Here is a 57,671-nt window from a genome sequence, read left to right as displayed (position 1 = left end):
AAGGAAGAAGCCGACCGGTTATTCAACGGACTTTCAGCCGGCGGACAAATTGAAATGCCTATTGCCGACAGTCCCTGGGGTTCCTACTTTGGCATGTTCAGGGACAAATATGGTATTGAATGGATGGTAGAATATGCCCCGGATGATAAAGGCCAGCTATAGCAAAACCACAACAACGAAGGCTTGAGGGTCGCTGCTCTGGCATATCCTATCAAAAATGTCTGGGGGTAGACTGTTATCATGGTTATTTTTTATTTGGGCGTGCCCCCTGTCCTGCCAGCGCTGCAATGGGCAGACGCACGGCAGCGGTCGGGCAACGGCGAAGCCCTCATGGGCGCCATTAAAAAACAACAAAAAAGATGCGAATAATCGCTGCTACTCCGCCATCCCGATAGCTATCGCATACGCGTCAAGCTAAAAACAGGTTATTGCTATAGAATGTAGCACGAATAAACCTTTGGGGCCCCAAAGCCCCGTTTTTTGATAGCAAACAGGCGCAGCGCGCCGTAAATCATGGTAACAAGAACTTCCAGGGACTTGCCCATAGCCGCAGCGCGGCGGGAATCTTTTGGGGAAGACTTATATTACCGGTGCGCTGCACCTCTATTCCATCTAGTGTCCGTTACTAATAAAGGTAACGCTGCGCTGCAGCTTTTGTCTTTGACCACTAAATTTGTAATATTAACTTGACGCGTATGCTATAGCTATCGGGACCCACTGCACAAAGCCTTCAGCGAGGTATCCGCTGCAACGGCGAAGCCCTCAGCGAGACCATTAAAAATATAAAAACAAAGCGAGCTAATCCCTCACGCGGGGGAAAGAAAGAATGAGCTTCCATAAGTTCATTAAAAACTTAAACCAATAGCTATCCTGAGCCAATATTTTGGCACCTCAAGTATAAATTAAAGAAGGAACAGCAGACGAAGATCTGGCCGAAATATAGGGTTTAAGAAAAAAAGCCTTTAATCAAATTTCCCAATGGATCAGCAACGGTTTCTTTTATTCTATTGGCTTTGGACGCCAGCCGTTCTCCGGGTCCAGCGTTAACCTAATTTCTACCGGCCCGGTGGCTTTTTTCAACTGCTGTGTTGAAATAACGGGCTGCAATTTTTCCTGCAAATAATCAGGCATTTCAGGATCGTTTACATAAAATTGTTCCGCCTGTTGACGGTATTCTTTGCCAACAGATGCGGACAATAATTGCGTGGCAGCATTTTTTTCAAACAACAAAATCCCACTCCTCCGGACCTAGTTAAAAAACAGGTTACCTGCATTTAATTGCTGCAATACAAAATTGAGCGGGTGTATGATCATATTCACCCTGCCTAAGTGGCTGGTCATTTCCTGTACTTCGGTTTTTAGCGCGTGGTCAATTATACATTCGTCCGGTATAATCAACAGCAGATCGCAGGTAAATTGACGCGTTTCGTTGACCCGTTTAGTCATAAAGCAATTGCGACGGGTATGTACTAATGTTTCGCAGCCATAGCAATAAATGATCAATGGCTGCATGCGGGCCGCTACCAGCTTTTTTATACAATAAAATGCGTTTTGTTCCCGGCCGTTTAACTGGCTGATGTAATCCTGTGTTTTCATGTGGTTATTTTTTACTGTTTTTAATGGTCACATGGAATTCCGCATAAAAATTTTCATCGCTGTCTGGTGTAAATTAGCTCGAAATTTTTATGCTATATTTCATGGTTATTCAATTTCTGGTGTTATTAAAACAGGTTTGATCATTGGTCTGCAAAGCGGTTTTTAAGGCGCCGGCCAATATGCGTTACTTCCCGCACATCTATCAGGTATGCCGCCTCCACCAGCTTTACCAGTCGCATGTAAAATTGCAAGGAACCCAGGTCGGTATCACAGCTATGACGGCTAAGCGCGCATTCTGTCATTGCCTCCCAATCCTGTACCCATTTGCTGAGCGATTGTTTTTTGAAGAACTTTTTCAGTACCCGGTACGGGTTGCAAAATTCGTCCCGGGATAAACAACGCGGAAAATCGCTCCATAGGCCGGATTTGCTGTGCGGGCTGCAGTAATAGCTTTTATCAAAAATGTCGTTGGCGGATACAGCCACCGGGCTGATTTTTTCATCCTTCAGCGCATGGGCAGCTTTTAATACAGACCGTACCATTTTCATATCCAGCAGCACATCGCAGGGCGAGTGGTCTTTATATAATTTATCGACCTGCGCATAGCTTACGATCTGTTTAATTTCCGTGCGCAGTGTTTCTATATCCGAGCAATTAAAAACTTCCGCCAGTATCTGCCGGGGATCGGTGATGCCTCCCCTGCTCCAGCAGGCCGTATCAAAAGGGTCTTTGGGTAATTTAGTTTTCATGGTTGCTATTTTAGGTGAACATTTTGGTACACCACAAAGTAACCCATCCCCGAAGGGGATATTCAAGTGGCGCACCGGATATTTTATGCCATTTGCCGGATATTTTAGCTATCTTTATACAGGTGGCTTATTGAGCGTAAAAGCCTAAATTTGAACCATTGATAAATACAACGATTATGGAGAAAAAGATACACGAAGGCCGCAATGTAAAGCGTTTCCGCGAAATGCTGGGCATCAAGCAGGATGCCCTGGCTTATGAGCTGGGCGATGACTGGAACCAGAAAAAAATATCCATACTGGAAACCAAAGAAACCATTGATGTGCCCCTGCTGCAACAGATCTCCGCTGCATTAAAAATACCCGTGGAAGCGTTTCAGAATTTCGATGAGGAACAGGCCATGAATATAATAGCAAATACATTTGGTGATTATGCTTTTAATTGTGGCACAATGAATGTGCATCCAATTGATAAAATTCTCCAACTGCACGAAGAAAAGATTGCGCTGTATGAAAGAATGATGAAAGAGAAAGACGAGATGATGGCCGAATTAAAAAAACTAATACCAGCAAAGTAATTTTTTAGGGCGTGCCCCCTGCCCTGCCAACACACAAGGGCCAGATGCATGGCAGCGGTCGGGCAACGGCGAAGCCTTCATGAGCGCCATTAAAAAATGATAAAAAAGATGGCGAATAATCGCTCCTACTCCGCCACAACGCCCACCACACAATACCTTCAGCGGGGTATCCGCTGCTATCCCTCACGCGAACCAATGGAACTTATGAGATAGTAGATAGGCGCCCTCTATAGCCCTAATTTGATTTGATTACAAGAAAGCCCTGACAATTCCTTTGATAACAGCTTCTAAATCTTTCTCAATTTCACATTCCCAGCAAACTAACACTTCCCAGCCAAGTTGCGCCAATGTTTCTTGGTGTTTTTGATCCCTGCTAATATTCTTTAATAGTTTTTCTTTCCAGAATGTCGAATTGGTATTTGGTATTCTGCCTTCTCGGCAATCGGCATGATAATGCCAAAAACAACCATGTACGAAGATGGCTGTTTTGTATTTGGGCAATACAATATCCGGTTTTCCAGGCAGTTTGTTATTATGAATGCGGTAGCGGTAGCCTAATGCAAAAAGAGCTTTGCGGAGCATAATTTCAGGTTTAGTATCCTTCGACCTGATTTTGCTCATTACTTCACTCCGCTTCTCCTTTGACCATATATCTGCCATCCGAAATCTTATTTTAAAGCTAGCTTTTTCATAAAATCCCATACTGATTTTCCTAATGCTTCAGCCATAGGCACAGGAACTCCATTTCCTATCATTTTAAACTTTTTTGATAAATAGCCTGGAGTAGTAATTACATACGAATCGTCAACTCCTTGAATCCTCAATGTTTCTCTAACAGATAGTCTACGGTGTTGATAGGGGTGCAGGTGCACTTCATTATTACCATAGCAAGCTGTAGGACTGTATTTGAATCTATGCAGGCGTTTAAAAGATGGCCGGTTCGTCTCCCCTTCCTTAATTGATCTAAGGTGGCGTTTATCTCCGTGCAATTTAAAATATTCATTTGCATTTGCAATCACTCCTTCCTTATCCTCGCTGACCAAACAAGATTCAACACACAACCCCACCGGAATACCAGAAGGCTGTACAGGTGTAATACCAAAGGTATTAGCTTCTGGCCATTTGTAGCCCGTTTGGGCACCAGCATGGCCCGCATATTTTTCAAAAGGAAACCAATCGCTTGTATGCTCAAATTCACTTACGTTGAATTTACTTTTATTTATACCTACAACAAAAATCCGTTCGCGCGATTGAGGTACACCAAATTCCAGGCTATTTAATACTTTCCAGTCTATCAAAAAATCATCCTTCATCACGTCAAGAAGCTCAAAAAAATGTTTGGCATTCTTTTTAACCTTTATTAACCCGGTTACATTTTCCATAATAAAAAAGGACGGTTGCAGTTCCAGGATTTTATAAAGGTATGCATCTGTCAGCGAGCCTCTATCACCTTGAAAACCGTTCAAATTACCATTAATACTAAAATCCTGGCATGGCGGCCCTCCAATTATTCCAAAATGGTGCGGTTTTTCTTTGAAAGCTTCTTCAAGGATAGTATTATTTTGAATGTCTTTTATTGAATTTTGATTACTTATTGCACATTCCTCTTCCCTTTTCAAAAGGCCTCTTTTTTGCTTCCAAGCAGTTATGCCTTCACGGTAAAAAACAGAAAATTGCTTATCAATTTCATTCGTCCACAGAATATTAAACCCAGCAGCAGTAAATCCCATATCCAGGAAGCCACCACCAGAAAAAAATGAAAGAACCGGCAGATTATGTAACTGTAACTTATTTGGCATGCTTTACTGATTCTATATTTTTTCTATTTAAAACCTCAATAGGCAGTATTGTAAATACTGCTTTATAATTTTGAAAGCGTATACCTCCTCTTGTTTTCCAAACTGCTACTAAATCTTCCATCTCATTCAATCCATCATAACCAGGAGCTAATACACCTTGGAATACCCGGTCAAACCCTTCATTACCCTTGGAAAACAGCAAAATAAGTGGATATTCTCCTTTTAAATAAAAATTGTTAAATATGGATCTTAATGCCTGGTTACCGGGCAAATCGTGTATTTCTTTCCCGGGAGACTTATTATCTCCAAAATAAATTAGTTTATTATCTATTACCTCATCAGGCCAGTCTTTGTCTTTCAATGTGGTATAAAGTACTACCAATTCGGGGGTAGCAGCAGTGCCCGAAAAGCGAATGCCAGCTTGATTCCCTACTGGTAAGAGCTTGGATATGGGCTCACTTGATAAATTAGGAGCTGCGCCACCTTTATAAGTTGCTCCTTTTATCAAATCTGCATTTTTTAATAATTCAAATGGTATTATCTTGTTCATAAATCACTGTTGTACTGGTAGCTGCGTATACAAAATCTATTGCCTCTTTTCGTAAATTGTAAATACTGATTCTTTTATTTTTGACATTATTAAGTGCGTCAAATTTTTCACCAGAGAAATTTTTTATGGTCAAACGCTGTTCCCCATTTTGTAAAAACACACTTACGTTTCCATTCTGAAATTTTCTGACATCATTAATTTTGCCTGCGACATCATTATAAGTAAAATCTGTTTCGAGTTTTTCCTGAAAGAAAGAACAAGCTGGTCTGTACAAGCAATACCTGCAATTTTCTTCTTCAGGAATTGCTGAAAATGATTTTGTATTTACGCAATCATTCGTTGTTTTTAATAGATTTTTTGCCTCGTCAAAAATTGCTTTACATTCTTCTTCTGAAAACTCAACAGAAAACTTTTGCTTTGCTAAGTCGACCAAACTTAAACTTGTTGGAAATTTTTTTGTGTTCTCAAAATATAAGTAAGCGTAAAGCTTGAGTTGTTCCTTGTATTCATTTTTAACATCAGAAAGAATTGCGCCTTCATCATCTAAACAATCTTGTGCAATTGCTCCGGTTTTAAAGTCAATAATTTCAATATTGTTTCCATTTTCAATTATCAAATCAACTTTTCCGCCAATCAATTTATCTTGTGATTCAAACCATTTTTCAGAATCAAATCTTACATCGCTTGAAATTATCGGTTTTTCAGGTTTGCTTCGTAAATGTTTTTTTAATTGAATTTTCTTTAATCCAAAATTCTTCAACTTTATTTTTAGTGGAACGAAAAAGCCAAAACCTTTATTTTGCAAATCATCTTCAAGTGTTTTTATTTGTTTTTCAAATTCAGCATTAAAATCATCTTCGCTTTCTACAATTCCTTTTACCATCAGTTCAAGCATGTTGTGCAGTACTGTTCCAAAATAGGCGCTTGCCGAAAGAGGAAGTAGCGGCTTTTTGTCAAACGCTTCTGCCAACAACGATTTGTAAGCACAATTTTTCATTGAATAAAATTGGCCTGGCGAAATCCGTTTGATTTCCTTGAAATTTATATCTCCAATTTTATTTATCATCTTGTTATTAATCTTTCGTAACACCAACCCGGCCTGCGATGCAAGTTGAATGTGTCTATTATGCTAATTTTTCCTCCATTACTTTCAGTATGTTCTTTGATTTCATTATAGATTTCAGCCAACCAATTTGCCTCCGTGAAATTTCTCATATTCCAAAAAGGGTGAACAATCATTATTACATTTCGTTGATTTCTTCCCCACTTGATAATTGGCAAACCATTTATTTCTGCTGCATTTGAGAACCCAAAACTTTGAGAAAAGCCATTTCTCAATTCTGTTGCAAAATCAAGCCAATTTTGCACTTCAACAAAGTTGAAATTTCCGTCAGCGCCACAAACAAAAGTTGAATCACTCATTACGCGAAGCATTGATAAGCCCAAACGCCAATCAAGCAAGCTGTGATAATTCATATTCCGGAACACCTTCAGGCAATCGTAACACGCATCATCACATTTTTCTTGGTGAGTTTGCGAATGAATTTTCCCTAAATAGCTATTTGCGGTACTTGGATTTATTGCTTCTGAAAGCAGGTTTGTGAAATTGTCGTACAAAAATCTCACAAAACCAGAACCATTTGGCAATTCATCAGTCAAAATAATTTCCGCAATCCTCCTATTAGTTCCGTCTTCAAGTATTTTCATTGAAATATCAGCAATTTCAATCTCCGTTGGGTCAACGTCAAGTTTGTCAGCTAAAATCCGTTGCAGTAAAAACGCTGCTGAATAATATCCCGAACGTACTCCGTTACTTTGTGCTTTAACGTGTGGTAAATCGGTTTCACTAAAAAACATATTCAAGTCAAGTTCCAAAGGAACAGTTGACGGTGCAATTCTGAATATCTCGGTGTTTTTATTGCTTGCTAATGCAATTTGCTCTTCTGTACTTGTTGCGTTTTGTTGAACAAACATTGAATGTCCGTTGCTGTCATTTGTATTGCCTGAAAAATCATTCAACAACCATTGATTATTAAACCAAAATCCGTTTTGATTGAAAGGGAATTTGTTGTTTGTATTGTAAAGTTTTCCTGTAAAAAATCTATCAGAATTTGTGTTTACACGCCAAGTAACATCATTATCAGAGATAGAAATTGAAGCATTGATTTTTATTTCTGTATTTGCTGTACCGGTTTTTTCCGCGAAAATTGGCGGACGAGAAAGTAAAAATTCTGAATCATCTTTTGTATCGCTACCCGCCGAAAGGTTTGTTCTGTATGCTCTTGGTGATTTTAGCATAAAAGGTCGCTGATACTTGTCAGGATTATCTTCGCCACAATTCGGGCAAGTGTCAAATTCGTTTCGGGTTTCCTTGTCTGTTTTTTCTGTTTCCGAATACGTTTCAAAAAATCCGCAAGCCCTGCAACGCACAAACCAACGGTTTAATGAAAACGGAAGTTGATTACCGGTTTCAACATTGGTTACAATTTGAACTCCATTTCTGCGTGTATTGATGAAATCACTTGTAAAACCAATTACTTGATGAATTGCCTTGTCTTTTGTCTTCTGCGCTCCCGGTGCAAATTCATAAATTGCCATTGCTTGCGCTCTGTCTATTGAAAGCGGTTCAAGTTTTCTGTTAATCCCATGATACAAGTTTTTAACTGTGGTTGGCATCCCGAACATTGGCAAAATACCGCCTTCGGCAAATTTTTCAGAAATATCATTTGTCGCAATTTCTTCGTTGTTAATAATGCTTTGTGCTTTTTCAATCAAACCATTTGCAGTTGTGATGTCTGCAACCCAATTGATAAATTCATCTCTTTTGTTTTTTAGTTGTTCTGTCAGCAAGGCATCAACTGCTTGTCCAATAGCAGTTCTGTTATTGTTTATCCAATCTGAAATTTCTATTTTATAAGAATTCCAACTATCAATAGAACCAAATTCTCCGTGAACACTTGACTTTTCGTCAGAAGTGACATCAATACGTTTTTCAACGTATGCTCTGCGTAAAATTTCTTTTGCAAGCAAGCGTTTAAAAATACGTTCTTGTCCCATTGTCAAAAATGGTGTAGGTGGTGCATCGCCTGTGATTTTTTGAGGATTTGCGAAGTAAAATTCATCGTGGCTTCTACCTCTGCAAAAAGTCAAAATCACAGAATAGGCTTGTCCTCTACGACCTGCACGACCAACTCTTTGTTGATAATTGAAACGCTGTGGTGGCATATTTCCTAGCATCACGGCTTGCAATGCCCCAATATCAACTCCGACTTCAAGCGTTGTTGTTACACTTAACAAGTCAATCGTTTTTACTTGTTTGTTGCCTTCATCGGGCAAAATGATATTTCTGAAATGTCTTTGCCTTTCAAATTGGTCGTCTGTTTGCCCTGTAAGTTCTTCGCAATGCAAACGGATTGGCGGACGTTGTTGTTTAATGGCATTGTACGAAAGATAATTTTCTTTCCAAATATCATCGCATATTTTGCTGTGCGGTGTTTGTAATGCTGTAACAGAATGTGTGCAAATGCCGCCACTAAAATGCAAATGCGGCCTGCTTCCTCTTTGGCTTGTCCAAACTTTATCAGTTGCTTGCGCAACTTTGATAAAAAGATTTTCAATTTGTATTCCTTTGTCACCGGTTATTAAACGGCTATCGGAAAGTGTTTTAAAAACTGCTTCACCAATTTGGGCTTCCTGCTTTGAAAATCTGTCGGCAACCGCTTTGATATATTTTTTTACTTGTTCGGGAAGATTACTATACTGAATAAAATTAAATGGATCGGCATCTTCAATTTTGTTGTGTTTATACTTGTCGCCTAAAATCCGGATTGAAGAATTTACGATTTGTAGAAAATCATCTTTCGCTAAGGCAACTGCTCTTGCTTGGTCTGTGATAACTTGTATTTCAGGATTTATACAAACATATCCCAATGCAGAAGATTCAAATGAATAAAACAACGAACCGAAAAACATTATAGCAAGTTCACTAAAAGTACCTTCTTTTAAATCGTTGATATATGTTTGGTCTGCTCCGTTTGCCCATTGGAAGTTTGTAAAATCAATAAGGTCATACCAAGGAACAAAGTTGCTGTTCAATAATCTTGTTTGTAAAGAAATATCGTTACCACCCGGATTTATCCCTAATTCAACAAAGTGCTTAACAAGTGGTGCAAGATTTACAGAATTTGTAATATCAACTAAACTTCTTATGTTGAGCGTAAGCAAACGGATCTCGTTTAGTTTTGAAATTGCTTCTTGTTTCTCTCTTACACGATTTGCGTTTGTTCCTGTATAACCTGAATTTTCAACCAAGAATTCAATTTCATCAAAAATTGTTTGCGATTGTTGTTTTAATTCTTGTTGTCTTGCGGTATTTCCATCGTCAAAAGCACTCACAATTTGAAAACGGAACATTAAGTTTGAATGTAATTCATTCACTAAAATTTCACGCATTAAATCAGAAAAATGATTGCGTTCAATTCCGTTTGCTATTTGTGCCGCATCTTCCCGGCTATCAGAAAATACAACTAATTTTCTTTCCGCTTCATTGCTCGGAAGTTGATACATCAATTCCTTTGCAAACATTTGGGTTGTTTTAGCGAAACCGGTTCTGAAACCACGAATAGAAGAGGTTTTGCTTTTATCCCAGCGTTGTTGTCTTTTTTGATGATTTATTCCACAACTTGGACAAACACTTGGTAATGCTTTGTGTGTTTCTATTGTGGAAATGTTTCCACTCGCATCTGGTAAAGCAATATCACGATTAGAATTGTTAGTTATTATGAAATAATATCCTTTTATCCAATGTGCTGATGTTTCTGCATCGGTTGCTTTATTGTGAGAATTATCAATATCTCCCGAAATGCAGTTGAGTGATGCAGGAATCCAATTTGCTTCAAAGTCGCCTTGGTTAAAACCATTTACAGTAGGTTGTCGCCAATAGTTTTGAGAAATTCCTGCACCCGCATCGTGTGGTGTAAATGGTTGGTTGCCACAAACCCAAAATACAGCGTATTCTTGATAGCTTCTTTTTTCAACCAATTTTGCAGGTGTTTTTTCAGGAATACCTTCAATGTTTGGACTAATTGGAAGCATTTCAAAAGAATTATTCCCTGATTCATTTCTTGTTACTAACCGGCTGCCGCCAAACAATGTTGTTCCACAATTATCACAATAAAGTAATTCTAATACACGGTTCCCTTTTTCTGAATTTATCCGTGTAGTTGAATAAAGTTTTCCGGTTGTCCGTTCATTATCGCTGTAATTCGTGTCAACATCATCGGCTTTTACAGAAGCCCAAACACCCTCAATGTTTCTGAAAAAATAATGGAATCTAAAGCGTGGCAATTTTCTATCGTCAGGAATTTTGTCTGCAACAGATTTGAATTGCGGCCCATCTAACATTGCTCTAGCAATCAACAAACCTCGCAAAGCGTTTTCTAAATCTTCTTTACTGTCGGTTGTTTCAAAAATTGTTTCAGCAAAATATTTTCCGTTTATATCATCTCCATTTGCCTGAATTGAACAAACAGCTTTGTAATCTTGACAAGGTGAAAATAACCGTTCTTTCAGTTGGAAATTTGGATCAGTAATTACTGAAAATAATTTTGAGATTCCATTTTCGGTTTGTTCAATGCTAAAAGCCGCAGCAAGTTCTGTTGCTGCATTTTCACAAGTTGAAATGAAACTCGTGTCTTCAATATTTCCTTTTACTTCTGAAAATTTTTCTGCAATTTCCTTGAAAGCTTTGATTGGAAGTTTTGTTCCGCTTTCAGGAAATGCGGTAATCGGATTATTTTTCCCTTCAATGATTTTGAATTTTTGGTTAAAGTGGTCGTGGCTTACTCCAAAAAAATCACACACAAAATTTTTGCTTGCTTCGTCCCCTGCTTCTAATGAAGCACTTGAAGCAAGAATGCGTAATTGTGGGTGATGTGGGTGTAATCCTAAACGGTTAAGCACCAATTTGAGCAAATACGCAACCTCTGTTCCTTGTGTTCCTCTGTACAAGTGTAATTCGTCAATGATTAAGTGAAAAATATTATTTTCGTTTTCTTCTAACCATTGCTTTGTTTCATTAAAAATTCCCGTGTCAATATCCCGCATTAGCATTATGCTCAACATTGAATAATTGGTAATCATAATGTCGGGTGGTGCAACTTGCATATCAAACCGGCTTCTCATTTCTGCACCATCTAAGCGTTGAAAAAATGATTTCAAATCTTTCGCGTCACTTCCTGATTTCCCTGTTTGTTGAATGTATTGTTCAACACGCGTTGAGTCGGTTTCAATTTGTTGTAATTGCTCTTTAAGCTGATTTACCTTTCTTGTGTTGATTGCTAATATGCCGTCATCTTTTATTTTTTTCAGTTCCCCGGCAACAGGCGAACTGCCGTTATACCGTCCAAAATAAATTGCATTACCGTTTGCGTTTTCACTTAACCAATCTCTTGTATCGTCAGAATCTAACGCTTTGCGTAAACGGCTCATTTGGTCTTCCACCAAAGCGTTCATCGGATAAAGAATTAAGGCTCTAACTCCGGCTTTTCTTGTTTCGTGGTTGCGTTGTCTTACCGCATCGCTCAATGTATAATTTGAACTATTGACAATTTCTCTTGCTGAAAGCCCACCGTCTTCTTGCCACCAAGTATTTATGTTTGCTGATTTTTGATTTGGCTTTTGCCAATTAGTAAGTTCTTTTGAAAGTTGAGCAAACAATGGAAGTAAAAACGATTCTGTTTTTCCCGAACCAGTGCCGGAAGTAATGATACAGTTATTGCCGAGTAAGGCTTGTTTCAACATTTCGGATTGATGCGAATGCAATGGAAAATCCCCAACAAGTCCTGTGTTTACAAGTCCTTTAAAAGTGCTTGCTTCTGCTTCGCTTAAAGCATTTCCTAAATCTTCTGCCGTTATATCGCTTATTTTTTTGCCACTTGAAACATAATCTGGTAAAGGCTCAATCCACGGTTTGCGATAAAGAACCTTGTCGTAATTTAATAAATCATAGCGTTCTTTTTCAACGCCTTCAAACTTTGTTCCGAACGCTGTTTTTACATAGCGGATAAAATTTTCTTTTATGCTTTCAAATGAACCGATTGGGTCTTTCATAATATCGTATTTATTGCTGTTTGACCTAACTTTAATCTGAATAAATTTTGAGTAAAAATGCCAATTACATTTTCGTAAACTCTATATTTTTTGCCATTTATTTCTTTAAAATCTGGTGCTAATCCGCTCAACAACATAATGGATTCTGACAATAACCTTGGCAAGGGCATTGCAACAGGAATAGCGACTTTTTGGCTTGTATTATCAAACAAAATTTCATTCTTATTGAAATGCTTTAACGCTACAAATCTTCCCCAATTCATATCAACTTGGTAGCATTTATTATCTTTCCAAAGTTTGTGCTGATAAGTGTATTCGTTCAGTTTGTATTCAAGTAATGAAAATGATTTATCAAAGTTTGCAGTTTCGCTTTTCTCGAATTTCAAAGTATCAGGATTAAAAACATACCTTGCCCATCCATAATCGTTTTCATTAGTTTCTTGCAATGTACTTTCATAGTCTGCAATGTTTGCTGAAAAATCTTGAAGTGCTAATTGAGGAAAGTAATCATTTGAAAATTTTATCTGCAATTCGTCTGCCAACGCCTTTAAGTTTCTTTCTCCGTAATTTTCGCTTGAAGTTCCAAATGCTTTTATGGTTATTACATCAGGCAAAAGCAATCTTTCATTGGAAGAAAATTGTTTCGTAATTTCAACTTGCAAATTATGACTTGGCGCTTTTTCAATGATTATTTGTATCAATGCCGTATCTCTTGCACCAATCAGCAAAACTTTTCTTCCTTGTGTTGTTGGTATAAAAATAAATTGAGGCGGATTTAAAACAATGTTCTTTGTTTCATAGTCGTAGTCAAGTATTCCGATGAAATCATAAAAGTTTAATGATGCTCGTTTTAGTTTGGTAAGATTTATATTCTCTGTAATTGAAAACTCTTTTGAAAAGTAAAATTCAAAAGCCTTAAAAAATTCTTCGGTTGTAAGCATGCCTTTCAAGGAAAGAAAATTACAAAGGTTATTTCCGCCATGGTTATTAAATACAGCGGTTGAAACCGTTGTTGTGGTTTCTTGATTTGTTGAAGCAAAAATCCAACTTAAAGGGCAAAAAACTCTTTTACTTGGTTTCGTAGGATTAACAATGTTGCTGCCTAAACAATATTGCTCTGCATCAGTTATAATATTTCTTCCAAAGGAATTTCGTTTAGGCAATTTAGAACCGTCAACTTTTAACGCTGTGTTATCAGATGAAGCAAGATTGTATGCAAGTTCATTTCCCGCAAAATTTTCATTCTCAGCTTTTATATAAAAATCGGCATCTATTGCCGTTTTTCCGGGCAATAACCAACGGTTGTTGAGTGATGATTTTTTAGAAAGAAATATCTTTTCGTCAGTTCCTTTGTATTGCAAATAAACTTTTTCGTTTCCGTCTGAATTTACAATTTCAACTTCCGGCAAAAAGTCATTTGTGTAAGTTCTGAAACTCACTTTTAGTCCGCCAACTAATTCAATTCGTTTTTCGGTATAGAGTGTAAGAATCGAAATTTCTGAAAGGCCTTGTGTGGGATTTCGAAACCAAAACAAAGAATAATTTTCAGGCAAACCTTCAAAATCTTCCTTTTTAAAATTTCCACTACTGAATGTTTTTCCCCAATCTTCTATTGCTTTTTGTTTTCCATTTTTGCATAACAGAAACATTCGGTCTGTTTTGGAAAGAACATCTGTTTCAATCCAAAAATCATTACTTAACTGCTGTGTTCCTGCACTTACAAATAGTCTTACATCACGGTCAGGAAATTTTGCAATCCATTTATTGAAGTTGTCTTTGAGTTCAAGTCCTTCTTTAAAATTAAGCGGAAGCGTCTTTGACCAACCGTTTATTTCGTACAAATTTCCGTAGTCATCGAATTTCAAATCTTCCGGATAATCGTTAGAAGAATACATTCTGTACGAAAACTTAATTTCTTCGTCATTGGTATTTACTTTGAATTGAAGGAACAAAGGGGCGACGATGTAATTCCGTTTCTTTCGTAGCGTTGTTCCTTCTTCAATTTCTTCGTGTGTTTCGCCTGTCCATTTCCTATATTGGCGTTGTATGGTTTGAATGATAGAATTAGACAACTCATCATCTTTTTTCAAAAAGTCTAATGTGCTTTTAGGAATTAAATCCGTTCTGCTGTTTTTTATTTTTTCTTGTAAAAAACGGTCTTCGTAAAAAGTATCGGGAACTAAGCCGATGTATTCAAATAATTCTGGTAGGCGGTTTAAAAATTTTGGAGGTAGTACGCATTGCGAGAAAACTTTTCCAACATAAATCCAATTGGTATTTGTAAATGGCACAACTTTAAATAATCCTAAATCTCCGTTGTTTTTGAAATTAGCCCAATTTCCTAAATCACTCCATAGATAATTTATTTGGTTATTGCGGAAATCGTTAGTACCTATGATTTCATTTATTTGATTATTTCTGAGAAATCTGTTCAATCTGTCATAGTAATTATTCGTTCCGTATGTATTCTCAACACCTTCAATTAATGGAAGAACAATAAAAACAAGATAAGCAATATAGGGAGGATACTTAATTTCTATAGAATCAATTTTTACGAGATTTCTTTTGTCGTAGGCATACTTTGCTTTTGCAATTATGTTTCCGGTTGATCCTGGAATTCCACGTTTTATAGAAGTGATGAAATCCGTCCAAATTTTTTCTTCTGTTCCATCTGTAAAATATCGTCTTGCAATGTTGACAATATCATTCTTAGTTAAGTACAAATGAATGTATTTCCCTACGTTTGCAGAATTGAAAAAATATTCAGAAATTACATTATTCCATTGTAAATAGTTCATTTTCAAACCACTCCCTAATATATTTTAAGCTTTCCAAGCAGTTATCCAGCACAACATAAGTATTTGTTTTCCAAATGGCTGCTTGCTAAACAGTTGCGAAGCTAATTTACATGCTTTTCGTTTACTTTTCATTAAAAATTGCCGTTTTGTCAAATGTAAAATCTATAAAAGACTATTTCTACGGAAAACCGTAAAACTTCAGATATTCGTTGAACAACGGTTCATTATGTTCATACTTCACATTCGCGTAAGTGACGTCAGAAGGGTTTATTATTGCCTTTTGTTAAACCGTAAAGATTTCTCCGCTTGCTTCACTACGTTACGCTCGGTCGAAATGACATAGGGAGGATATTGGGCATTCTTCTTTAAACGCAAACCGGGTTTATAGCACGGATGCCCGCGTGAGGGATAGCAGCGGATACCCCGCTGAAGCCTTTGTGTGGTGGGTATTGTGGCGGAGTAGCAGCGAATAGCCCGACCCCGGCCGTGTGTGGGTCTGGTGTGCCGGCGGGCTGGGGGCACGCCCAAAAAAAAGGGCCCGCTACTGTGATGCCGATAGCGCTACTCCCGGCCCTGTACCACCTTCATGAACTGCGCCAGGGTGGCGGTAAAGGGAACCGCGGAGGCTCTGCCGGATGTATAGTTGGGCAGGTTTTTAAAGTGCCATTGCAGGTGGTGCAACTCCGGCTCCGGCACGGGCGCCAGGCGGATGACGAGGTAATGCGATTGCGTGGGGGAAGGATAGTTTTTGTCCAGCAGCTCCTGCCGGGAAAAGATCTGCGGGCCCTTGCTTACAATTTTCCACAGCTCGCCGGAGTGTTGCTGCCCCGCGGTATGCAATAATAAATACCGGGCGCTTACGGTGGGCGCATCCAGCACCAGGCCTCCTGCCCCGCTGCCGGTCCTGAAATTGTACAGGTGGTGCTGCCGGATCCAGGCCAGCTGTTCGGCCGATTTATAATAGCCGATGAGCACAAAACTATCGTCCGGCAACAGATCCCGGTTGGCACCATAGGGCTCCGGCAAGGGCTCGTTGAGTATATGGTCTTCCCCCGGCTTTTGCTTAAATACATCAAAGGTATGGTAGGCCCATTTTTCCCGCTGGGAACTGCGGTTGATAAAATGATCGATAATGGCGAGGATAAAGGCTTTTAAGGCGCCGGTGCCATCCTCCGTTTTGGAAGGCCGAACGGGAAAGGCGCCCAGGCCGGGCAGTATTTCATGAAAACCCTTACGGGTAAGGTCCTTATGCCCCGGGTACAGCACATAGGCCCCGCCCGTGCGCCGGATGGCATCCTTATAGGCATGCATTTTAAGCAGGTCCGCATTTTTATAAATGCCCTTGCTGTTGTCCTTTTTTTCCTGCGCCAGCGCGGCGTTGGAGGAAGGCTCTAAAAATTTATTGAGGTGATCAATTTTATACTTGGCATCAAAATGTATGTGCACGATGAGCTCCTGCAGCTCGGCCTCCGCCTCGGTAATGCCCGCGGGCCAAAAGGAAAGCGTATAGTCCGGCCGCATGTGCATAGTCCAGCTGCCGGCATCCGGGTAGGGTTTGCTGCCGCTAAAAGAACGGTTATAACTAAAGCGGATGGACAGCTTACGGCTGCCCGCATCGTACACCCCTTTTACGGGATAATGCCGGCCCTGTTTGAGCCGCAGGTTAAGCCCGTCTTCCGTTTTTTCGATAAGCTGACTGATATCCTCCGCGTTTAATTGGAACAGGGATTGAAAGAGCGACAGCAGCTTAAAGAACAGCCAGTACTCATACAGCGTGGCCACATCTTTTTTACCACCCTGGTACACATCATCGCCGCCCGTCCATACCAGTCGCGCTGCTGCATCAAACAACAGCCAGGTGCGCAGCACCTCCCGGTAGCCCTCCTTGCGCTGCAATACGGGGCTGTTGAGCCGGAGCGTGGTGGGTGCGGCAATTTTTGCAAAGAGGCTGTGGTGCAAAAAACCTTCCAGCGTGCGGATGAGCAAGAGTGATTCCTTATACAGCTTGCTTTGCGGGGCGGCGGCATTGTGCACTTCCGTACAAAATTGTAAGAACACTTCCAGCGCATGTTTTACAAAACGGTTCTCCGGTGTATCCACCGCGTCTGTTTTGCGCGTGGCCGCAATGCGCCGGGGCAGGCTGTGGAACCCGGCTTTTTTTAATGCCTCCGGGAGGATGGCCGGACTACCGCCTTTTAATAATTCCTTTACATGCGCATTGGAGAGACGGCGCAGCTGGCGCACATCCCGCGGTTCCGGCGCGTCTGCCCATTGGGTAACGGGTGCCGTAACAATGCGGTGAATGGCCTCGGCAAACTCGTCCGTACCGATCACCGATTTGATGAAGGCAAATTTTTGATAAAGGGTCTGACTGTTTTTTGTATAATCAATATCGAAATAATGCGCGGCCGGCGCGTTGGACTGCAACAGCAGGTCGGTACATTTTTCGGTGATCAGCTCCAGCATATCCCGGTAATCGTTGCGGTAGCTGGTTTTGGTGGATTGTACTTCCAGCTCGATGCTTGTAACCGGCTCCGGCTGGTGATTGTATAATATAGGAATGGTGAGCGTGCCGGTAAAAATATTGGGCGCCAGCGTACCCGTGTGCGTATTTCTTTTATGCGGGATGATGATGTTCTCCCCCACATCGCCCAACTGGTAATTGGGATGGTTGAACGCATAATCATAAAAAAAACCCTCCATCAGCTGGTACCGCGCTTCGTTATGTTCGGCCGCGTCCTCCTCCCCGTCAAACAGGGTATCGGGTTTGCGGGCATCGATGTACAGGCGCAGACCGGGAGCTACCTGATCCAAATGGAGTTCTATGGAGGACAGGGTTTTCATATCAGGCTTCGGCAAAGCTTGCAAACCCGTTGTCAATGGCGCCTTTGTACATCCGGGTTATTTTTTCCAGCGACAGGGGAAAGAGCACCTGTTCGGTTTCATAATCAAAATCATCGGTTTCAAACACCTCCTTTTCCACATTGCTGCCCTTAAAACAAAGTGCACCTAAAGTACTCAGCACGGGCGTTAGCTTGCGGCGCGATCCGTGCAGCTTGGGCAGGAGCTTTTGCATAATGGCCATATCCAGCTTTTGATTTAAGGAAAGGTTGTGATCGATCACCTCCAGTTGGTGCAGCAGCTGCAGGATTTCCGTAGCCGTACGGTAGCCAAATTCCGCACCGGTTTTTTTAAGCTCTTTAAAAAAGCTGATCAAGGTTTGATTGATATACGCGCGGTCTGCCCCCTGTGCCTGCCCTTCCTTTGCGCCGGCCAATGCCAGAAAGCTTTCCGCCCCGGAAGCCCCGGCAGCGTTGAGCGCCTGTTTGTTGAGCGGATGCGCAGTGTTTAAAAAAGCCATCATCTCCGGCGCCGTTACCCGGAACTCGATGGTATTGGCGCGGTCCAGCACTTTGGGACTGAACATATTGGTGGTTTCATCAATATTCACCGTGCCAATGATAAATAAATTTGCCGGCCATTTGATGGCAGCCGGAACACCCGATTTTTTTTGTGCACCACCTGCATGTAAGGAAATGGCTTCCTGCGATTCCATGATGCTGAGGAAATCCGCAAAGTAGCGCTCCACATGGCTCAGGTTCATTTCATCCAGGATGAGGAAACAGGGTTTAGTGGCATGCGCGTTCGCATACAGGAGCAGCTCCAGCGCGCCATTGTCTGGTTTTATATACTCCTGCTGATCCAACGCATTGGGATAGCCCAACAGCGGTTCCCGGTTCGTCCAGTCGGCCCCCACCGGCACGATGCAATACTGTTTTGCATCCTCACAGATCCATTGTACAAAAGCCTGTGCCAGCCGGGTTTTACCCGAACCCGAAAGCCCGGTAAGGATCACAAAAGGCTTGGCCAGCAACGCACCCACAAACCGGGTGACCAGCGCCGGGTTAAAGCTGAGACCGGTTGTATTCAGCGCTTCTAAAAAAGCGGAGAGTTGAAACTCCTGTTGCCCGGTGGTGGTGTGGGTGGTTGGCATATCGGTATCCTCCTGCATTTCGTTGTACAGATCAATAATATCCAGCAAGTCTTCCTCTATTTCATCCCGGTTTAAGGGATTGTTGGTGTTGTAGACTTTATATACATAGGAGCTGCCATAATTGGTCGGCTTGCCCAAATGATGTTCGGCAAAATATTTTGTGATAGTAGTAGGATTCCGCAGCTTCCAGTTGTTTTGCGGCTTGCCGGTATCCGGTTCGCCATAGGCGAGTATTAACAACCCGAGATCCTTATAGAAAAAATAGGCCGGGTAAATGCGCTCCTGCACACTGTTGGCTTCATTTAAAAATGCAATGCGGGGCACTTTTGCCTTATTGGCCCGCCCGAAGCCTACACTTACGTTGAGGTTGATAAAGCTTTTCTGATAGCTGCTGTATTTGAGGTCGTCGGTTTTTGTCTGCTCCAGGAAGCGGTTGAGCTCGCCAAAGTAGCTGGGCACTTCTTCCCTTTTTTCCACCTGGAAACCCATTTTGCTAAAGTAGGCCACCGCCTGCTGCGTGGTGAACGCATCCAGGCCCAGTTCCTGTCCGTTGGCGTATTTATTGGCCCCGGAGAGGATGTATTTGGGCGGGTATTTTTTGCCCTCCACCACCAGGTAGTACTTGGTGTAGAATCTCCGGGGCGGTATAGTGGATAGCTCCGTTTCCTGAACGGCTTTGAGGATGTCGGCGTTGGTGATATTTAAGGGGATGGGGGTTGTCACTGTGCTGTTTTAAAAGGCTAAATTTATGGTTTTCCGGTGATTGCTATAAATATACTAAATGTTTTTAATTTGACATACTTTCAGGGGACGGGAGGGACTGGGAGACGTTGGTGCTTACCCTTGCGCCTCATTTGTTGCTCAGTTCCCTGAGGTGTCATTACTCCGGTGGTTGCCTGTTCCTGTTTTGCAACCGGGCGCGGGTCATGCGCTCGCGGAGGCCGCCTTCGTTGAGAAAGGCTTTTTCCAGGGCGATTACCTGCTGTCCCAGCAGGTAGACCGTTACTTTTACCAGGCAACGGAGCACATTGGCGCTGATCTCAGGATCTTCATGTTCGATGGCTTTTTTAAAGGTATCGTAGCTCGCATTGGATGTCTGGTTGAGTTCATCAAAGCGCAGAGAAAGGCGATGGCTGCGAGGCCATTGCATTCGTTTACGGGTACGCAGAAAATCTTCATAATCCAGCAATAACTCTTCTAAGCTGGCGCGGGCTACATTGGTCAGCTTTATTTCCATTTCTTTTGAGGTGCCGGAAGCCATACTGGCTTCTGCAATGTTTTGCTTACCCGACCGGGCTGCCTGCACCATCTGATCAACAGTGCGGTCGTATTTATTGAAATACTTTCCGGTAAAAAATACGGTACCGTCGTAAATGATCCCGGCTTTTTGAAAAGTGATCAGGTGGCGGTAGCCGCCATGTAGGGGAATAAAGTCATGAAGGTGCTTTTGGTGTGTCATAGGTTGTGTTTGGTTTAAAATTACGAAGATATTTGGGGAAAGCGCTTTTTGAGATGGCTTTTAGTATTGAAACAGCATTTTCTGAGGGAGCATGCTGTGGCTTGGGCGACGGGGAGATTGGAGGGACAGAGCGGCTAATATGCTATACTTATCGTCGCAAAAGATTCATCTTTAACATCAGTGTTCGTTTTATTTATGCTCACCATTACCCGGCCTCGTAGATCAGCTGTACCACACCGGAACGGAAGGTATTGGTTTTCACCAGGTGCAGGGCCAGCCGCTCTTTCAGGTCTTCAAACAGGGGCTTGCCGCTGCCTAATGCGATGGGGTGTACGGATATGCGGTAAGTGTCAATCAGTCTTTCCCGGATAAAGGTTTTTATAAGGCCGGCGCCACCATACAGCCAGATATCGCCCCCACCCTGTTTTTTTATTTTAGTTACCCGGTTCACGATGTCATCACTAATAAAGGTGGCATAATCATCCTGCCGGGGCTGGGTGGAGAACACCACTTTCTTTTTTGAATGCACCGCCTTCCACAATGCCTGCTCTCCTGCAGGGGCACCGGCTTCGGGTTGATAGTTGCCCCATTGGTCATAGCTGACGCGGCCGTAAAATATGGTGTCAATCCCGGAGAGGAATCCATCAAAATCCATATCATCATCCATGATGCACCAATCTATTTCCCCGTTGGGGCCTTCTATAAATCCATCAAGGGTGGTGGCCAGGTCCAGGATCAGTTTTTTCATTCGATTTTTTCGGATAAAAATAAGTAATATCGGGTTACGGTTCTATACCCCACTGCTTATTAGGCTTACTGCCCATCTCCAGCTCCAGCGTGCCGCCTTTCAGCAATTCGCCGGCAGGGAAACGGAAGCTGTTGAGCACACGCCCGTTCAGCCGGGCGCGCTGTATGTATTTATTTTCATGCGAGGCGGCTGGTGCACTGATCACAAACTGCTTACCGCGCCCATAACGCCCACCCAGGTCAATGACTACTTTTTTATACAGCGGGCTGGCAATTTCATATTGCGGCACTACACTGCAACCCCCATCTGTCTGAAACAGGCCCAGGGCCGCCATCACAAACCAGCTGCTCATTTGCCCCTGGTCCTCATCGCCCAGGTAGGCATCCGCTACGCCATAACCATAATACCGGTCCAGGATGGAGCGGCTCCACCGCTGTGTTTGCCAGGGCTGCCCGGCCCAGTTAAAAAGGAAGGCAAAGTGCATGGATTGCTGGTTGCCCTGCACCACCGGAAAATCCCAGTACTGGTCACCGGGGGCATTATAGCGCCAGGGCTCGCTGGCTTCAAACCCTTTGGTAAGGCGACCGGTAAAGCGCTCTTTGCCAATGGCCCGGATCAAGCCCGGCACATCCTGCGGCACAAAATAGGTCAGCTGCCAGGCATTACCCTCCACATAATGATGGTTGGCGCCTGTTTTATACGGATCAAAATTTTGTTCCCAGGCACCGCTGCTGTACCGCAGGCGGGCATAGCCCGTGGCCGTATCAATAGCATGCTGCCACCAGTTGCCGCGGTCTTTAAAAAGGGCGGCTTCCGGCTTTTGCAGGGCCGTGGCCAGTTGCCCCACCGTCCAGTTATCATAGGCATACTCCAGGGTATTGGAAAACCGGCCTTTGTCGGCCGGCACGTATTTGTATTTTAAAAAGGCCTCAATATCCCGGTTACCGGCCAGGCCATTGCCCACCCGCTCCGGTTTTGAAGTAGCTGTTTTTACCACGGCCTTAAACAATTTTTCCGCATCATAGTCGCGAATGCCCATCTGGTAGGCGCTTACGAGCAAGGGTATTTCATGTTCGCCTACCATTACCGGTATATACTCCATCCCCGCCGGGCCCTTGGCCAGCCAGCCATTGGCATCAAACATGGCCAGCTGCGAGCGTACCCACCTGGCAGACCATTCCGGCGCCGCCAGGTTCCACAACTGGTTCAGGTTCCAGAAGGTGTTCCAGAACGCATCACAACCCAGCGCCGCATCGTCCGGCTTTTTTAAGTGTTGGATCTTTTCAGCAGCATCTACCCAGCGGCCATCCACATCGCTAAAGGTGTTCCGGCAAAAGCTGCGGTAGAGGTTGGTATAAAAACGCATCTTTTCCCGGCTGTCGTCACTGGTAATGGTAATGCGCCCCAGCAGCGCATTCCAGGTTTGGATATTGTGCTTCCGCACGGCATCAAAACTCCATCCAAAGGGGGTGCTGATCTCCTGCTGAAGGTTTTTTCGGGCACCAGCCGCATCCACATAGGAAATGCCCGTGCGTACCTGTACCGCGGCATTCCGGCGGGTATCAAACTCCGCATAGCAACCCATCCGGTCCGGGTGCTCCGCCTCCAGGTGGTTTTGACCGCTTATGGCATCATTGATCCAGCCGCCCATTTTTTTAATGGGCTGGTCAAACTCGATCCGGAAATACAGGGTATAATCCTGGTCCGCATCGGTAGACCATACCTGCTTCGATTGCTGCACACTATAGCCCTCAATGGTATGGTCATCTACCTGCGTAAGCGAGGCCTTCAGGATCTTATAATCATACTCGGCCGGTACCTTAAGATCGATCATCACCCTTCCATCCTGCTGTTGCGGATAGGTATACCGCTGAAAACTGCAGCGGGTGGTGGACGTCAGTTCCGCTTTGATGTTATAGCTGGTAAGGTCGGCTTTATAATAACCCAGCGGCGCTTCCTCCGTGGCTTTATTGATCAGCGACCGGTAACCCGTGGTATCGTTTTTCAACGCCGGCGCCTCTCCCATTTTTATTTTAAGCGTGCCATTCACCGGCAGCATGCCCAGCCCGGCCATGGTCCATTCATGCACATGGCTAAAGGTGCCAATGCTTTCAAATATGGGATCATACCCCGCCTGCCAGCCGGCATCCTGGTTATCCGGACTCAGCTTTACCATGCTAAAAGGCATCCAGGGCCCCGGGGCGATCATCCACCGCGAGTGCGCCGTACCCAGGAAGGTATTTACATAATCCGATGGCTGCACCAGCGGCTGCGGTCCACGCATAACAGCACCGGAAGCAACGGGTTTGCCATCTGCAAAAACCGTGTAGGCACTGTTAACCGCTTTTGTTACAGCCGGCATCGGGGCTTCTATGATCGCAGGCCCCTGTGCTGCTTTTTTATTAAGAATGGTTTTACCATCCAGCTTTACAACCAGCACCGGTCGGTCATCCGTATGCGCCACATCGATCAAAAGCGGCTGTACCCCTGCATTCAATTGCCAGGGAGCAGCTTTTACATCACGGATCAGTGCAGCGGTGTGCACCGGGTTCAGTTGCGTAGTGCCACCGCCCTCCATACGCAGGTCATCAAATACCAGCCAGGACCCTTCCAGGCTGGTTAACCGCAGTTCATTTACGCCCGCTTTCAGATCTGCTGCGGTCAGTGGAATGCTAATGGTATGATTCAGCGCATCCCGGTTATCGCCGCTCAATGCCGCTTCATTGCTTCCCTTTGGCAGGCGGAAGGTGAAGGAGCGCTGGTTCACGGTTACTTTAAAATAGGGCGGCAGTTTAAAATGGGTATGCAATACATCCACAATGAGCGTGCTGCCATGTGTTGCATCTACCGTTTTCAGATCAAACAATACGTTGAGCACCTGTGTGCGGATGCCGGCCGTTGGGCTGGTGCCGCCCCAGGCATCGGCGGGACCGGGCAATACATAGGGCCAGTCCTTACGCGGGTCGGATCGGCCAACGATGTACTGCCGGTTCTCCCATCCAAAATCTTCTTTTAAAAAATCCTGGTACCGCCCGGGTGCCAGGGCAAACTCCGCGGCGCTGTTGTCTTTTTTGCCAATGCTCCAGACCACCCGCTCCTGGCTGTTGCAGAGCAATGTTACCGTTGTAAAATAAATGGACAACCATGTTTTCAGCAATATATGTATATGCATGATGATAGATATTAGACTGCGTATTATTGCGCCGGCTCTGTACTGCTATCGGCTTTGCTTGCGTCGCACTTTTCAGCTTCAGTAACACGATCGGCAACCGGAATGCTTTGTGATTGAATTTTACTGCAAGGTCCATCGCGGTTACATCACATCTTCGTGATCCATTTTACCGCAAAGGGCGCGAGGGTCACGCAAGGCGCGCCAGGGTATCTGCCATAACGATTCTCATTGCGACCGTTGCGGATACGTTGCGTCCATTGCGGTTAATGGATCATCGACTACTCCCTATTTCACCGCCCTTGCCCAGCTTCTCAGCAATTCTATAGCATCATACAATACCCCCGCCTCACCCCGGAAATCACCCGAACCGGATGCTTTTCCGTTGCGCACATTATACCACTCATAAAATCCCTTGTTCTGCAATACCCGGTCGATCATCGGGCTCATTTCTGCATAGGCCTCCAATACCATACCATTTGCTGCCAGCGCCTGGATCATCCTTCCGCCAAACCAGGTCCAGTCGCCCGCATTCTGGTAGTTATAGGCCGCCATATTGGGAAATTCTTCCACCGGGTATGGCGGGTACACCGTCATGCCGATGGTGGCAAATTTTTCTTTTTCCGCCGCCCGTAAAAACTGGTCGTTGATCTTCCGGATCTCCGCTTTGCTGTGCAGTCCTGCAAGAACAGCGCAGGCCGTTCCGCCGGTATAGAGGATGCTGCGTTCATCAAAGTCTTTTGAAAAAGGGCTTCCGTTCAAATACAGGTGCGGTATGTATTTTGCCCGGCCCGCATCCCAAAGATGTTTGCGGATGTTCTTTTTAAGCGCAGCAACGGTAGTCTGCCATTTTTTATGCAGGGCACCGGAAGCCGGTATCATCGTCATAAAATCATTAACGGCCATTACAAACATGGCATTATCATAAATATCGATGGCCCATTTTGTTTTATCATTCAAAGCCACACCCCAGCCCTTCTCCGGCTGCACATCGCCCCAGTCGATGGTGGTGGCCCCTTTTACCAGGCCATACTCCTTCGACCAGCGATCCGTCATCACATAGTTCAGCGCTGCTTCCAGCCGCTGCAATACGGTTTTACCGCCGATCGTTTCCTGCAGGATCTCCTTATCACCAGTAACATCGATGTATTTTTTTACGGCCTGCACCAGGGAAGATTCCTGGTCAGTCTCCACCGTATTCTTATGTGCCGCCCAATCCGGCGCCAGCTCAGAATACCGGTACTGATACCCCACATTGGCCTGTTTTTTATGAATGGCCCCATCGGGGATATTGCCATCTGTACCCTGTATCTTAAAGAAGAGGAGCAGCGCATCCTTTACATCTCTCTGCTCCCGCGCCTTCAGTGAGCCCTTTATAAACGTATTAAAGTCGCGGATCCAGATCTCCCCGTAACCGGTACCCGCATTAAAACCGGTTAAGATGCGCAATGCGCGGGCCTGCACGGTGTCCAGCCGGGCATCGCTCCGTAGCTGCGCAGCCAGCTCCTGGTTGCTGATACCCGATGCGGCGATCCTCCCTGCGTAAGATGAAAGATTCAGTTTCCCGGTTTGCGCCTGTGCTCCAACCAGTAAAAAAACAAGATTCAGTAAGAATAATCGTTTCATAAATATTAATTAATGCTCCCGTATAAACCTCCGGACACTGCCCAGCCCAGGAACCTAAGGCATACGGGATTACTACAACAATAAGCCTTTTTATTTTAGCTGGCAGGCAAGGTTCCCCGCTGTTATAATGGGAATAGTCAATCTTATTTGTACATACATAGATACATAATGTTTTCCGGAGGAAAAAATTTTTTTTGCTTTGGGTTTTTAAATAAGGGGCGAAAGACGCATGGCAGCGAACATCCAAAGTGCCGATACTAAACCGATGATGGCCAACAAGCGCTCCCATACTACAACAGCAGGCCCCGGAGGAACCTGCTGCTGACGGTTTTCTATACGGGATATTTTGTTATTGTTGCTTTACGCGCACTACCGTGAACGAATAAGGCTCCAGGGTCATTTTTTCTGCTTCCTTCAGGGAAACCGTGGCCTCCACCGGAACCAGTGCCCGGTCGGCAGGGTTGCCCTGTAATACGGTCTTCTGTACCCGTTGCGCCAGCCGGAACCCAGCCAGGTCTGTTGTAACGGAAACGCTTACGGGCAACAGGTTCACCAGCTTCAGGACCAGGTCCCCGCTTTTTGTATCCTGCACCAGCGACCAGGCTACCCGATTGCGTACTTTTTCATTATTATCAGAATACAGTGCCGTTGCAGGGATGTATACATCCCCGGCATGCCTGCCAAACAGCTGCTGTACATAATAACCGGTAGTGGGCTTCACCGTGCTGTTGTTAAAATAGATCAGGTCCGGGCTCCACTGTGTATGCCCTTCCTTTGCCAGCAGGGGGGCATAGGAAGCCATCTGCACCACATCGCCATTCCGTTCCAGCGTGGTCAGATGAATAGCCTCAGCCAGTGCCGTTTCCAGGTTATTGGGCCTGCCCGGCAGATGTGCTGCATACTCACCCAGGTATACTTTTGATTTGCTGCGATCATATTTATCGTAAAAGTCCTGGTTATAAATAAACCAGCCCGGCGCTACATAATAGTGTTCATCCACCACCGGCACCCGGAGCTCTGTGGCCAGCTTCCAGCCCTGCTCATAATCGGTACCCTCAAAAAAAGGTCCTACCGTACCAATAACGGTGATCTCCGGATACTTTTTCTTTACCGCGTTATAGATCATCGTAAACCGCTCTGCAAACACATCGGAGATCAGGTCTTCATTGCCGATGCCGATGTATTTTAAATGGAACGGCTCCGGATGACCCGCCGCAGCACGCGCCTTTCCCCATTTTGTATGCACATCCCCGTTAGCCCACTCTACCAGGTCCAGCACATCCTGTATATAGCTGTCCATATCTTTTAAAGGAATGCCGCACTGCTGTCCACCCAGCGGATGTCCGTGCAGCCCCGAGTTCTGACAGGGAACACCGGCGGCCACCACGGGTACCGGCTGCGCGCCGATGTCTTCACAAAACCGGAAGTACTCAAAATACCCAAGTCCCATACTCTGGTGGTATCCCCACAGGTTCCGTTGCGGCTTCCGCGCTTCCAGGGGGCCGATGGTATTTTTCCAGTTATAGATATTTTCAATGCCATCTCCATGTGCCACACAACCACCCGGGAAGCGGATAAACCGCGGATGCAGGTCTGCAATGCTTTGCGCCAGATCTTCCCGGAGCCCGTTCTTCCGCCCCTTAAAGGTTTTCCGCGGAAACAGCGATATCATATCCAGGGCCACCGTTGCACCGGGTGGCAATGCCAGCTCCAGCCGGGCATCGGCAACCGTTTTTGCTGCTGTCAGTACTGCTGTTTGCTTTCTCCAGGCAGTGGCGGGTCCGCTTACAACGGCTGATGCAATCACGGCTCCGTCTTTGTCCATAAGCCTTGCCGTTAGTTTAACACCCCTTCCGGTAAGCGACCGCACAAACAGGGAAAGATCATACCGCTCCCCTGCTTTTACAGCAATACCATCAAAGCCTTCATTGCTCAGTGCCCCGCCGGAACCGCCGGTACGCAGCACGGCATAATGATTATTATTCGGATGAATGGGCGCCGTGGAATCGATGGTCAGCACGGTTCCGGCACCGGATGCCGTCCAGGCTTTTTGATGATTCCAGCTTTGATCCCGGTACTCTCTATCCGATGGATGATATTCAAAATCCCGGTTCTGGATCAGCTCGGCATATAAACCGCCATCTGCTGCATAATTAATATCCTCAAAAAAAGCGCCTACCAGCAGATCGCCGATCTTCTTTGAACGGGAGCGGTCGGGCCGGATGGATACACTTACCGGCTTCAGCGATGCAAAACGCAGGGCGTCCTCCCGGGTGGTCTCGCCCCACAGCTGGTTCCGGTACCGCGTAAGCTGCTCTTTCTTTATAAGTCCGTCTACAAGGGACCAGGGTACTTTTACCCGGCTGCCCGTTTCCGGCACACCCAGTACCACAGCCTCCTGCCGTTGGCTCCTTGCGGCCGCCACCTGCTGTGCCAGCGCGGGTTTCAGCTCCTGTTCATTCAGGTAATAAGATTGCGTGATCCAGTGAACCAGGTCCGGAGAACCAGTATAAGCCACGGGGCTGTTCTTGCCCCCCAGGTTCCATACACATTGCCAGGCGCCATCTGCCCCCGCAAACAACACCGGCGCGATCATCCGTTTTTCGCTGCCCCAACGCCCGTAATCCGATTTCACAAACCCAAACTCCGGACCAATAGCATGCCAGCCCTGCCCATCATTGCTCCATGCGAAATGCAGTCCGCCCCGGCCTTCATTTTGAACCTTTGTATAGGCAAAAAGCCAGGCAGAATCCAGATCCTGGCACCAGGCCCTGCAACAAAAAACAACCACGCACAAAAACAACCCTGTTATTTTTTTTACCATCATTTACTATCCGTTTTACATGATTGTGTAATGATCATCCTCCAAAAAAAGTTTAAGCCCCGGCGATCCGGTTAACCGCTATTTCAGGCTTACCGGCCCGATGCCCTTATGTGTGGGTATTACTTTTTTAATACGGCCGGCCGCATCAAACTCCATTTTATCGATACATACCTCGCGGTTATAGCCCGCTGCCTCCCCCATCGTAATGCCACGGGGATATGTAAACCGGTGGTATACGATATACCATTTGTCAGTGCCGGGTACCTGTACCACGGAATTATGCCCGGTGCCATAAATACCGGCTGCCGCATCCTTTTCAAGAACAATATTATCATCCGGTATCGTAATGGGACCCAACGGGCCGGCCGCAGTTCCATAGCGCACCCGGTAATTGGGACTGCGGGTATCATCCTCGCTCCACATAAAATAATAGATCCCTTTCCTGTAAAATGCATAGGTACCTTCCCGGAAGGTTTTTCCCGGCTTCAGAAGCGTTACCGTTCCGGGTTTAACGGAGATCATATCTTCATTCAGCTCGGCGCCGGCCATATATCCATTGCCCCAATACAAATAACTTTTACCGGTTTTCGGATCTGTAAAAACATCCGGATCGATCTCCTGTCCGCCCCGTACGCCCTCCGGTTTTTGCGCGATCAATGGTTTGCCGGAATCCACAAAGGGCCCGGCAGGATCATCGGCCACGGCCACACCAATTTTTTGTGCCGCGGTGTAGTAGTAAAAATATTTATACTGCCCGTTCACCTTCTTTTCAATGATGCAGGGTGCCCAGGCATTGCGGTTGGCCCAGCTTACCTGCGTTGGAAGATCGAGGATCACGCCTTCATCCTTCCAGTTTACGAGGTCCGGCGATGAAAATGTTTTAAAGTAGTTGCCGCTCCAGCCGGTAAAGCCATCGCTGGTGGGATAGATATAAAACTGCTTTGTTTTTTGGGCGTACAGGATCTCCGGGTCTGCATAATAACCATTCAACACCGGGTTATGATCCTGCAATAAGTGCACCGCCACGCTTTGCGGCTTTTGCCCCTGTATGGTAACCGTATAACGTACGGCCCCCTTTGAAAAATCAACCGGCCCGGAAGGCGTTATGTGTACACCCGGGAGCTTCATAAATTGCGGATCAAACCGTTTCAGTGAAGTGCCGGGCAACACCGGCAGGTACAGCTTTTTACCTGTAGTGTCCAACACGATATTATTTTTTTTCAGTGTTTCCGCCTGTGCCGCAGTGAGCACATCTGCCGGTCGCAGCCATTTGCCTGACAAGCGTGCCATTTCTTCTTTTGTAATGGGCAGCACCGTTCCATGCCGGGGATGAAAGTTCATCGATATGGCTTCATCCACTACGTTAAAATGCTCAAAGTCGGTTGTTTTTGTAAACTGGTAGCGTCCCCTGGTATATACATCATACATTAAAATATACCCGCTGCCATCATTCAGTTTAAATACCCCGGCGCCTTCCACCGGGTCTTTGGTTTGCTGTACATAGGTATCACGCAGCACATAGCCCTCCGTCAGTTTATCTGAAACCGCTATCTTAATGCCATTACCGCTACCCTCTGTTTTAAAAAACAGGTAATATTTTCCATCTTTCCATACAATATCACCATCAATACACGCCGTACCATGCGGGTTATAAAATAATTGCCGGGGCTCCGTTTCCAGTGCCGTAAAATCGTTGTTTGCATACGCATAATAGATCACATCCGGCTCATCACCGGCACGCATGGACCAGTAGACCATATACTTTTTCCTTTGCGGATCATAGATGGTTTGCGGCGCCCATACCCGGTTTACCTGCTCAAACTTTTTAAACGCCTGGGGAATATTGACAACGGAAGAGGTCCAGTTCAACAAGTCGTTCGACCGCAGCAACACCATGGCCCGGTTCGAGTTCCAGCCGTTGGCTGACACCATATCCGTGGCTACCATGTAAAACGACCGCTGGTCGGCACCCCGCAGGATATGCGGATCACGTACCCCGCCGGTTGTGCTGATCTTATCTGAGGCAATGACTGGCTGATCGCCATTAAGGGCTTTAAAATGATAGCCATCCGTGCTGATCGCAAACCGGATGGCTTCCTCAGCCTTGCTGTTACCGGTAAAATAAGTGAAGAGATACCCCGCATAGGCCTGCGGCCGTTGCGCGGATCTTTTTTTGCCTGTCTGTGCAAAACTTGTATAACAGCCCAAAAAGCAGATCCATAAAAAGAACCATTTCCTCATTTCATAAATTTTAATCCTCAAAAAATTTTCAAACCCCAATGTGCCGCTAAACGCCCGGCCTCTTTTTGGGTAAGATGGATGACCGAACCATGTTTGGGCGATACAAAATTGGTGGCCTTCATCACCCCCTCATTAAAATGTCCCAGGTTGGTGAAATGTACAAAATCAGCCGTTTCGCTAAACCCGAAGTTGTGTGGGTTGATGCCATAAATATCATACATCAGCACCCATTTATTTTCCCCGATCCGTTTCCAGGCATTGGGCGCCTCGCAGGCCCCGGGCTCGGGATCGCAGTAGGCCTCTTCATAGCGGTATCCCCCGTTCAGGCGATCCGATACCGCTTGTTTAATGCCGGGGACCCCATCATGGGGTACATAAAATAAATGGTACCGGCCATTTGCCTTTACAATATCACCATCGATAAAATTGCGGTTGTACTTTGGATACTGGAATAACTGCTGTGGTTCGGTTTCCAGTCCTGTAAACGTTTTATTAAGCCAGGTATAGTACAGCTTATTGAGTCCATTGCCAAAGCGCATGGTAAAATAAAGCATGATCTTTTCCTCCTTATCGTCATAGATCAGCTCCGGCGCCCAGGCGCAACCCATATGTTCCCAGCCGGGGAATGCCTTATCTACCCGCAACACACTATGCGACCAGTGCAGCAGGTCCTTCGACCGCATGAGTACAAGTCCCCGGTTATTTCCCCAGCCAAACTCCTTTCCGTCCCGCTCCCACTCAGTATTCCGCAAACCGGCTTTCTGCGCAAAAATATGCAGGTCCGTCATGGCCATATAAAAATAGCCGTCGTTGCCCCGCATGATGTACGGATCCCGGATGCCTTTTTGCTCAGCGATCGAATCGCCGCTGATCACCGGCCGGCCGTTGTTTACATCCGTAAAAGAATACCCATCCTTACTCAACGCAAAATACAGACCATGGGTATCATCTTTAAAATACACCATAAGATAGGCCGCCATATCTTTTTCAGCCGGTACCTGTGCAAGGGAGGGCGCTATGCAGCAGATCCATATGCAGCATGGAGCCATCCCTTTTTTTATTATCTGGTAAAGGACGGCGCCTATATTTCGCCACACTGCAATGGTATCCTTATTGCTCATTGTCTTTATTTTTTGATCACAAAACCACCACCAGGCTGCAGCACCAGTTGTACCATACCGCTGATCCGAAGGTCTGTCATCACCGGGGAACGGTCTTTGCGATCCGCGATCAGTTGTGCCGTATTTTTTTTGTTACCCAACACAGACAGATCCACCGTTAGTGTTACTTCCTGCTTTTGGGCATTGATACCGGCCACGTACCAGGTATCGCCATGGCGGCGCGCCAGCACCACATATTTTCCGGGATAACCATCGATATAGCGGGTTTCATCCCAGGTAGTGGGTACCTGTTTCATAAAATCGAGGCTCAGCGGTTCCGCATCGGTAAGATTATTGGGCGCCAACGCAAAAAACTGCACAGGGTTTTGAAACAATACCGAAACCGCCAGCTGAAACGCATCCGTGGTACGCCGTACTGATCCGCCGTCATTGTTCCGGTTGAGCCGCTTGTTTAAAAATGAGCCGCCAAACTCCATTGCCGCCACCGTATTGCGGATAAACGGGTGCAAACAGGCATTGAATGCCTCCTGGTCGCAGGCGGCCTGGGTGAACACCATATTTTCAGAAGCCAGTACCGCTTCACTTCCGGCAAAATTGGGATACATCCGCTCCCAGCCCCGGGGCAGGGTAGCACCGTGGAAGATCACCATCAGCCCATGATCATCCGCATCGCTCAATATGGATTCATACAGGCGCATCGTTTCCTGTTTATCGCCTCCAAAAAAGTCAACCTTGATGCCCTTTACCCCCTGCTCCTGCAGCCATTTCATTTCGCGTTTGCGTATTATGGGGTTATCCATCCGGTTTACAGGCCCCTGCTCAATATCATTCCAATACCCGCTGGAGCTGTACCAGAGAAAAACATCCACCTTTTTGCTTTGGGCATACCGGATCAGGGTCTCCATTCGTTTGTGACCGATATTCTTATCCCACCAGTTGTCGATGAGCACATACCGGTATCCCATGGCTGCTGCAAAATCAATATACCGGACCTGGTCTTCGTAGCGGATGCTGTTATCCTGCCAGAGGATCCAGCTCCAGACACCCTTTCCAAACGTATAGTTATGGCTTGTTTCGTACAGCGGTTTTACCACATCCCATGCAACCGTGGTTTCTGCGATCGGTTTTAAGGTTTCACCAACAGTGATGGTGCGCCAGGGTGTATGGCCCGGCAATGCAAAGGCCGGTGCTACCGTGCCGTTTCCATCATTTTCTTCCGGCATCGGAAAGGCGATCTGGTACAATCCACCGGAGCGGTATTCGCTAAGCCGCGCCGCACAGTACCGGCTGTCTACGCCCGTTTCGCTCACCAGCACCCAGCCTGCATTCCCCACCCTGAACAAACAGGGAAAGGTATATCCCTTGCCATATTGCGAAGGAGTACCCATGGGCACATCCGCCTTATAGGGCTCCTCATAACTGGGCTTGGTTCGTTTCCATCCGGTCATAGCATCACTCTGCGGCGTTAAAAAAGTAGTGGTCTGTAACGGGAAGCGGAACCCTGTAGCCTCCTGCGAAACCGCCACACCCGCCCTGCCGCTTTGCTTTGGAAGAGCATAACAAAATGCGATGTCATGATCGCTTACACGGAATATCACATCTACCAGCTGTTTCTTTGCATTGACAAAAGTGGCTACCAGCTCGTTAGCTGTATAATGCACCTGTGACCGTTTAGACCGGTTGAGCGTGTAATCTTCCGTGATCTTTGTAATGCGGTGCGCCGATAGTTCCAGGTCATGGGTAAAATCCCCTATCGTGGTTTGCAACCCCAGCGGTGAGGGCTCCAGGAAAACAGTGCCGTTGTAGGTCACTTTATAAACCGGGCTCCCGTTGGCAACAGATAGCATCACCTGCAAACGTCCGTCCGGACCCGTTACCTTCAGTTCCTGGCCGCCCGAAACAAGGGCTGCCACCCCACAAAAAATCACTAACAATAATCGCTTCATATACCAGACATGTCGCCAAAAATGGGCAATCCCACTCAATTTACAAAAAAATGTCAACATTACAATTATTATCCAAAGCCAGCCCCGACCGAACGGTGCTTTTTCAGGTCCTGCACTTCATTACTTTTTAACCAGTGTGATGTTCCGCACCACAAAATAGCTTCCGGGGTTTCCGTTGCCAACAATATTACCCAGGAACCCGATCGACATCAGTTTGGGCTCTGTCAGTATAAAATCAATGCTCCTGGTTTCTTCCATGCTGGGAGCCGTAGCGCCTGCCGGTACTCCATTGTACAGCGCTGCAGATCCCAGGGCAGTTGAAAGGCCCGGCAATGACGGGATACCGCCTCCGCCTTCTGCAACAATACAATGCACGGTCGAATTGGATTGGATCTCTGAATAATACTGAAAACTTAAGGTATAAGTTCCCGCAGGCAGGGGCGCCGATGTAACCTGGTAGATCTTTCCATCGACAACGGGTGTACTCCCCCAGGTTTCCCAACAGATCTGACCGGAATAGCCCCACCGGGAATCGGAAGTATAACCACCATTGACACCGCCTTTGTTTTTTGCTGCAGCATTGGTGATCCAGGGGGGGGCTAATGTCCCCCATCTTCCGTCAAACGTGTTCCGCGCAAAGCCGGGACCAGTATTTGACAAATACAGGCCCGTTACGTCTGCAATCACGTTGTGAGGTTGCAGCGCCGTCGCAAAGGTATCAATACAGGTAGCATCCGGCCGGAAGATGGTGCGGTAATAAAGCGGTGGCACGAGTTTTACTCCAGGCAGCAACGTTGACCCATCCGTAATGGGAACTGTCACCGTCTTTGTGCTCCCGTTATCGTTATACTGCACTTCGGTATATTTAGGACCTGTACTCAGATCCATCACGTCCCAGTTGACCGTAGTTCCGGCATCACTGTAAGTTAATGAGGTTACGGGACGGTCCGCCATTCTTTTGCGGAAACCATCTCCATAGGAAGTGCCGATGGCAAAAACATCTACCGATTTATTGCCTGCTCCGTCATAGGTAATGACCTTAAAACTCTTTACGCCCTCACTTACGGGAATGATTCGTATAAAGGTGTCGATGCCGGCGTACTGTTTGACATAATCATATGCCGCCGAGTCGGCTCCATTATCCCAGGAGATAACAATTTTACTCAGCTTCGGGTCTGACTTTAGCAGGCCGTAAAGTTGTATCCGCTCCTTGCCGGAATGAATTTTTACCGAGTCCATTTTCCCGGTATAAAGTATTTCCCCGTCCTGGATATATTTTTTAAACCCATCCCATTTCGAACAGGAGCAGATGATGCCGGTTGAAAGCAGCAGGACGATTATTAATTGAACATTTTTCATCCGTATATTTTTTATTTTTCAGAATGTCTTATCGGTTATCTCCAAATACACTCAATTCATTAATACTTTGGGCTGTGCCTCCGGCAAAATTCTCAAGGCACCGGATCCGTATGTACCGGACTTTGGGAGCGTTTAAATCAATGTCCCAGTTGAACCCTGCCGCTGCGGTTTCCTGGTCCAGGGGGCTGTCCGTGCCATAGGCGGTGCCTGATGGTTTCACAACCTCATAAGAGCCCAGTAAAGTCCAGGTATTATCGAAAGCTCCTGTAAGGCTTGGGTTGGCGGAGCCCCATATCTCAAAACGTTTCATGGTGGAAAGGAAATAGTACCGGGTGCCTTCCGGGAACGGTCTTATCCAGATACGGCTTAATTTGGCAGTAACGCCAATATCAAAGCTGATGGTATGCGGGCCGGAGCCCCCCGTTGTTTGCAGGGTAAAACTGGTATTGGGCCAGCCCAGCTTATTATCCCAGGCATATTCCAGCCGCGCGCCGTTGGTTACCTGCGGTGCATCACCAGGCAGTACTAAGGCCCTGAAAAGACTTTTGGGAAACTCGGCTTCAAACATGGGTTTCACTTTTTTGAAAACAGTATCGGTTGTATTGCCCCAGCGATCCCGTACCACAATTGGAAAGACATGTTCTGTAGTATCCAGCGCCCGGACTTTTGATAAAACAGAATCGATATTGGTATAAATGCTCTTATTGTTGTCAATGGCCCATTCTTTAAATTCATTTTGCCGGAGCACCAATATAGAAATGTCTGATTTTGTGGGATTGACAGCCGTAAGGTTGTACCCGCCAAATGCATTGACCACGTTAATACTTTCCAGTACCTGCCATATGGGCGCTTCCAACGGGGTCACCGTAACAGATACGGGGTCCGATTTTATTCCACCCCTGCTAACCGTATAAAGCGCCACGTTGTAGTCCCTGGTATCCGCAAACCCCACAACCGTAAGGGTATTGGAATAGTAGGCCGATTTTACTTCTGCAGGCTGTCCATTCGTCATCGTATACTTTGCAGCCACATACAACACATTGGGATCCCGGGGCAGCGTATAGGATATTTCCACCTTGCCATTCAGGTTTTTTACCCGTACATCTGAAAGCGGCTGCGGCTTATCAGTACTTTCCCCAACGGGCTGCCGCCAGCCCAGGTCCTGTTTGCAGGAGGCCAGGCTGATCATTGCCAATCCCCAAAAAAATATATTAAATACAGTTTTCATCCGTTTGCTTTTATTGCTCCCGCTTTGCGGGACGATTTTTTAATATTGCGGTAAAAGATTCTTCAACATACCCGGCCTTACCAGCCTGGGTTTTCTACCAGCTGCGGATTTCTCCGGGTATCGTAATCACCAATGGGCCAGAAATAATCCCGGGGGGTGATGAAGGTCTGATCAAAAACAAAGCGCTCCTGGTAAAAAGATGCCGCTGTTTTTCCAAAAATATTCCAGCCGGTAATGTCTTCATTGAGCACTTCAGCCGCCAGTTTCCAACGCTTCAGATCCCAAAGACGCTCACCTTCAAAAAGCATTTCAATGGAACGCTCCCGTTGAATAATTTGTCTTAACCCTTCTTTTGTAGTGAATTTTGCCGGGCTATTAGAGTAGCTGGTCCAGGATTCCACCACGCCTTTTAAGCCTGCCCGGCGTCTTACCTTATCAACATATTCAATAGCCGTGGCAGAACCGCCTTCGGTCTCATTCAATGCCTCGGCATAAAGCAGGTACAGGTCAGCCAGGCGTATCATGGGCCAGGGATAACCCAGCCAGGTAGGATTGGTTTGCCCGCGGGTGGTACTTCTCCAGTTCGCCAGCTTCTTTACGAAATACCCGGTTTCACTGTAGTTCTGAAAATGTCCGTAGCCAGCATTCTCCACGTTCTTTGCCTTCAGGTAGTAGGTATTTTCATCGCTTCCACTGGGACTGTCCTGCATATAAAAGATGCCGCCGTCAAAGCCGATATCCGCGTAAAAACGGGGTTCCCGGTCAAAATGCAGCCGGGCGGTCACAAAATTCGGTTCGATATAATATTTGTCGGTGGCAGTGGCAGTCCGGAGCTCCGTATAGTTAGTAAAATTGAGCGACTTATCTTCCTCCATTGGTACCCCGTTACTGGTATAAAACAATTTTACAATTTTCATCGGGGGAGCCCAAAGCCCTCTTAAACTAAACCGGTCAAAATTGGTTCCCCTTTCGAGCGGGGGCACGCACATAAATTCATTATTAAAATAACTGTTGGAGTTTCCCCAAATGATCTCCGGGTTCCACCAGGTAGTAATGGCATTACGGATGTTCATCTGGATCTTCATCGTATCGCTAAGACTGTACACATCGTTCCTGTACGTGTACAATTCATGCCCGTTCATTGCTGCCAGGTCAATAGCAGCCTTGCAGGCATCCCTCGCCCTTACCCATTTTTGCGGGTCATATACAGCATTAAAAAGATGGGTGCCTTCTTTATCAGTAAACGAGGCAAAATCGGGATTCCCGTTAAATAAAGGGCTGGCAGCCATTACCAGCAGCTTGGCTTTTACTGCCAATGCGATAGTCTGTGTGATGCGGCCCATTTCATTATTTTCATCGGTAATCTTCATGGGGAGTTTCTCATAGGCGCTATCCAGCAATGCCGAAATATAATCCACACAGGCATCTACCGGTTGTCGTTTTGTAAAAATATTTTCGACATCGAGGTCAATACTTTTATCCATGATGGGTATGGGCCCGTACATCCGCAGCATATAGTAATGATAATAGGCTTTCAGGAACTCGGCCTCCCCGATCCACCGCTCCCGCTCAAAGGGATCAATATCCCGCACTTTTCCCAGGTCCTTTACATTCTCCAAAAAAATATTACACTGGTTAATTCCCCGCCATATTTTAAGCGGAATTGCCCGTGTATCTCCGGAGCCTCCTTTTCGCTCCCCTGCCCATTCATCAAAATAGGGAGTGCTCTTATTTTGCTGGCCCTGCGCAATGCGGAAGGCGGCATGCCAGGTAGACTGGTCGTTTTGCGGATACCAGATCTCATCGGCGGCAGTTAGTGCTGCATTAAACCACCCATCGCCGTTCCTGGGCAGGTAGGAATAACAGGTAAACAAATATTTTTCGGCTTCTTTGCGGAGCTTAAAAGCGCTCTCCACCGTAGCCACGTTATCCGGAACAATGTCCAGGAATTTCTTACAGGAAATGCTCCCTGCCACTAACAGTACCAGGAGAAAACTGGCTGCGGCAGTCTTTGTTTTTTTATATGATTGCATTCTTTTCATCATTCACATTTTTGTAATAAATAGCTTGATTGCGCTGCCTGTTAAAAGTTAACCTGTACTCCAAAGCTGTATACCGATTGAATGGGATATCCCAGCCCATTGCCGCCCATTTCCACATCCCACATTTTAAAATTGCTCCAAAGCGCCAGGTTGGTGGCTGCAAAATAAATACGGGCGCTGTTTACCCTTATCCGATTCAGATTATTGAAGGTATAACCCGCATCAACGCTCTTTAACCGCAGGAAATTCCCCTGGCGCATCCACCAGGTGGAGCTTTTGTTGTTGGACTCCACGTTCCAGGTGCTCAGCCTTGGCCAGAAGGCATACAGGTCAGGATTATCTTCCGACCAGTGGCTTTCTGCAATGGCACTCAATAACCCGTTCTCATAACCGCCGTTCCTGAAAAAAGGCTGTATATTCTGTGGATTGATAAAAAAGGAGGACCTGGCGGATCCCTGGAAGTAAAACCCTAAATCAATACTTTTATACCGGAGTGTGGATCCAAAGCCATAAATAATTTCCGGTACAGTGGGATATCCTATGGGCACCATATCATCATCGTTGATGACACCATCATTGTTGACATCCCGGTATTTAATGTCTCCCGCCAGCAAACCCGCGTCGCCATATTGCAGTGGTGCATTGGCCACTTCATTCTTATCTACAAAAAGGCGCTCTGCTATCAGTCCCCAGCGCTGTGCCAATGGCTGCCCTACCAGGGATTTATAGGCCATGCTCTGGTCGTAATGAAGTTCATCTACAACCGTTCTTTTCCCGGTGGCATAGGTAAAAGTTCCCCGAGTGTTAATGTTGAGATTCCTGTTAACGTTTTTGCGGAACGAGAGCGCTATATCCATGCCCTGGCTTTCTGCTTTCCCGTAGTTGGATATGGGAATTGCCATAAAACCTGCAGCATTTTCCACATAGGTACGCGGCATTAAAATATTGGCCCGATACTGTTTAAATACATCTACCGTTAAATCCAGCGCATCAAACATCGTCAGATCCATCCCCAGGTTTATTTGTTTGGAGCGTTCCCAGCTTATTTTATTATTGGCATAACGGGCAATAGATACGCCCGGCCTGGAATAAACACCCCCACCCTCATTCCGGCCAAAGCTGGCCCCAAAAACAGGATCATTCAAACTCAGGTTGGAGAGATAGAAGAAGCGATCATTTGTATTGCCGATCTGATCATTCCCCACAAGGCCGTAAGTAAACCGGAATTTCAGGGTGTTGATCGTATTCAGCAACGGCTGAAAGAATTTTTCATTCGAGATACGATAGGCCACCCCACCTGAGGGGAAGAATCCCCAGCGGCTGCTGGCGGCAAAACGTTCCGATGCATTGTAGCCAAAATTGAACTCTGCCATATACCGATCGTCATAACCATAGGTAAACCGGCCGGAAATCCCCGTGTTGCGCTGTGGCAACGAGGCGGTAACATTTCCGCCGTTACCGGTTTCATAGCTGGACAAATAGCTGATGAGCATACCGCCTATGTCATGCCTGGCAAACCGGCGGGTATAGTCGAGCGCACCCTGTGCCCAGATCATCGAATTCACATCTTTCCCGGATTCGGCATAGCCCAGGGTTTCAGAGCCTACGGTTCCCACCGATCCGGTAGTACCATCGTTCAACACCTTTAACTGGTAGGTTTGGTCCAGCGGATTCACTACCGGCTCATAATAAAAGGGATTATAACTCCGGTTTACAATAAAGGAAGAAGTGCGCCGTACATAGGCCATGCCCCGGAAACTTAACCCCGGCGTAACAAATTTTAAATTTTGTTTTAGCTCCAGCTGCGGCATCAGGTTGGAGGTTTTGGTAACCGAATAGCCTTTTACCATTTCCGCATACGGGTTCACGTAGAGCGTATTGGTAAGGTTCCCGTCTGATGAATAAGTTCTTGCAGAACCAAAAAGCGGGTGCTCAATATACGGGAGCATGCTTGCAGGATACACCGCCGGAAACATTACCGGGTTGCTCCAGATGGCATTATTATAGGTTGCAGCACCACCTCCGATCGGCCCTTTATAATCATCAAACTGTCCGTATAAACGTACGATCAGTTCGGTTGTACTTGTCAGGTTCAGATTAATATTCGACCGCAGGGAATAGCTTTGCAACTTAATGTTATTGTTGAAGTCATTTACCGGATCTACTTTCAGGTTCCCGTTATTGACCTGGTACCAGCCGGCTACATAATACCGGGCCTTGGGGGTACCGCCCGACAGTCCCAGGTTATAACTCTGGTTGATCGTGTGCTTTTTGATCAGCATATCGATCCAGTTATTATCCGGGTACAGATAGGGATCATCGCCGGCTATTGTATGATTGATCTTGTTAACAGAATAGGGTGTCACCGCATTGGGCGACCGCGTTACAGTAGCCTCATTGGCAAGGTTCATATAGGTGATATTATCGGCAAAATTGAAGTTCTTCGTATTGGAGGAAATGCGCGTTTCTGACCGGAGATCAAATTTTGTTACCCCGGATTTGCCGGACCGGGTATTGATCAGCACCACCCCGTTGGCGCCACGCGCTCCATAAACCGCCGAAGCTGCTGCATCTTTTAACACCGAAAAATCAGAGATATCATCCGGCTGTATCCGGGCCATGTCGGTGGGTGTTGATTCCACTCCGTCAATCAGGATCAGCGGATCCTGCTTTCCGGTACCAAAAGTGGAAAGTCCCCGGATAAAGAATTGCGAGTTATCCGTTCCCAGACCGGGCTCTCCGCTGGTCTGAAAAGAGATCATACCGGCTACGCGGCCGGCCAGCGCATTGGTAATATTGCCGGTGGGCACCCGCAATTCTTCCACATTTACAGAAGTAACGGAGCTTACCATGCTTTTTTTGCGCTGGGTACCAAAACCCACCACCACCACCTCATCCATTGCCGCATTCTCCCGCGGCAAAACCGCCCGCAGCCGCACCACGCCCCCGGTATCCGTCGGGTAATCTGCCACGCGCAGCTGGGTGATCTTAAATCCCACGGATGTCAACTCCAGTATTTCTTTACCCGGAACCGATAATTGAAAATGGCCGGCGCTATCGGCATTTACCTGCTGCCCCGTTCCGACGGCCCTTACCGTTACATTGGCCAGTCCTAGTCCCAGGCTGTCCGTAACCGTTCCTTTTACCACAACCCCTGTTTGGGCAAACGAACAGGCTGCTGCGAAAAATGCGAGCATTGTAAGGACCATTTTGGACCCTGTTTTAAAAAATTGTTTTCTCATAATCTATGGCAATTACTATTTGTGATTTGAATCTGTGATCATTTCCGCCGATAACCGATTATTATTTGTCATTTATACAATTATAATATCCGGCATGCATCTTCCATCCCCGGATCTGCTCCGAAGTATAGCGCACATAGCCCCTGCCCGCCTTAATGCATTACAAAAAATCCGGCACCACTCCGTGACTGGCCCCTTTTCAGGCCATCACCCAGGATCAACCCGGGCCTTTGCATCTCCATATGCCGGGTGCAGCAGTTACAGCAATTTGACCGGGCGCTTCAAAAACCGTGCGGTCTTCTTCCTGCTTTTTTTCCCTGTCCCGTACCATTGTTAATAAATTGATTTTACCAAACAATCCTTATTTGCAGTTACCCCCTATTTCACATAGCAGCGTTGTACCGGGTACTGCTTTTTGCAAACGTTTGCACGAATATAAAAAAAATAAATTAATTGTCAAAATAACATTTATTTTTCAAAATATTTCTTTCACCGGTCTTTCCTTTCTCACTCCGAAGATGCATCCAGGCAGGGCCACCCTGCCGCGTCCCAGCGGATCTTTCTTATCAGCAATTTTGGTTTCCCGTTATCATAGCCATCGTACCCATGCGCAACAAAATATTCGGTTCCGTCGGTATCTGTAAAAACAGCATTATGCCCTATGCCCATCCATTCCCGGCCATCGCCCCGGACAAATACCGACCCGCCATTCTGCGCCATCGGGTGGCCCTCTTTATCCAGGTATGGGCCGGCGATCTGCCGGCTGCGTCCGGTTACTACTTTGTAGTTACTGTCCCAGCCTTTACAGCAATAATCCCAGGACGCAAATAAGTAGTAGAACGCCCCTTTCCGGAAAATAAAGGGTGCTTCGATGGCGCCACCGGCATCCGGGATGCCGGCGGTCTTTACGCGGCTGGCAATGGTTTGTGGTGTTGTTCCCTCTACCGGTTTTTTATAGCTGCGCTCTAATTGCAGGATCTGGATCCCGTTCCAGAAGGAACCAAAGCTCAGCCAGGGCAATCCTTTTTCATCAATGATCAGATTCGGATCGATCGCATTCCACGGATCATAACCGGGAACCGACCGAAGCACCATCCCCTGGTCTTCCCAGCGGAATTCCGGATCCTGAGGACCCAGGGTCTTATTGGTCAGCAGCCCGATACAGGAACGGTTCTTTCCAAACAGGGAAACCGAATAATACAGGTAGTAGCGCCCGTTATGAAAACTGATATCCGGTGCCCAGGTATGCCCGTTATATCCCGGCACCGCCTTTACCGCCCAAGCCGGGGGTGTTTTAAAAACCGGCTCTTCCTGCCTCCAGGTTTTCAGATCAGCGGAAGAAAAAACACGGATCCCCCTGCCTGTACAAAACAGGTAATAGCGGTCTTTTGCCCGGATCAATGTCGGATCATGTACCTGCAGTTGTCTTGTTGGTAGGGAGGTATCGCTCCGGGTCCCTGCCGGTTGTGCAGCAACCACTAAACACATCAACAGGGAGCCTATGATTGCCCGGCATTTCATGAATACCGGATCCGGAGCACAGTAAAGGAATACGGAGCCAATGTAACACGGGGCCGTTTCCCGGACAGGCGGATCTCTGTTTCCTGCGGGGCGATGGCTTGCGGAGCTTCGATCGAATTGATCCCGTTCAGATCATCCGATTGCAGGCGGATCTGCTTTGCGCTTCCTGCCGGTTTCTTCTTTCCGTCCAGCTGCAACCGGACGGATTGCTCCTGCGCAAGTGCATTTACCATCTTAATGATGATCTCACCCGCAGGCTCATCCAGTACCGCCGACGCATATAAACTGTCCTGTCCTGCTACTACCTCATTATTCATGGTAAGGGGCACTACTTTTGTGCCTTTATTGCGCGCATATAATTTTTGTACATAATAATCCGGGGTACCGAAAATTTTCAGGTTGTTGACCCAGATCAGATCCGGGGTCCACTGCCAGCCTTCTGTATGGGCAAACAGCGGTGCGTAGGACGCCATTTCCACAACAGCTGCATTACGCTCCACTCCTGTGAGGAAGGCTGCCACCGACAAAGCCGCCAGCCAGTTGTTCTTTTTCTCCGGCGCCACACCTGCGGGGTGTGATGCATATTCCCCGGCAAACACTTTGGTACCCGTGCGGGGATAAGGATCGTAACGCTTTGTATTACCAAAGAACCATTGCGGGGGCCGGTAGTAATGTTCGTCAATAAAATCGGTATTCAGTGCACGAAGCCCGTTATTCAGTAGCTCAAAACGCGGGCCATCCGGATCCGTTCCTGAGCTGGCAATGATCTTAAAACCGGGATACTTTGCCCTGATCGCCTTCTGGAACAATTGCAGCCGTTCCAGGTATTGCGGGCCCCAGTTCTCATTACCTACGCCCATCATCTTTAGATGAAACGGCTCCGGGTGTCCCATTCCCGCCCGCAGTTTTCCCCAGGTGGACGTAACAGGGCCATTTGCAAATTCGATCAGGTCCAGGGCATCCTGTATATAGGGATCCAGCTGATCCAGCGGTACCAGCTCTGCGGAATTGAACTGGCAGGCCATGCCACAGTTAAGGATCGGCAGGGGTTCTGCGCCGATGTCTTCCGCCAACTGGAAATATTCAAAGAAACCCAGCCCGAATGTTTGAAAATAATCCGGGGCAGGCCGGTGGGCAAACTCAAAATTCCACCGGTTGATCAACAGCTGCCGCTCTTCGATGGGGCCGATCGTTTTTTTCCACTGATAGCGCTGCGAAAGATCGAAGCCCTCCACGATACAGCCACCCGGGAAGCGGATGAATCCCGGCTTCATATCGGCCAGCATCTGCACCATATCTGCACGCATGCCGCCTTTTCGCCCCTTCCAGGTATCCCCCGGGAACAGGGAGATCATATCCAGGTCGATCCCCCCGCTGCCTTCAAAGGAAATTTGCAGCTGTGCTTTCTCCTCGGTCTCTGTTGCAGTAAACCGTATTTCCTGTTTTTTCCAGGCACCGTTCGTCGCCTGCGGGGTAACTGTTGCCGAGCCAATGATCTGCCCCTTCGGATCGCGCAACGCGACCCTGAGCCTTATACCGGGGGCGCGGCTTGCATACATAAAAGAAAAATCATAATGCAGATCCTTTTTGATCCCCATTCCCCTGAATCCTTCATTAGTAAGCGAGAGACTGCCCGGTTTGCCAGCCGGAAGCGTTACCCGGATGAAGCGCGGGTTAGCCGTATTTTGCTCCCGGCGATTCAACACCAGCACCGCACCTTCCCTGTAAGGCTCCTGCGCCACCTTCCAGCCCATAAGCGGTTTAAAAAACTCAAATGACCGGTTCTTTACGAGTTCCGCATAAATACCGCCATCGGCCCCCATATTGATGTCTTCAAAAAAAACACCATACATCGTCTTTGATACCGTAGCCACCGGCTCACCGGTACGGATCATAAAGGTTTTATCCTGCGCCATCCCCTGGTGCGCTAAAAACAGAAAAATGAGGATCTGCAGTTTTTGTTTCATATGCAGAATATTACAAGCAATGCACGCTCCCCTGTCTACACCTGTTTCGACCCGCTTTGTCAGAGCGTATTTTACAATTGTTAAAGTTACAATTAATAATTGAATTTACCGCATCTTTTAACCCCTCCGGATAAAGAGCTATTCAGCCGGTAACCCGGGGGCCTACTGTTCTGAGATCTGAACTCCGAAACTCCGTATATGCGTTAAGTTCGGTTTACGACTAAAAAGCTACTGCGCAATGTTGATCCTTTGAGTACACGCATCTGACAGATGATGAAGGTGCAGCGCACCGGTCATAGCGCATTCATGATACCGCCGGTGTATAAGATGACCGCCGCGCTGCGGCTGGGGCGGCCGGGGAGCGCTCCTGGTTACAAAGATCTGCGGCGCGCTGCGCCTTTTACCTATTGGTCCACATTTGGCGTTTCGGCTGGTGCGCACTTCCCAAAACTGCCCGGTTCAGCCATTCAGGCGGGGATGGGCGCTGCGGGGATCGCAGACAGGTAAACGCTGCCCTGCTCTGCGTTATATTTTAACACAGGATCAGGAGGTCTACTTTAAGTCTATCGCATGGTCCCCGTGAAAATCGGCGCCGTTCCAGATGGCTTTTGATGACCAGGGCCGGGGGGCATCCTTCCAGAAAGGGGTGTCCGGCGCCAGCCCCAGCGGCAACAGGGCTTCGGTGCACAGATACAGGCTTCCCTGGTTATTGTATGTATCGGCCAGGCCGGGTTGCTTTCCATTCAGCCCAATCACCATCCAGCCATTTTTATCATAGGTTGCCGGGGAAACAAGGGTTTTCTGCAGTACAGCAAACAAAGCCTCGCGCACCTGAGATGGTGCCAGGGATGCCGGCAACTGTGCTTTATAAGCCATATTGGCAAGATGATGAAAGGCTCCGGACCGGTATACGATCGACCGCCCGTAGGCCGGGAAGCTGCCATCGGCATTAATCGTGCGCTCCTGTATCTCGGAATACCGGTCGTTAATCTTCAAAAGCTGTTCCCGCTCCTGCCTGTAGCGGCCGGTCTTTTGCCATACGATATCCAGGATCTCCCGCAAATAGGGCTGGATCACGTAGCTGTTGTAATAATCATTATGAAAATGTTCCCCATCACTGAACAACCCATCGCCGGTATACCACTGGTACATGAACGTACGCACTCCATATTCGATGGTCATCGGGTTATAATCATACCCGTATTTTAGGAAGAACGCTTCGATCATTCCTGAGAACAGGATCCAGTTATTATACCCGGGAACTGTACGGCGTGTTTGATTAAGGCAATAGACAACGTCCTGCTGTGTTTTACTGCCGAGATGCTCCCAGATCCAGGGGGCCCGTACCAGACCCAGCGCAAAGAAAGAAGCGTCAACCAGCGGCTGCGCGCCCTTCCATAATACATAGTCGTTTTTGGTACTGTCGGTCGCATTCCGGATGGAGGCAATCACCAGTGCGCGGTACTGATCCCGCAGCTTCTTTTCTGCCGCCGGGCCGCCTTCCCCGTTCAGCCAGGGAGCAATGCCGCTGAATGCACGCCCGAGTGCTTCCAGGTACTGGGCTTTGATCCTAACCTCCGGGTTATCGCTTACCGGCGAGATCTCTTTCGGCATGTTCTTCCGCAGTTGATCTGCCGCCATATTTGTAAAAACCGGCCGCACTACTTTATCCAGCAACTGCACCCATTGCATCCGCCGGCTGTCCACATCTTTTGCCTCCTGGCTAAAGGCACTACCTGCAGCAAAACAAAACATTGCCAGTACCGTAAACTTTCTGATCTTCATTCAACTGTTTTTATATCGGAGTCCGAAGCAGCAAATGTAGTCCCTTTTTTATTTTTCGCCCGGGGTCTCAGCTTTTAACTATCAGATTCAGAGGATCGGGAATTGAGCGTTGTGGATCCGGAATTGCACCAGTTTATTTTTGATATACGCGTACATAATCGACCAGGTACCGGTTTGGAAAAACAGTAAGCGAAGGATCTCCGCCATTATCGCCGCCAATGGCCAGATCGAGCAGGATATAATGCGGCTGCTTAAAGGGATTAAAGCCGTCCGGGTTGACCAGCTGATCCAGCGATACCCGGTTCATGAGCAGGTCGTCTACATATAACCGGATTTCCTTTTCATCCCAATCCATCCGCCAGATATGGAATTTTTCACTCCAGTTTTTGTCACCAAAGGAAGCCACCGGCTTTTTTACGGTAAACCACTTTGCTTTATTGCGCTCGGCTGTTCCGCCGGCGATATTGGCCAGCAGATCGCCCCGGTAGTATTCCATAATATCTATTTCGCCGTTGGAAGGCCATGGTTTCCTCGCCCCAAGCGTCCAGAATGCAGGCCAGAGTCCATTTTCCGTCCGGATCTTTGCCCGCATCACAAAACGGCCATATTGCCAGCTCTTTGTGCCCCTTGTATTAATGCTGGAGGATGTGTATTCAATATGCTGCCGCTGGTCTCTCCACTCATTGCTTCCCGCCCTGTACCGTGGGTTGGGCTTTACCTCCTTCCGCGCTTCGATCACCAGCAGGCCGTTCTCGCACCAGGCATTTTCCTCCTGGTACCATTGCAGCTCATGATTCCTTTCAAATCCCTTCTCAAAACGCCAAACCGAAGTATCCACCCTGCCCGGTTTGTTGAATTCATCCGCCCAAACCAGCCGGTACCCCTCCTTTTCCAGGTGCTTCGGGCTGCTGCAGGCACCCATTAAAAAGAAACTGCAGCCCCACAGGACCTGCCGGTAATTACGAATCTGTTTCATTAATACTTTTATTAAAATATGCCGGCTGAATTGCATTAGGTGCACACAGTAATGACTCGGGGTCTTATTCCCATCTCCCTGCGACCAACAAGCGCAACCGTTAATTGTCGAATATACAATTACATCAGGTCCGGACCAAAACAATCTGTACTATCTTTTTAGAGGCACCCTGCTTACCGGTATCCTTTAGGGCTATTTTTATTATTTCTGCCACGACCGCCTGTGGATTATATAACTTCGTAACGGGTCTGGGGCTGCTTAAAGCACTCAAACCGGCATACTTTCTGGTCCTTAATAGAAACTTTTACTTCCACATAAAAATCGAAAAGGGCATAAAGCGAATAAGTAAATTCTGAATCCGTTCTCTCTGAAATAAAGATCGTTCGCCAAAAGGCATTCATTTGCTCCGTTTTATCTGCTGCCAGAAATTGGTTCAATGTCATAAGTCTGTTTTTATGGTTATCATTGCATCAGGAACAGGAGGCAGCACCGCAGGGCACCGGACCGGTCTTTACTGTACAAGATGGCTTACGAAAGGGCTTACACGGTAAAGTTACGATTTTCTTAAATTATCTTTTGAGAATACCGGTAAATAAAAAACAGCACACATCGGCATTCCCGTTCCATGACGGACCTGACCCTATGTGCAGCCCTCTTCCAGCCCCATATATGAAATTTCGCCGGAAGCGCCTCCGGTACTATGCACCCATAACAATGGTTAAAGATTCCCCCGGCTGAAGCCGTAACGGTCCTGTGAACAGGATCCGAAGTTCCGCCCCTTTTGCCACTGTTTTTACGGCGATCTGTCGCTCCCCGACAGCGGCGGAAACCTTTCCCTTCCTGAGGCCTGCGGTCTTCTCCAGGCTCAACTGGTTCAGCTGCAGTACCCCGTATTTTATATCCACCGTTATGGTTTGCGTTCCTTTTTCCGTTTTCTGGGTATAAGTGCCCCAGCCCTCGGCAGCAGTAAAAGGCCCTTTAAAATTTTCTTTATCCCATTTGGGGGCAAAGCGGATATACCCCCGGGGACCGTGGTATTCAAAACCACAGGCAGTGATAAAAGTACCATAGCTGGCCATAGCCCTCCCGTAATGGTCGCTGCATTCAATTTCATTAAAGGGATTGCGTTTTGCGGCGTGATACCGGTCGTGGATGGCCCTTGTAAGCATGAGGGCCTCATCCGTCATACCCTCCGCCATCATATGACTGGCCACCTGGTGTTCAAAACCCGACATACATTCATGAAAGTATCCCATCTGCCAGGCTGCATTTTCTCCATAGGGTTGGGGCTCATTTTTCGGATTCGTATTCATTACCATACCGGACTCTCCCGATAATGCGTAAGGTCTCCCTCCTTTATGCGTTTCGGCATACCGGCCCATGTCCTTTACAAAATTATATTTCCATAATGACCGGAGCGCCGACCGGCTCTGCTGCGGATCTGTTACACGTCCCAACCCTACCTGGAAGGCCCAGCTTTGGCCGAATACCTGATCAATATGACAGGTATTGTAAGAGCCCACATTTTTTCTGCCTTTTACAGGGTCCGGGCGGTGGATAAAGTATTCCCCGTTGAAGAGATGATCCTGCATGTTCCGGGTTCCCTTGCGGACATATTCACGGCAAACAGCAGCAAAGGCAGCGTCCCCGGCTTCTTCCGCCATCTGCTCACCGGCCTTCACCGCGGCAATACACAGCCCGACGATCCAGGCAATTTCACCATCCCATATGGCGTCCAGGGTGTTCTCAAGCGGCGTATCCACCATACCGTCCTTATTTTTATCCTGGTCCATGATGAATTGTGTGGCCCTTTTTATTTTATTCCAGTTCCGCTGCAGGAATCCCTGGTCTGCGCTCATCTGGTGCTCCCGGTAGCAGCCCAGCACACGGCCCGCCTGCCCATCAATGGCCGGGCGTTTGTCATATTCCCCGCGGAACCAGATCCCTCCGTTTTCCTGTAATGATACCCCAAGGTCGACCCGCTCCCGGTTATCCCGTTCCATCGCCGGAAAGATCCTCCCGGTGCCCTGCGCGTATTGCCACACGTGTGTGCAGTTGCCCTGGCAGGCCCCCACCCCTTCCCATGCCCAGTAACGCCCTGATTTAAAGCGATGCGAGGTGGTGGAAGCCAAAGCGGATACATTGATGAACGTACGCTCCAGGAACCAGTAGGGCAAAGAGGAATCATACCAGGTGGTTTTCCAGAGCATCGTAAGGTCTGACAATTCTTTAAAATTGGCTGCTACATAACCGGCCACTTCCCGGGCATTTTTAAACCGGTTATCATAGTAACGGCCCCGATCAGCTTCCGGCAGCACTTTTCCGTCATCGATCACCAGGTTGGGGCTATGCCAGCTGATCACATAAGGCACCGCTGCAGATTGACCAGCTCCCACTTCTACAGGAGAAAGCACTGCACCAATCAATTTTTGCTGAGCCGCTTTCAATATTTCCTGCTCCGCGCCGGCAGCAAACAATGCCGCCCCGTAGGGTTCTTCCACATCCACATTAGTGACCGCGTTCTCATTGATGGCGGCCACACAGAGCGTACCAAAATCAAAACTTTTATCTGCCTGCTGGTTACCAAAGGCCGATTTTTCAAGCGTATAATCGATCCCAATAAGCTGCTGCTCATGAAACGCTGTGCTCTTTCGCTCCAGCCGGTTCACAGGCCCGGTATAAGGAGCCGCCTTGTTTTCGAGCCATCCGGTAATAGTTGCTTTAACCGGCCGGACGCCGGTATTCCTGATCTCAATATTGAAAACAGACGCTGGTATACCCGAGCGGTCCACATCCAGCGGTATAAAGGGGCTGTAGGCCTGCATCACTACCTGCACCGGTAATGCCTTGTCCGTATAAGTGATCGTTGCAACGGGGTAGGTTGATTCAAAACTTATTTCGTCCCAGTCTCTTTCATCCAGGAAACGGGTCACCGTCTTTTCTCCCAGTTCCAGCTTTACGGCAAAGCCCTGCTCCAGCAGGCGCACTTCATTAGCCCTGGGAGGGGCCACATAACTTCCGCCATCGCGCGAACGTATTTTTTTCCCGGCATGTACCGCATCCTTCCAGGGCACATCCACCGGGTTAATGCCCTCCTGGTTCAGGTTAAATATGTCCCAGAGCCAAAGCCGTCCATCACCACCCAGGTATAAACCACCTGCGTTGATACCACCTACCGGCATGCCGATGTACTTTAGTTCATTTTTCGATTTGAGATAGGTGGTTACCGTTCCTCTTTCATACAGGGCCTGCATCTGCTTCGTATGGCTGTCATTTACGGGAAGGGGGGGGCCGGGTTGCCGGAACCCGGCCCATGCCGGCACCTGTGCCGACAACAGCAAGCCGGTTCCGGCCAGCCCTCCCTGGTTTATAAATTTGCGACGTGATATCTTATGATGATGCTGAGCCATATTTTTTTTATTTAAGGCCGTTCTTTCCCCACAATGTGTTAAAGCCCGGGCGCGCTGCCATTATTGATTACAACAGGTTTCCAAATATAAAAGAAACTTCCAATTCCCCATGATACACTCCACCTTTCTCCGGGACAAACGCATTTAATTTCAGCATTGCCCAGTTCCGGAGGAGCCCCGTGTTTGCTTGACCTGAAATTTTACACGGCTCCTTTAAGAGCCGGGGTTTCCTCTTTAGCACTTACAGTGCCTGAAAATGCTCCAGGTGCGCTCTTTTCCACCCATTCAGATCCGTTTGTCCTGCACCTTTCCCCGGGAAGCGCCCCCTTCAAAAAACAGTCCTGCCGTTTTTGTTAGCAGCTGGTACATCAGCCCCCGGAAGCACTTGCTGCGCTGCTCATGCATCTATTTTCTGCTCCTGTTTTACCAGATTATTTTTCAGCGCGGCATAGTCTACCTGCTGTACGCTTGTTTTATTATCGATGGCCATTACTGCGGCTGTAGCAGCCGATTCTGCGAGGATCATAAACACCGGCTCCATCCGGATAGAACCATAGGCTACATGCGAGCTGGATAAACAAACCGGCACCAGCAAATTCTGGCATTCGGAAGCTTTGGGTACGATAGATCGGTAAGAGATCGGGTACGGCTCAGAAACATGTACACCAAAATCGCCCTCATTCTGAACAAACCCTTCGCTGGTCACATAGCGCTGAACATTGTGCGAGTCCAGTGTATAAGAGCCCATTCCAACAGGGTCCGGAACAGCCCGCGCCCCGAGAATTTCATGACCGGTCATCACAAAATCGCTTACCATCCGCCGGGCCTCCCTTACATAAAGCTGAAAAGGCCAGTTTTCATTATCTGCAAACTCATCTTTGGCCAGTCCCCACTTATTAAATTCCTGCTGTACCTCGCCGGGTATACGCGGGTCGGTGGCCATAAAATAAAACAATCCCTGCTGGTAGCGCCGGTGGGCATCTGTAATTTGTTTGCGCAGCGCATAGGACGCTTCAGGATACCGGTAATTCATACCAATATAATCGGTGCTGAACGGTCCATGATTATTGGTATCCGTTTTAAAATTCGGGACCGGATCAAATTTCTGGAACAACTCGCGCCACCCGCTGTTAAAGACGCGTACCAGGAGCTCATACTGCTCCGGGTCATAGCCCCGCGGCTGAGAAAATGCTACTTTATTTTCCGGGTGCGACGAGAAACACATCCGGTAACAATAGGCCTGCACCTTTTTATCTCCTGCACCATATACGCCGGGCGCCGTCCCCGAAATGCCCGCCAGAAGGCCGCTGGACGGCTTACCGGGGATCTTATAGGGGTCAACCCGGGATTTGAAATGATGCCCGTGATGGAACACACCGGTAAGCACACCCGCCCATTTTTCGCCATAGGTTGCAGCAGATTCTCTTCCGGTTGTAAAGCTGACGCCGGCTGCTGCCATCAGGTCCCCTTCGTAAGTAGCATCGATAAACATCTTACCGGTATACAGGGTCCCCTTCAGCGTACTGATGGAAGCGATCCGTTCATTCCTGAGCCGGACACCGGAGGACCGGTCCAGCCACTCATTCCTGAATACGGTTATATTATGCTCTTTAATAAGTTTCTCAAACACCTGCTCCGCCGCGTGGGGCTCAAAGATCCACATGGTCCTGTTAGCACCATCAATAGCCGGCGTGCCCTGTCCCTTGTTTCCGTAAGCTTCCTTTTTTTGCCATTGCCAGGACCGGGGGTCTTCATAATGCAGATAGATCCGGTGATAAAACTCCCTTGCCAAGCCGCCGATCACTGCTTTATTCCCGGTGTCTGTAAACCCCAGCCCGCTGGATGTTATGCCGCCTAAATGCAGTTCCGGGCAAACGATCATTACAGATCGCCCCAGTTGTTTTGCTTTTACAGCTGCCATAACTGCCGCAGACGTGCCTCCATAAATGATGATATCAGCAGTCCGCATAGCCCCTGCCGGGCCCGGTGGTTTCAGTCCTGAAATCCCCCCGCATACAACGGCGCCCCCACTTATGGCCATTGATCTGATAAAATTTCTTCTTTTCATGAATGTCGTTTTATAAAGAAAGACATTAAACCTTAGATTTCAAATAGGATCAGTCCCCCTTTGCTGTCAGTTACACGCCGAGCTGTCCCCGTTATTCCAGGCCCTCCGGGGGCTCATCTTCTGCCCTTTTCCAAATAAGGATCATCCCGGAGCCAGCGCCTAAGCCCCTGCACATCGATCTTCTGAACGGGTAGGTTCTGCTTTATGGCCATAGAAGCAGCCATTGCCGCAAGCCACTCTGCGCATCTCCGGGTATCCTGTAAGGGCTGATCCCATCCGGGAACTGATGATACCCCGATCGATTGTGGTACTCCGGCAATTGGAACCCATTCAACGTTTCACTATACACAGCATTATCTTCGCGGCCCATAAAATAAGAAACCCCGGCCTTTGCCATCAGGTCGCCTTCATAGGTGCAATCCAGGAATTGTTTGGCCCGTACTATGATCTGCGGTTTCGTTCCCCGCCCTGGCAGGGAAAAGCGGGCCTCCGTTATTACAGTTCCTTTCCTGGTCAATGCCGCAACCTGCATTTGCATCAACACCTTAATTTTGCCCTCCCTTATAAAATCATTCATTACGTCTGATGCAACCCGCGGTTCAAATGTCCATTGCACGCCCTCCTTTTGATATTTCTGAGCTACCCTCTGGTAAAATTGCCGGGAAAAGCCGGTGATCGCCTCCTTTATACCAGCATCCGTCTGACCGAGGCCGCCCGTGGTTAAGCCACCGATCCAATTTCCCGGCTCCAATAGCAACACCGTATTGCCACACCGGGCAGCGGTATATGCGGCGATAACACCCGCAGCGGTACCACCATAGACACATATATCAGCAGTATACACTTGCGGGCGGAAGATGCTCCCGGCCTCAGTGTTTGCCACCCCTAAAAAGTTCAGCAATAAGATCAGCAATGCAATCGATCTGTACTTCATGGTTCATGAATTTTCATCAGCAAAATTGGCGACTGCAGCCACCGGCAGGTCTTTTCCCGCCCGCGGGAAGGTACCATTCCTTTACTGCGCCGGCAATTTACGGGGTATTTTTATTAAAATAAACTCCGGGGCCAACAACATGCAGCTTTTATCAGCGGCAGGCTCCCGGCTTTAAATTTTTACAGAAGACCAGCCGGTCCTTTGTATGCCCCCGCTCTTTTGCAAGGGCGCTCTGCCCGCCGGCTAACACAGGGCAAACCCATTTAATTTCAGCATTGACCAGCTCCGGAGGAGCAGCGCGTTTATAGCAATGTGCGGTCCTGATCACCCCGGCTCCTGCAGGAGCCGGGGTTTTCTCTTTAATCCCTTGCATAAACACGGGGCTCTTGCAATGCCTGAAAATGCTCCCGGTGCGCCCTTTTCCCCCAATTCAGATGCGTGTACCCTGGCAAGCCAAAAGACAACTTATAAAAATAATTGTTATCTTTAAACTGCATATATTAGCATCGTGAGTGAGTCAATACCAACAATAAAGGAAATCGCCAGGAGGCTAAACGTTTCTGTGTCCACTGTATCAAGAGCATTGAGCGATCATCCACGGATCAGCACAAAGACGAAAGAAGCGGTAAAGGAACTGGCCAGGGCGCTGAACTATGAACCCAATTCCAAAGCCATTTTTTTCAAACAGAAGAGAAGCTATGTCATTGGCGTGATCGTTCCACATATTTATGAGGATTTTTTTTCAAAGGGGATCAGCGGCATTGAAGACGTGGCGCTGGAAAATGGATATACGATCCTGTTCGGCCAGAGTCATGACCGGATCGATAAGGAACGCCAGGTTGTAGAAGCTATGAGAAACCAGCGGGTGGACGGGCTGATCATTTCCCTGTCGAAAGAAACCAATAAAAGCGATCACCTGAAGACACTGGATGCTTATAATATTCCCGTAGTCTATTTTGACCGGGTTCCTTCACAGGCAAATGTGAATAAGGTTTACTGCAATTTATTTGAGGGAACCGTGGATATGATCGAATGGCTGTTTAAACAGGACCGGAAACGGATTGCTTTTATTAATGGTCCCGGAGCTATTATTGCTTCTAAAGAACGGCTGGACGGGTATATAGAAGGGATCTCCAGGAGAAAACTGAAGGTAGATATGCAAATGGTAGAGCAGACCGATTTTTCCGAAGAGGGAACCCATAAAGCCATAGCCCGCTTACTGGGGCTCAAAAAGCCGCCGGACGCGATCATCAGCTTTAATGATTATGTGCATATGGATGCCGTAAAATATGCATTAAAAGCGCATGTCAGGATCAATGAGGACATCCTTTTTGCCAGTTATGCAAATATTTCAGTAAATAAGCATACCGCTTATCCCCCGGTTGTATCTGTGGACCAGTTCCCTTACAGCCAGGGTGAAGCAGCCATGAAAATGCTGATGGAGATTTTACAGAACAAAACCGATGATGCTGCTGCTGCAAAGGCCTTTGTGCACAAAGAAATCCCTGTTGCACTGGTCTATAACTCATAAAGTCTGTTGATGGGCAATCGTTTGCACCGGCTTTTGAAAAAAAACTTACGCATTATTTTATACATTTATCCCTTTAAACCGAATTATGGATAAAGTACTTGCCGGTTATGGATTACGGGAAGATCAGTGTTCAATAGCATCTTTTGGCAGTGGGCTGATTAATCATACATGGGTGCTCTGCAATGGGGATGAGCAATTTATTTTACAAAAGGTAAACCAGAACGTGTTCCGCCAGCCGGAAGCAATCGCCTGGAACATCGCTTTAATAGATACCTACCTGAAGAACCGGGGCAACGGATATTTTTTTGTATCACCGGTGAAAACAGTGTCCGGCGATGCAATGTTGCATATCGAAGGCGATGGTTACTACCGGATGTTCCCCTTTGTAAAGGGAAGCCACTCTATTGATGTAGTTGAAGAGCCCCAGCAGGCTTATGAAGCGGCAAAACAGTTTGGAAGGTTCACCAGGACCTTATCAGGGATCAGTGTAGATTCATTAAAGATCACGTTGCCATCGTTCCATGATCTTTCACTTCGCTATGAGCAATTCCTGGAAGCGCTGGAGCAGGGCAATCCGCAGCGCATAGCAGAAACGGCATCAGTGATCCATGCATTGAAAACCCATTCAACCATTGTTGACCAGTTCCGGGAAATCCGGAAGGATCCGGATTTTAAACAACGGGTTACCCATCACGACACCAAGATCAGTAATGTTCTTTTTGATAAGCAGAATAAAGGATTGTGTGTAATAGACCTGGACACGGTAATGCCGGGTTATTTCATCAGCGATGTAGGAGATATGATGCGCACCTATTTGTGTCCGGTAAGCGAAGAAGAGCGCGATTTCAGCAGGATCCTTGTCCGCGAAGACTACTACAATGCCATCATGAGGGGGTATCTGGAAGAGATGCAGGGTGAGCTGACGGTTACTGAGAAAAAACATTTTTTCTATGCCGGGCTATTCATGATCTATATGCAGGCGCTGCGGTTTATGACAGACCACTTAAACGATGACCAGTACTATGGTGCTAAATACGAGGGGCACAACTTTGTGCGGGCACAAAACCAACTGACCTTGCTGGAAAGACTGCTGGAAAAAAGAACAATACTGGAGGGCTGACATCTTTGTTTTTATAAATATTTTTACTTTTTTGCAAATATTCCCTTACATTTGCAGCCGCTTTGGGTATCCGCACGGGAAGTAGCGCAGGCCGGTAGCGCACCTGGTTTGGGACCAGGGGGTCGCAGGTTCGAATCCTGTCTTCCCGACAAAAAAGTTCAGCAGAGATGCTGAGCTTTTTTT

At 47.1% G+C, this 57,671-nt stretch carries 35 protein-coding genes and 1 tRNA gene (1 of these 36 cut by a window edge); 6 read left to right on the top strand and 30 right to left on the bottom strand.

Annotation, left to right across the window (positions count from 1 at the left end; genetic code table 11):
• A protein-coding gene (locus BLS44_RS02490) for a VOC family protein (protein ID WP_090388419.1) crosses the window boundary here: on the top strand, window positions 1–162 show its 3' portion. 276 nt of this gene lie to the left of the window's left edge; the window shows 162 of its 438 coding nt (coding positions 277–438); its start codon lies beyond the left edge, outside the window; its stop codon occupies window positions 160–162.
• Window positions 163–1,248: 1,086 nt separating this feature from the next.
• Here the strand turns inward: BLS44_RS02490 and BLS44_RS26900 are convergent.
• Both BLS44_RS26900 and BLS44_RS02480 read right to left on the bottom strand, forming a co-directional pair.
• Complete coding sequence (locus tag BLS44_RS26900; RefSeq protein WP_245729074.1) at window positions 1,249–1,596, bottom strand: hypothetical protein; 348 nt, start codon at window positions 1,594–1,596, stop codon at window positions 1,249–1,251.
• A 140-nt stretch (window positions 1,597–1,736) separates the two neighbouring features.
• Complete coding sequence (locus BLS44_RS02480) at window positions 1,737–2,345, bottom strand: hypothetical protein (RefSeq protein ID WP_090388418.1); 609 nt, start codon at window positions 2,343–2,345, stop codon at window positions 1,737–1,739.
• Window positions 2,346–2,521: 176 nt separating this feature from the next.
• Between BLS44_RS02480 and BLS44_RS02475 the strand changes: the two genes are divergently transcribed.
• Window positions 2,522–2,920: a helix-turn-helix domain-containing protein gene (locus BLS44_RS02475; RefSeq protein WP_090388417.1), complete on the top strand. Its 399-nt coding sequence runs from the start codon at window positions 2,522–2,524 to the stop codon at window positions 2,918–2,920.
• Between the two features lie 249 nt (window positions 2,921–3,169).
• Here BLS44_RS02475 and BLS44_RS02470 read toward each other — a convergent pair whose 3' ends face one another.
• From BLS44_RS02470 to BLS44_RS02365, 22 genes are all read right to left on the bottom strand, one after another.
• A complete protein-coding gene (locus tag BLS44_RS02470) occupies window positions 3,170–3,580 on the bottom strand; it encodes a very short patch repair endonuclease (RefSeq protein WP_090388416.1) in 411 nt (136 codons plus the stop codon).
• A gap of 8 nt (window positions 3,581–3,588) precedes the next feature.
• Window positions 3,589–4,719 carry a DNA cytosine methyltransferase gene (locus BLS44_RS02465; protein WP_090388415.1) on the bottom strand — a complete coding sequence of 377 codons (1,131 nt, stop codon included), beginning with the start codon at window positions 4,717–4,719 and terminating at the stop codon, window positions 3,589–3,591.
• Entirely contained in the window at window positions 4,709–5,269 is a 561-nt protein-coding gene (locus tag BLS44_RS02460; RefSeq protein ID WP_090388414.1) for a hypothetical protein, read from the bottom strand. Before BLS44_RS02460 ends, BLS44_RS02465 begins: the two co-directional genes overlap by 11 nt.
• Window positions 5,247–6,335: a PD-(D/E)XK nuclease family protein gene (locus BLS44_RS02455; RefSeq protein WP_090388413.1), complete on the bottom strand. Its 1,089-nt coding sequence runs from the start codon at window positions 6,333–6,335 to the stop codon at window positions 5,247–5,249. Before BLS44_RS02455 ends, BLS44_RS02460 begins: the two co-directional genes overlap by 23 nt.
• The gene (locus BLS44_RS02450) at window positions 6,332–12,379 is read right to left on the bottom strand and encodes a DEAD/DEAH box helicase (protein ID WP_090388412.1); all 6,048 of its coding nucleotides are present in this window, start codon (window positions 12,377–12,379) and stop codon (window positions 6,332–6,334) included. Before BLS44_RS02450 ends, BLS44_RS02455 begins: the two co-directional genes overlap by 4 nt.
• Window positions 12,376–15,177, bottom strand: coding sequence for a hypothetical protein (locus tag BLS44_RS02445; RefSeq protein WP_090388411.1), 2,802 nt, complete (start codon window positions 15,175–15,177; stop codon window positions 12,376–12,378). The genes BLS44_RS02450 and BLS44_RS02445 overlap by 4 nt, the downstream gene beginning before the upstream one ends.
• 561 nt (window positions 15,178–15,738) lie before the next feature.
• Window positions 15,739–18,021 carry a DUF2357 domain-containing protein gene (locus BLS44_RS02440; protein ID WP_090388410.1) on the bottom strand — a complete coding sequence of 761 codons (2,283 nt, stop codon included), beginning with the start codon at window positions 18,019–18,021 and terminating at the stop codon, window positions 15,739–15,741.
• A gap of 1 nt (window position 18,022) precedes the next feature.
• Window positions 18,023–19,894 carry an AAA family ATPase gene (locus tag BLS44_RS02435; RefSeq protein WP_090388409.1) on the bottom strand — a complete coding sequence of 624 codons (1,872 nt, stop codon included), beginning with the start codon at window positions 19,892–19,894 and terminating at the stop codon, window positions 18,023–18,025.
• A gap of 157 nt (window positions 19,895–20,051) precedes the next feature.
• Entirely contained in the window at window positions 20,052–20,630 is a 579-nt protein-coding gene (locus BLS44_RS02430) for a four helix bundle suffix domain-containing protein (RefSeq protein WP_090388408.1), read from the bottom strand.
• Between the two features lie 205 nt (window positions 20,631–20,835).
• Window positions 20,836–21,378 (bottom strand): dihydrofolate reductase family protein, encoded by a 543-nt coding sequence (locus BLS44_RS02425; protein ID WP_090388407.1) that lies wholly within the window; start codon window positions 21,376–21,378, stop codon window positions 20,836–20,838.
• A 34-nt stretch (window positions 21,379–21,412) separates the two neighbouring features.
• Window positions 21,413–24,550: a GH92 family glycosyl hydrolase gene (locus BLS44_RS02420; protein WP_090388406.1), complete on the bottom strand. Its 3,138-nt coding sequence runs from the start codon at window positions 24,548–24,550 to the stop codon at window positions 21,413–21,415.
• A 285-nt stretch (window positions 24,551–24,835) separates the two neighbouring features.
• Window positions 24,836–26,173, bottom strand: coding sequence for a glucosidase family protein (locus BLS44_RS02415; RefSeq protein ID WP_245729073.1), 1,338 nt, complete (start codon window positions 26,171–26,173; stop codon window positions 24,836–24,838).
• A gap of 349 nt (window positions 26,174–26,522) precedes the next feature.
• The gene (locus BLS44_RS02410) at window positions 26,523–29,000 is read right to left on the bottom strand and encodes an alpha-L-arabinofuranosidase C-terminal domain-containing protein (protein WP_245729072.1); all 2,478 of its coding nucleotides are present in this window, start codon (window positions 28,998–29,000) and stop codon (window positions 26,523–26,525) included.
• A gap of 75 nt (window positions 29,001–29,075) precedes the next feature.
• The gene (locus BLS44_RS02405; RefSeq protein ID WP_090388405.1) at window positions 29,076–31,238 is read right to left on the bottom strand and encodes a glycoside hydrolase family 43 protein; all 2,163 of its coding nucleotides are present in this window, start codon (window positions 31,236–31,238) and stop codon (window positions 29,076–29,078) included.
• 17 nt (window positions 31,239–31,255) lie between these two features.
• Window positions 31,256–32,359 carry a glycoside hydrolase family 43 protein gene (locus BLS44_RS02400; protein ID WP_143019635.1) on the bottom strand — a complete coding sequence of 368 codons (1,104 nt, stop codon included), beginning with the start codon at window positions 32,357–32,359 and terminating at the stop codon, window positions 31,256–31,258.
• A 5-nt stretch (window positions 32,360–32,364) separates the two neighbouring features.
• Entirely contained in the window at window positions 32,365–34,305 is a 1,941-nt protein-coding gene (locus BLS44_RS02395; RefSeq protein ID WP_090388404.1) for a glycoside hydrolase family 97 protein, read from the bottom strand.
• Between the two features lie 120 nt (window positions 34,306–34,425).
• The gene (locus tag BLS44_RS02390) at window positions 34,426–35,664 is read right to left on the bottom strand and encodes a DUF4998 domain-containing protein (protein WP_090388403.1); all 1,239 of its coding nucleotides are present in this window, start codon (window positions 35,662–35,664) and stop codon (window positions 34,426–34,428) included.
• A 28-nt stretch (window positions 35,665–35,692) separates the two neighbouring features.
• A complete protein-coding gene (locus BLS44_RS02385; RefSeq protein ID WP_090388402.1) occupies window positions 35,693–36,892 on the bottom strand; it encodes a DUF5000 domain-containing lipoprotein in 1,200 nt (399 codons plus the stop codon).
• Window positions 36,893–36,969: 77 nt separating this feature from the next.
• On the bottom strand, window positions 36,970–38,937 hold the full coding sequence (locus BLS44_RS02380; protein ID WP_218127675.1) for a RagB/SusD family nutrient uptake outer membrane protein: 1,968 nt from the start codon (window positions 38,935–38,937) through the stop codon (window positions 36,970–36,972).
• A 38-nt stretch (window positions 38,938–38,975) separates the two neighbouring features.
• Window positions 38,976–42,131, bottom strand: a complete 3,156-nt coding sequence (locus BLS44_RS02375; protein WP_090388400.1) for a SusC/RagA family TonB-linked outer membrane protein — start codon at window positions 42,129–42,131, stop codon at window positions 38,976–38,978.
• 552 nt (window positions 42,132–42,683) lie between these two features.
• Window positions 42,684–43,697, bottom strand: coding sequence for an arabinan endo-1,5-alpha-L-arabinosidase (locus BLS44_RS02370; protein WP_218127674.1), 1,014 nt, complete (start codon window positions 43,695–43,697; stop codon window positions 42,684–42,686).
• Window positions 43,694–45,664 carry an alpha-L-arabinofuranosidase C-terminal domain-containing protein gene (locus tag BLS44_RS02365; RefSeq protein WP_090388399.1) on the bottom strand — a complete coding sequence of 657 codons (1,971 nt, stop codon included), beginning with the start codon at window positions 45,662–45,664 and terminating at the stop codon, window positions 43,694–43,696. Before BLS44_RS02365 ends, BLS44_RS02370 begins: the two co-directional genes overlap by 4 nt.
• A gap of 270 nt (window positions 45,665–45,934) precedes the next feature.
• On the opposite strand from BLS44_RS02365, the gene BLS44_RS02360 reads away from it, so the two are divergent.
• Window positions 45,935–46,171: a hypothetical protein gene (locus BLS44_RS02360; protein WP_090388398.1), complete on the top strand. Its 237-nt coding sequence runs from the start codon at window positions 45,935–45,937 to the stop codon at window positions 46,169–46,171.
• Between the two features lie 45 nt (window positions 46,172–46,216).
• Here BLS44_RS02360 and BLS44_RS02355 read toward each other — a convergent pair whose 3' ends face one another.
• The 6 genes from BLS44_RS02355 to BLS44_RS02330 all read right to left on the bottom strand — a co-directional run bounded on the left by BLS44_RS02355 (window position 46,217) and on the right by BLS44_RS02330 (window position 54,837).
• Entirely contained in the window at window positions 46,217–47,449 is a 1,233-nt protein-coding gene (locus tag BLS44_RS02355) for a DUF2264 domain-containing protein (RefSeq protein WP_245729071.1), read from the bottom strand.
• Between the two features lie 133 nt (window positions 47,450–47,582).
• Window positions 47,583–48,425: a glycoside hydrolase family 16 protein gene (locus BLS44_RS02350; protein ID WP_090388397.1), complete on the bottom strand. Its 843-nt coding sequence runs from the start codon at window positions 48,423–48,425 to the stop codon at window positions 47,583–47,585.
• Window positions 48,426–48,652: 227 nt separating this feature from the next.
• Window positions 48,653–48,868, bottom strand: a complete 216-nt coding sequence (locus BLS44_RS02345; RefSeq protein WP_090388396.1) for a hypothetical protein — start codon at window positions 48,866–48,868, stop codon at window positions 48,653–48,655.
• A 255-nt stretch (window positions 48,869–49,123) separates the two neighbouring features.
• Window positions 49,124–51,835 (bottom strand): GH116 family glycosyl-hydrolase, encoded by a 2,712-nt coding sequence (locus tag BLS44_RS02340; protein WP_090388395.1) that lies wholly within the window; start codon window positions 51,833–51,835, stop codon window positions 49,124–49,126.
• A gap of 397 nt (window positions 51,836–52,232) precedes the next feature.
• Entirely contained in the window at window positions 52,233–53,903 is a 1,671-nt protein-coding gene (locus BLS44_RS02335) for an FAD-dependent oxidoreductase (RefSeq protein WP_090388394.1), read from the bottom strand.
• 202 nt (window positions 53,904–54,105) lie between these two features.
• On the bottom strand, window positions 54,106–54,837 hold the full coding sequence (locus BLS44_RS02330) for an FAD-dependent oxidoreductase (RefSeq protein WP_090388393.1): 732 nt from the start codon (window positions 54,835–54,837) through the stop codon (window positions 54,106–54,108).
• 562 nt (window positions 54,838–55,399) lie between these two features.
• Between BLS44_RS02330 and BLS44_RS02320 the strand changes: the two genes are divergently transcribed.
• The 3 genes from BLS44_RS02320 to BLS44_RS02310 all read left to right on the top strand — a co-directional run bounded on the left by BLS44_RS02320 (window position 55,400) and on the right by BLS44_RS02310 (window position 57,637).
• The gene (locus tag BLS44_RS02320; protein WP_245729070.1) at window positions 55,400–56,368 is read left to right on the top strand and encodes a LacI family DNA-binding transcriptional regulator; all 969 of its coding nucleotides are present in this window, start codon (window positions 55,400–55,402) and stop codon (window positions 56,366–56,368) included.
• Between the two features lie 85 nt (window positions 56,369–56,453).
• Window positions 56,454–57,488: a phosphotransferase enzyme family protein gene (locus BLS44_RS02315; RefSeq protein ID WP_090388391.1), complete on the top strand. Its 1,035-nt coding sequence runs from the start codon at window positions 56,454–56,456 to the stop codon at window positions 57,486–57,488.
• 75 nt (window positions 57,489–57,563) lie between these two features.
• A tRNA-Pro gene (locus tag BLS44_RS02310) sits at window positions 57,564–57,637 on the top strand.
• Window positions 57,638–57,671 lie beyond the last annotated feature (34 nt).

The organism is Niabella drilacis, assembly GCF_900101395.1.
Taxonomy (GTDB): Bacteria; Bacteroidota; Bacteroidia; order Chitinophagales; family Chitinophagaceae; genus Niabella; species Niabella drilacis.
This window is presented reverse-complemented; position numbering and strand designations above follow the sequence as displayed.

Coding starts and splice junctions, on each gene's coding strand:
- BLS44_RS02395 (WP_090388404.1), bottom strand. CDS start 34,305: ATGAAGCGATTATTGTTAGTGATTTTTTGTGGGGTGGCAGCCCTTGTT.
- BLS44_RS02315 (WP_090388391.1), top strand. CDS start 56,454: ATGGATAAAGTACTTGCCGGTTATGGATTACGGGAAGATCAGTGTTCA.
- BLS44_RS02415 (WP_245729073.1), bottom strand. CDS start 26,173: ATGAAACGATTATTCTTACTGAATCTTGTTTTTTTACTGGTTGGAGCA.
- BLS44_RS02420 (WP_090388406.1), bottom strand. CDS start 24,550: ATGCATATACATATATTGCTGAAAACATGGTTGTCCATTTATTTTACA.
- BLS44_RS02385 (WP_090388402.1), bottom strand. CDS start 36,892: ATGAAAACTGTATTTAATATATTTTTTTGGGGATTGGCAATGATCAGC.
- BLS44_RS02430 (WP_090388408.1), bottom strand. CDS start 20,630: ATGACACACCAAAAGCACCTTCATGACTTTATTCCCCTACATGGCGGC.
- BLS44_RS02335 (WP_090388394.1), bottom strand. CDS start 53,903: ATGAAAAGAAGAAATTTTATCAGATCAATGGCCATAAGTGGGGGCGCC.
- BLS44_RS02375 (WP_090388400.1), bottom strand. CDS start 42,131: ATGCTCGCATTTTTCGCAGCAGCCTGTTCGTTTGCCCAAACAGGGGTT.
- BLS44_RS02365 (WP_090388399.1), bottom strand. CDS start 45,664: ATGAAACAAAAACTGCAGATCCTCATTTTTCTGTTTTTAGCGCACCAG.
- BLS44_RS02480 (WP_090388418.1), bottom strand. CDS start 2,345: ATGAAAACTAAATTACCCAAAGACCCTTTTGATACGGCCTGCTGGAGC.
- BLS44_RS02360 (WP_090388398.1), top strand. CDS start 45,935: ATGATGAAGGTGCAGCGCACCGGTCATAGCGCATTCATGATACCGCCG.
- BLS44_RS02405 (WP_090388405.1), bottom strand. CDS start 31,238: ATGAGGAAATGGTTCTTTTTATGGATCTGCTTTTTGGGCTGTTATACA.
- BLS44_RS02465 (WP_090388415.1), bottom strand. CDS start 4,719: ATGCCAAATAAGTTACAGTTACATAATCTGCCGGTTCTTTCATTTTTT.
- BLS44_RS02330 (WP_090388393.1), bottom strand. CDS start 54,837: ATGAAGTACAGATCGATTGCATTGCTGATCTTATTGCTGAACTTTTTA.
- BLS44_RS02425 (WP_090388407.1), bottom strand. CDS start 21,378: ATGAAAAAACTGATCCTGGACCTGGCCACCACCCTTGATGGATTTATA.
- BLS44_RS02410 (WP_245729072.1), bottom strand. CDS start 29,000: ATGATGGTAAAAAAAATAACAGGGTTGTTTTTGTGCGTGGTTGTTTTT.
- BLS44_RS02345 (WP_090388396.1), bottom strand. CDS start 48,868: ATGACATTGAACCAATTTCTGGCAGCAGATAAAACGGAGCAAATGAAT.
- BLS44_RS02450 (WP_090388412.1), bottom strand. CDS start 12,379: ATGAAAGACCCAATCGGTTCATTTGAAAGCATAAAAGAAAATTTTATC.
- BLS44_RS02340 (WP_090388395.1), bottom strand. CDS start 51,835: ATGGCTCAGCATCATCATAAGATATCACGTCGCAAATTTATAAACCAG.
- BLS44_RS02445 (WP_090388411.1), bottom strand. CDS start 15,177: ATGAACTATTTACAATGGAATAATGTAATTTCTGAATATTTTTTCAAT.
- BLS44_RS02455 (WP_090388413.1), bottom strand. CDS start 6,335: ATGATAAATAAAATTGGAGATATAAATTTCAAGGAAATCAAACGGATT.
- BLS44_RS26900 (WP_245729074.1), bottom strand. CDS start 1,596: ATGAAAACACAGGATTACATCAGCCAGTTAAACGGCCGGGAACAAAAC.
- BLS44_RS02470 (WP_090388416.1), bottom strand. CDS start 3,580: ATGGCAGATATATGGTCAAAGGAGAAGCGGAGTGAAGTAATGAGCAAA.
- BLS44_RS02350 (WP_090388397.1), bottom strand. CDS start 48,425: ATGAAACAGATTCGTAATTACCGGCAGGTCCTGTGGGGCTGCAGTTTC.
- BLS44_RS02380 (WP_218127675.1), bottom strand. CDS start 38,937: ATGATGAAAAGAATGCAATCATATAAAAAAACAAAGACTGCCGCAGCC.
- BLS44_RS02355 (WP_245729071.1), bottom strand. CDS start 47,449: ATGAAGATCAGAAAGTTTACGGTACTGGCAATGTTTTGTTTTGCTGCA.
- BLS44_RS02370 (WP_218127674.1), bottom strand. CDS start 43,697: ATGAAATGCCGGGCAATCATAGGCTCCCTGTTGATGTGTTTAGTGGTT.
- BLS44_RS02475 (WP_090388417.1), top strand. CDS start 2,522: ATGGAGAAAAAGATACACGAAGGCCGCAATGTAAAGCGTTTCCGCGAA.
- BLS44_RS02460 (WP_090388414.1), bottom strand. CDS start 5,269: ATGAACAAGATAATACCATTTGAATTATTAAAAAATGCAGATTTGATA.
- BLS44_RS02390 (WP_090388403.1), bottom strand. CDS start 35,664: ATGAAAAATGTTCAATTAATAATCGTCCTGCTGCTTTCAACCGGCATC.
- BLS44_RS02400 (WP_143019635.1), bottom strand. CDS start 32,359: ATGAGCAATAAGGATACCATTGCAGTGTGGCGAAATATAGGCGCCGTC.
- BLS44_RS02440 (WP_090388410.1), bottom strand. CDS start 18,021: ATGAAAACCCTGTCCTCCATAGAACTCCATTTGGATCAGGTAGCTCCC.